The organism is Streptomyces sp. Tu6071 (assembly GCF_000213055.1).
GTDB lineage: Bacteria > Actinomycetota > Actinomycetes > Streptomycetales > Streptomycetaceae > Streptomyces > Streptomyces evansiae.
Genome location: NZ_CM001165.1, coordinates 2,813,613 through 2,871,283, shown reverse-complemented (window position 1 = coordinate 2,871,283; position 57,671 = coordinate 2,813,613). Strand labels below are relative to the sequence as shown.

Annotated in this window: 34 protein-coding genes, 1 other RNA gene and 2 pseudogenes (1 of these 37 only partly in view); 20 read left to right on the top strand and 17 right to left on the bottom strand. The window is 74.2% G+C overall.

Annotation, left to right across the window (positions count from 1 at the left end):
* Positions 1-380 precede the first annotated feature (380 nt).
* Positions 381-812 (bottom strand): Rv3235 family protein, encoded by a 432-nt coding sequence (locus STTU_RS11660; protein WP_007822937.1) that lies wholly within the window; start codon positions 810-812, stop codon positions 381-383.
* Between the two features lie 179 nt (positions 813-991).
* On the opposite strand from STTU_RS11660, the gene STTU_RS11655 reads away from it, so the two are divergent.
* The 4 genes from STTU_RS11655 (at position 992) to STTU_RS11640 (ending at position 10,603) form a co-directional block, all read left to right on the top strand.
* Complete coding sequence (locus tag STTU_RS11655; RefSeq protein WP_043254911.1) at positions 992-1,516, top strand: DUF6912 family protein; 525 nt, start codon at positions 992-994, stop codon at positions 1,514-1,516.
* On the top strand, positions 1,517-2,194 hold the full coding sequence (locus STTU_RS11650; protein ID WP_007822935.1) for an HAD family hydrolase: 678 nt from the start codon (positions 1,517-1,519) through the stop codon (positions 2,192-2,194).
* A 322-nt stretch (positions 2,195-2,516) separates the two neighbouring features.
* Positions 2,517-4,868 carry an ATP-binding protein gene (locus tag STTU_RS11645; RefSeq protein WP_007822934.1) on the top strand — a complete coding sequence of 784 codons (2,352 nt, stop codon included), beginning with the start codon at positions 2,517-2,519 and terminating at the stop codon, positions 4,866-4,868.
* A gap of 761 nt (positions 4,869-5,629) precedes the next feature.
* The gene (locus STTU_RS11640) at positions 5,630-10,603 is read left to right on the top strand and encodes an NAD-glutamate dehydrogenase (protein WP_043254909.1); all 4,974 of its coding nucleotides are present in this window, start codon (positions 5,630-5,632) and stop codon (positions 10,601-10,603) included.
* A gap of 67 nt (positions 10,604-10,670) precedes the next feature.
* Here STTU_RS11640 and STTU_RS11635 read toward each other — a convergent pair whose 3' ends face one another.
* The 4 genes from STTU_RS11635 to STTU_RS11620 form a co-directional block, all read right to left on the bottom strand.
* On the bottom strand, positions 10,671-12,398 hold the full coding sequence (locus tag STTU_RS11635) for a glycosyltransferase family 2 protein (RefSeq protein WP_043254907.1): 1,728 nt from the start codon (positions 12,396-12,398) through the stop codon (positions 10,671-10,673).
* Positions 12,395-14,773 (bottom strand): CDP-glycerol glycerophosphotransferase family protein, encoded by a 2,379-nt coding sequence (locus STTU_RS11630; RefSeq protein ID WP_007822931.1) that lies wholly within the window; start codon positions 14,771-14,773, stop codon positions 12,395-12,397. Before STTU_RS11630 ends, STTU_RS11635 begins: the two co-directional genes overlap by 4 nt.
* A 147-nt stretch (positions 14,774-14,920) precedes the next feature.
* Positions 14,921-15,766, bottom strand: coding sequence for an ABC transporter ATP-binding protein (locus STTU_RS11625; protein ID WP_043254904.1), 846 nt, complete (start codon positions 15,764-15,766; stop codon positions 14,921-14,923).
* Positions 15,759-16,718 carry an ABC transporter permease gene (locus STTU_RS11620; protein WP_007822929.1) on the bottom strand — a complete coding sequence of 320 codons (960 nt, stop codon included), beginning with the start codon at positions 16,716-16,718 and terminating at the stop codon, positions 15,759-15,761. The genes STTU_RS11625 and STTU_RS11620 overlap by 8 nt, the downstream gene beginning before the upstream one ends.
* Before the next feature lie 130 nt (positions 16,719-16,848).
* Here STTU_RS11620 and STTU_RS11615 point away from each other — a divergent pair, with 130 nt between their 5' ends.
* Complete coding sequence (locus tag STTU_RS11615; RefSeq protein WP_007822928.1) at positions 16,849-17,586, top strand: TetR/AcrR family transcriptional regulator; 738 nt, start codon at positions 16,849-16,851, stop codon at positions 17,584-17,586.
* Positions 17,587-17,700: 114 nt separating this feature from the next.
* On the opposite strand, the gene STTU_RS11610 is transcribed toward STTU_RS11615, so the two are convergent.
* The 4 genes from STTU_RS11610 to STTU_RS11595 all read right to left on the bottom strand — a co-directional run bounded on the left by STTU_RS11610 (position 17,701) and on the right by STTU_RS11595 (position 22,179).
* Complete coding sequence (locus STTU_RS11610; protein WP_007822927.1) at positions 17,701-18,078, bottom strand: peptidase inhibitor family I36 protein; 378 nt, start codon at positions 18,076-18,078, stop codon at positions 17,701-17,703.
* Between the two features lie 143 nt (positions 18,079-18,221).
* Complete coding sequence (locus tag STTU_RS11605) at positions 18,222-19,811, bottom strand: glycosyltransferase family 2 protein (protein ID WP_043254902.1); 1,590 nt, start codon at positions 19,809-19,811, stop codon at positions 18,222-18,224.
* A complete protein-coding gene (locus tag STTU_RS11600) occupies positions 19,808-21,568 on the bottom strand; it encodes a hypothetical protein (RefSeq protein ID WP_007822925.1) in 1,761 nt (586 codons plus the stop codon). Before STTU_RS11600 ends, STTU_RS11605 begins: the two co-directional genes overlap by 4 nt.
* A gap of 146 nt (positions 21,569-21,714) precedes the next feature.
* Complete coding sequence (locus STTU_RS11595) at positions 21,715-22,179, bottom strand: MarR family winged helix-turn-helix transcriptional regulator (RefSeq protein ID WP_007822924.1); 465 nt, start codon at positions 22,177-22,179, stop codon at positions 21,715-21,717.
* 145 nt (positions 22,180-22,324) lie between these two features.
* Between STTU_RS11595 and STTU_RS11590 the strand changes: the two genes are divergently transcribed.
* Positions 22,325-23,221, top strand: a complete 897-nt coding sequence (locus STTU_RS11590; RefSeq protein WP_007822923.1) for an MBL fold metallo-hydrolase — start codon at positions 22,325-22,327, stop codon at positions 23,219-23,221.
* 2 nt (positions 23,222-23,223) lie between these two features.
* Here STTU_RS11590 and STTU_RS11585 read toward each other — a convergent pair whose 3' ends face one another.
* From STTU_RS11585 to STTU_RS11570, 4 genes are all read right to left on the bottom strand, one after another.
* Positions 23,224-23,538: a DUF6281 family protein gene (locus STTU_RS11585; RefSeq protein WP_234019378.1), complete on the bottom strand. Its 315-nt coding sequence runs from the start codon at positions 23,536-23,538 to the stop codon at positions 23,224-23,226.
* A gap of 124 nt (positions 23,539-23,662) precedes the next feature.
* On the bottom strand, positions 23,663-24,589 hold the full coding sequence (locus tag STTU_RS11580) for a carbohydrate ABC transporter permease (protein WP_043254899.1): 927 nt from the start codon (positions 24,587-24,589) through the stop codon (positions 23,663-23,665).
* Complete coding sequence (locus STTU_RS11575; protein WP_007822920.1) at positions 24,586-26,010, bottom strand: carbohydrate ABC transporter permease; 1,425 nt, start codon at positions 26,008-26,010, stop codon at positions 24,586-24,588. Before STTU_RS11575 ends, STTU_RS11580 begins: the two co-directional genes overlap by 4 nt.
* 4 nt (positions 26,011-26,014) lie before the next feature.
* A complete protein-coding gene (locus STTU_RS11570) occupies positions 26,015-27,361 on the bottom strand; it encodes an ABC transporter substrate-binding protein (RefSeq protein WP_007822919.1) in 1,347 nt (448 codons plus the stop codon).
* A 662-nt stretch (positions 27,362-28,023) separates the two neighbouring features.
* Between STTU_RS11570 and STTU_RS11565 the strand changes: the two are divergent.
* From STTU_RS11565 to STTU_RS11555, 3 genes and pseudogenes are all read left to right on the top strand, one after another.
* Positions 28,024-28,413 (top strand): annotated as a pseudogene (locus STTU_RS11565) (glycosyltransferase family 2 protein); the annotation flags it as partial.
* A gap of 175 nt (positions 28,414-28,588) precedes the next feature.
* Positions 28,589-29,074: pseudogene (locus tag STTU_RS11560) on the top strand (glycosyltransferase family 2 protein); the annotation flags it as partial.
* A gap of 192 nt (positions 29,075-29,266) precedes the next feature.
* Positions 29,267-31,978, top strand: a complete 2,712-nt coding sequence (locus tag STTU_RS11555; RefSeq protein WP_043254897.1) for a glycoside hydrolase family 97 catalytic domain-containing protein — start codon at positions 29,267-29,269, stop codon at positions 31,976-31,978.
* Positions 31,979-32,065: 87 nt separating this feature from the next.
* On the opposite strand, the gene STTU_RS11550 is transcribed toward STTU_RS11555, so the two are convergent.
* Together STTU_RS11550 and STTU_RS11545 are read right to left on the bottom strand one after the other, a co-directional pair.
* Complete coding sequence (locus STTU_RS11550; protein WP_043254894.1) at positions 32,066-32,545, bottom strand: GNAT family N-acetyltransferase; 480 nt, start codon at positions 32,543-32,545, stop codon at positions 32,066-32,068.
* Positions 32,542-36,036 (bottom strand): FHA domain-containing protein, encoded by a 3,495-nt coding sequence (locus STTU_RS11545; protein WP_007822914.1) that lies wholly within the window; start codon positions 36,034-36,036, stop codon positions 32,542-32,544. Before STTU_RS11545 ends, STTU_RS11550 begins: the two co-directional genes overlap by 4 nt.
* A gap of 439 nt (positions 36,037-36,475) precedes the next feature.
* On the opposite strand from STTU_RS11545, the gene STTU_RS11540 reads away from it, so the two are divergent.
* Both STTU_RS11540 and STTU_RS11535 read left to right on the top strand, forming a co-directional pair.
* Positions 36,476-38,218: a serine/threonine-protein kinase gene (locus STTU_RS11540; protein WP_007822913.1), complete on the top strand. Its 1,743-nt coding sequence runs from the start codon at positions 36,476-36,478 to the stop codon at positions 38,216-38,218.
* 246 nt (positions 38,219-38,464) lie between these two features.
* The gene (locus tag STTU_RS11535; RefSeq protein ID WP_007822912.1) at positions 38,465-39,709 is read left to right on the top strand and encodes a serine/threonine-protein kinase; all 1,245 of its coding nucleotides are present in this window, start codon (positions 38,465-38,467) and stop codon (positions 39,707-39,709) included.
* 138 nt (positions 39,710-39,847) lie between these two features.
* On the opposite strand, the gene STTU_RS11530 is transcribed toward STTU_RS11535, so the two are convergent.
* Positions 39,848-40,708, bottom strand: a complete 861-nt coding sequence (locus tag STTU_RS11530; protein WP_043254891.1) for an LLM class flavin-dependent oxidoreductase — start codon at positions 40,706-40,708, stop codon at positions 39,848-39,850.
* A gap of 79 nt (positions 40,709-40,787) precedes the next feature.
* Here STTU_RS11530 and prfB point away from each other — a divergent pair, with 79 nt between their 5' ends.
* Positions 40,788-41,903 carry a peptide chain release factor 2 gene (gene prfB / locus STTU_RS11525; protein ID WP_009068275.1) on the top strand — a complete coding sequence of 372 codons (1,116 nt, stop codon included), beginning with the start codon at positions 40,788-40,790 and terminating at the stop codon, positions 41,901-41,903.
* 303 nt (positions 41,904-42,206) lie between these two features.
* A complete protein-coding gene (locus STTU_RS11520; protein ID WP_043254889.1) occupies positions 42,207-42,920 on the top strand; it encodes an LPXTG cell wall anchor domain-containing protein in 714 nt (237 codons plus the stop codon).
* Positions 42,921-42,990: 70 nt separating this feature from the next.
* Here the strand turns inward: STTU_RS11520 and STTU_RS11515 are convergent, their stop codons facing one another.
* Entirely contained in the window at positions 42,991-43,191 is a 201-nt protein-coding gene (locus STTU_RS11515; RefSeq protein ID WP_043254887.1) for a hypothetical protein, read from the bottom strand.
* Between the two features lie 242 nt (positions 43,192-43,433).
* Here STTU_RS11515 and ftsE point away from each other — a divergent pair, with 242 nt between their 5' ends.
* The 7 genes from ftsE to STTU_RS11485 form a co-directional block, all read left to right on the top strand.
* Positions 43,434-44,123 (top strand): cell division ATP-binding protein FtsE, encoded by a 690-nt coding sequence (gene ftsE, locus STTU_RS11510; protein WP_007822907.1) that lies wholly within the window; start codon positions 43,434-43,436, stop codon positions 44,121-44,123.
* A gap of 57 nt (positions 44,124-44,180) precedes the next feature.
* Positions 44,181-45,098: a permease-like cell division protein FtsX gene (gene ftsX, locus STTU_RS11505; protein WP_007822906.1), complete on the top strand. Its 918-nt coding sequence runs from the start codon at positions 44,181-44,183 to the stop codon at positions 45,096-45,098.
* Positions 45,099-45,305: 207 nt separating this feature from the next.
* Positions 45,306-46,466, top strand: a complete 1,161-nt coding sequence (locus tag STTU_RS11500) for a S41 family peptidase (protein ID WP_043254884.1) — start codon at positions 45,306-45,308, stop codon at positions 46,464-46,466.
* Positions 46,467-46,484: 18 nt separating this feature from the next.
* Entirely contained in the window at positions 46,485-46,967 is a 483-nt protein-coding gene (smpB, locus tag STTU_RS11495; protein ID WP_007822904.1) for an SsrA-binding protein SmpB, read from the top strand.
* Positions 46,968-47,136: 169 nt separating this feature from the next.
* Positions 47,137-47,523, top strand: a transfer-messenger RNA (tmRNA) gene (gene ssrA / locus STTU_RS32435).
* 418 nt (positions 47,524-47,941) lie between these two features.
* A complete protein-coding gene (locus tag STTU_RS11490) occupies positions 47,942-48,865 on the top strand; it encodes a sterol desaturase family protein (RefSeq protein WP_007822903.1) in 924 nt (307 codons plus the stop codon).
* Positions 48,866-49,002: 137 nt separating this feature from the next.
* On the top strand, positions 49,003-57,671 hold the 5' portion of the coding sequence (locus tag STTU_RS11485) for a non-ribosomal peptide synthetase/type I polyketide synthase (RefSeq protein ID WP_007822902.1). 745 nt of this gene lie beyond the right edge of the window; only the first 8,669 of its 9,414 coding nucleotides appear in the window; the start codon lies at positions 49,003-49,005; its stop codon lies off the right edge, out of view.

The following is a 57,671-nucleotide window of genomic DNA, read 5'->3' as shown; positions in this document are numbered from 1 at the left end:
AGCCGGGCCGTGCGGGGGAGGCGGGCCGTGCGGGGGTGAACACGGGGCTGGATGTTCACTCGATGGGGGACATCGGGATCGGCTCCTTCCGGGGCGAGAGTTGACGGGCGGGACCGGCGGGCAGGGGGGTGGGGCTCGGTGTTGTGGGGGCGTGGGCGGGGGGCTGCGAGAGGGGGCCCCCGCCTGGGCGGGGGTGGTCCCGGGTGGCCCGAGGAGGCCCTCCTTCGGGCGCTGCGCTCCCCGCCCCCCCGGTGGGGACGGCCCCACGGATGGCCCAGCTCCTCAAAGACGGCCGTCCCCACCCCGTACCCCCCACGCCGACAGGCCCCGGACCGTCCAGCGGTCCGGGGCCTGTCGGCGCGTCAGGCGGCGCGTAGGCGCTACGGCGCCAGTTCCAGCGCCGTGCATCTCCAGACGCCGTCGCCCCGGTCCTCCAGCCGGAAGGCGATCGCGTGGACGCGGCCGTCCGCCTCCAGGGTCGCGCTCGCCTCCAGGATTCCCGGGCCGACCTGGGTGGCCCGGGTGGTGCGCAGGACCGGGGTCGCGGTGCGGTAGGGCGGGGCCGCGGTGGTCAGGTGGTGGAGGGCCGTGCCGGTGGCGAGGCCCCAGAGGTCCTGCGGGGTGCGGTGGCCGGTGAGGGCGGCCAGGAGGCGGCGGGCCCACTCGTCCTGCGGCGGTCCGGGACGGACCGGCCCGCGGCGGCGGCCGGCCGGGGCGCGGCCCGCCGGGCCCGAGGGGCCGCGGGTGGCTCCGCGCCGACGGCGGCGCTGGGCGGGGACGCGCGGGGATTCGTCACTCTCGGTCGTGGGCATCGGGCACCTCTCTCCGGGAAAACGCGGTTGTTACTGGTTGGTAGGTGGAGAGTTCGGGAATCCGGCGATGCGACTCGTCACCGTCCGTGTGTGATGACCTCGGCCGCAGGTTCACCGATCCGGGTGAGCCCCACGCGCCCCACGTATCCTTGCCGCACCGGCGAAAGGATGCGGTTGCCATGCGTGTGTACGTCCCGCTCACTCTCAGTGCGCTCGCGCGGGCCCATGAGGGGGGCGAGCTGGGGGTGGCTTCTTTCACGGCGTACGCCGTGACGCCCGCTCTGCGCGAGTGGTACGTGTCCGACGACATCGAGGAGCTGGAGTACGCGGCGCTCAGCCGCGCCGCCGCCGCCTCGCTGCGGCTCCTCGCCGTCGACCCCGCCGAGGCCCGCCGCCGGGTCGTGCTCGCGATCGACGTGGCGGACAGCGCGGCCCGTACCGACCCCGACCACGGGATGGACCCGGACTCCGTCGGCGAGGTGCGGCTCGCGGGCCCCCTCCGGCTCGCGAAGGCCGCCGCCGTGCACGCGGACGGCGAGGAGGCCGTCAAGGACGTGACCGCGGCGGCGGAGGCGCTCGGCGCGGCCGACCAGGGCGACGCGGACGCACGGTTCGTCGTGGACGGGGCGGAGGACCACGAGCTGCTGTGGTTCGCGACGCAGGAGATCCCGTACCTCATCGCCCCGACCGCCGAGGAGCGCTGAGTGGGCGGCGCGATACCCGCCCAGCACCTCGTGTGGGACTGGAACGGCACGCTGTTCCACGACATGGACGCCGTGCTCGGCGCCACCAACGCGGCCTTCGCCGAACTCGCCCTGCCGGGCCTGCGCTCGCTCACGCTGGAGCGGTACCGCGAGCTGTACCAGGTGCCCGTCACGGAGTTCTACGAGGCGCTGATGGGGCGGGCGCCCACGCCCGCGGAGTGGGAGCTGATGGACGGTACGTTCCAGCGCCACTACGCGCGCGAGAGCGTGCGGTGCGGGCTCACGGCGGGGGCCGTGGACGTGCTCGACGGGTGGCGCGACTCCGGCCGCAGCCAGTCGCTCCTGAGCATGTACGGGCACGAGGACCTCGTCCCGCTCGTCGAGGGCTTCGGCATCGCGGACCGCTTCGTACGGGTCCAGGGGCGGACCGGGCCCTCCGGCGGGAGCAAGGCCGAGCACCTCGTACGGCACCTGGCGGCGCTCGCCGACGACGTCGCCCCGGCCCGTACGGTCGTCATCGGCGACGCGGCGGACGACGGCCACGCGGCCCGCGCCGCCGGAGCCCGCGCCGTCCTCTACACCGGCGGCTCCCACAGCCGCGCGAGCCTCGCCCGCACGGGCTTCCCGGTCGCCGACTCGCTCGCGGAGGCGGTCGGGATGGCGGCGGCGGGAGTCTGAGCCCGGCCCGGGGCGCGCGCATCGCCGAGCCCCGGCCACCCCCACGCACGGGCTTCCGCATCCCCGAGTCCCGGCCACCTCCGGCCCTCGGCCAGGGCTCCCGCATCCGCGTACCCCCGGCCCCGGGCTCCCGCATCCGCGTACCCCCGGCCACCCCGTCTCCGCCCCCGTCTCCGCCCCGCCTCCGCTCATCCCCCTCACCCTCCGCACCCCCATGCGTACGCTGGGACGCGATCAGGCGGTGTCTGCCGGTGGCAGTTCGGGCTTCAGGGGACGGGGGCGGGGCGTGCGCGGTGGGTTCGGGCAGGGGCGGCGGGGTGGGTTGCCGGTCGAGGTGACCCGGTTCGTGGGGCGGGAGCGCGAGGTCGCCGAGCTGGGCGATGTGCTCGGCGGGGTACGGCTGTTGACCGTCATCGGGCCCGGTGGCGTGGGGAAGAGCCGGACCGCCCTGCGCGTCGCCGCCGCGGCGCGGGAGCGGTATCCCGACGGGGTGTGGCTCGCCGAGCTGTCGGCCCTGCGCGATCCCGAACTGCTGCCCGCGACGCTCGCCGCCGTGCTCGGGCTGCCGGAGTCCAGTGCGCAGGAGGGGCCCGCCTCGGCCCCGTACGGGCCCTCGGGGCGGCCCGCGCTCGACGCCGTCGTCGCACACCTGCGCGAGCGTCAGGCGCTCGTCGTCCTCGACACCTGCGAACACCTGCTCGACGCCTGCGCGGCGCTCGCCGACCTCGTGCTCCGCGAGGCGCCCGGCGTGAGCGTGCTCGCGACGAGCCGCCAGCCCCTCGACGTCCCCGGCGAGCACTGCCGCGCGCTCGCGCCGCTCGACGAGGACGACGCCGTGGCGCTCTTCGCCCAGCGCGCCGCCGACGCCGCGCCCGGGTTCGCCGCGCGCGGGGCAGACGCCGCGCGGGTGCGGGCGCTCGTGCGGCGCCTCGACGGCATCCCGCTCGCGCTCGAACTCGCCGCCGTGCGCCTGCGCGCCGCCCCGCTCGACCAGCTCCTCGACCGCGTGGACGACCGCTTCCACGTCCTCACCGGCGGGCGCCGCACCGCGCTGACCCGGCACCAGACGCTCCGTACCGCCGTCGACTGGTCGTACGAGCTGTGCACCCCGGCGGAGCGGCTGCTGTGGGCGCGGCTCTCGGTCTTCGACGGGCCCTTCACGCCGGAGGCGGCCGAGGCGGTGTGCGGGGACACGGGCGGCGAGCTGCCCGCGCGGGACGTGTTCCGGCACCTCATCGGGCTCGTCGACAAGTCCGTCGTACAGCGCCCCGGGGCGGGCGGCGGCCGGTACCGGATGCTCGACACGCTGCGCGAGTACGGGGCCGGGCGGCTCGCCGAGACGCCCGGGGCCGAGGCGGTGCGGGACCGTTTCCTCACGTACTACGCGGCCCTCGCCGCCCGGCTGCACACGCGGCTCCTCAGCTCCGAGCAGCCGGCGCTGCACCGCGCGGTGCACGAGGAGATCCCGCACCTGCGCGCCGCCCTCGGCCTCTCCCTCACGAGCGACAGCCCGGAGCGCGCGAGCGCCGGGCTGCTGCTCGCCGCGCACCTGTGGCCGTACTGGCGGGCACGCGCCGCGATCTCCGAGGGGCACTACTGGCTCGACAAGGGCCTCGCGCTCGTCCCCGAGGACCCGCCGGGGCCGGTGGGCAGGGAGGCGCGCGCCTGGGCGCTGCTCGGCTCGGGCTCCTTCGGCCTGTGGACCGGCGACCTCCCGCTCGCGGCCGAGCGGCTGACGCGGTGTCTCGCCGAGGCGCGCCGGTACGGGTACGAGGACGTCGCCCGGTACGCGGAGGGGCACCTCGCGGGGACGCGGCTGCTGAGCGGGGACGCGGAGGGGACGCTGGAGACGATGGCGCGGCTGCGCGGCGAGTTCGACGCGCGCGGGGACGGCCTCGGGATCGCGATGATCTACCACGAGGAGGCGATCGTGTGGGCCGTGCTCGGCGAGACGGAGCGGGCCCGCGCGATGTGCGACCACATCCTCGGGCACCTCGCCGCGCACGCACCCGGCGAGTGCCAGTTGCGGGCCGCCGCGCTGGTCGTACGGGGAGCCGCGCACTGGCTCGCCGAGCAGGGCGACGCCGAGGGGGAGCGGGTGGCACCGGGGGCCGGGGTCGGGGCGGCGGAGGCGGACTGGCTCGCGGCGCTCGACGCGTGCGCGGAGATCGGGGAGGCGCAGCTCTCGGGGATAGCGGGGATGGGGCTGACCTGGGTCGCCGTGCGGCGGGGGCGGTGGGTGCGGGCGGCGTGGCTGCTCGGGTGGAGCGAGGGGGCGCGGAAGGTGGGCGGCGACCCCGTCTCCGTACTGCCGCCGCTCCAGGCGTGGCACGAGGCGAGCCGGGCCGCGCTCCGCGCGGAGCTGGACGAGGAGGCGTACCGGAGCGGGTACGAGGCGGGCGGGCGGCTCACCGCGGGCGAGGTGCTCGACGCGCTCCGCGCGGACGCGGACCTCCCGGGCGCCGGGCGCCGCCGCTCGCCACGCGGCGCGGACGCGCTGACGCGACGGGAACGGGAGGTGGCTGGCCTGGTGGCCGAGGGCCTGTCGAACCGCGAGATCGCGGAGCGCCTGGTGATCTCGAAGCGCACGGCGGACGCCCACGTGGAACACATCCTGGCGAAGCTGGGAGTGGGCTCACGGGGCGAGGTGGGGGCGGCGCTGGCGGGGGCGTGAGGGGGACGGACCCGGCGAGTGGGAGGGCCGTGTCCCCTCCGGGCGAACCGGGCGGGGCGGACGCCGCGCGTACGTATACCTAAAACCCCCTCCGCCCTACCTATTTCCTCCCGTACCGGTCCGGTCTGTCTTTCCGCGCGGGAAGAATCGTGGGGCGTCGCCGGACGGACCGGGAGGGTCCGGGGGTGGGGGCGGGGCGATCCGGTTCCCCCGTTCCGTGCTCCGCTTCCGGGGTCTCCTCCGGTGGGCGCGCGTGGCCGGCTGTCCTCGTCGGTGGGGCAGCCGGCCCCTCGGCGCGCGAGGAGCGCGTGTCTTTCGCGTCACACTCGGCGGGCTTGTGTGTCGGGGCGGTAAGAAGCGCGCAAATTCGTGGGACGCCCTGGTCGGGGCCCTGCTGAGGCATACGGGAGGGCAGTGGCCTTACGTGACAAGGGAGATGCGGCGCGCTGTGCGTTCCGTCAAAGTCCACCGCTGTGATTTGTACACATACGGCTCATGACGCGGCCCCGGCGGGGAGCGTTAGCCTGGGTCCGTGATCAGCGCGATAGGCCGTGCGGGCATCGAGGCCCCCGCCCTTCGCCCGGCGCACGCACTCCGTGCCCCGGGCGCCGCTGAACGACCGCGCGGGTACGGCGCGCAGCCGGAGGTGGCCGCCCCGGCCGCCGAGGGCACGGATACCGGCAGAGGCGGCACCGCAGGAACGTGCCGCCGCCACCTTCCTTCTACGTCACGCAACGGCGCGCGACAGGAGCCAGAGGATCATGCGGACCAAGCTGGACGATGCCAAGGACGAGCTGCTCGAACGGGCGGCCCGACTCGCTGAGAACCCGACGACGGGCGGCCACCCGCCGATCTCCGTTCCGGCCGGCATCTCGCCGGGAACCCCCGGTTTCGAGAGCGCCCGTGTTCTCCCCTACCTCCAGCGCTACTACCGGCACACCGCCCCCGAGGACGTCGAGGGCCGTGAGCCCGACGACCTCTACGGCGCGGCGATGGCCCACCTCAAGCTCGCGGCCGAACGCCCGCAGGGCACGGCGAAGGTGCGGGTGCACACCCCGACCGTCGACGAGAACGGCTGGTCGTCCCCGCACTCGGTGGTCGAGGTCGTCACCGACGACATGCCCTTCCTCGTGGACTCCGTGACCAACGAGCTGTCCCGGCAGGGCCGCGGCATCCACGCCGTCGTGCACCCCCAGCTCGCGGTCCGCCGCGACCTGACGGGCAAGCTCATCGAGGTCTTCCCCGAGCCGCCCGCCGACGCCGCGCACGACCGGCTCACCGAGTCGTGGATCCACGTCGAGATCGACCGCGAGAGCGACCGCGACGACCTCGAACAGATCACCACCGACCTGCTCCGTGTCCTCTCCGACGTCCGCGAGGCCGTCGAGGACTGGGACAAGATGCGCGACTCCGCGCTCCGCGTCGCCGATCACCTCCCCGACGAGTTCCCCAAGGGCCCCGCGTCCGCCGGGCTCAGGGACCAGGAGGTCCAGGAGGCCCGCGAACTGCTCCGCTGGCTCTCCGCCGACCACTTCACCTTCCTCGGCTACCGCGAGTACGACCTCGTCGCCGACGACGCCCTCGCCCCCGTGCCCGGCACCGGCCTCGGCATCCTGCGCGCCGACCCGCACCACGACACGACCGAGGAACACCCGGTCAGCCCGAGCTTCGGCCGCCTGCCCGCCGACGCGCGCGCCAAGGCCCGCGAGCACACGCTCCTCGTCCTCACCAAGGCGAACAGCCGCGCGACGGTCCACCGCCGCAGCTACCTCGACTACGTGGGCGTCAAGAAGTTCGACGAGAACGGCGAGGTCGTCGGCGAGCGCCGCTTCCTCGGTCTCTTCTCCTCGGCCGCCTACACCGAGTCCGTCAAGCGCGTCCCCGTCGTCCGCCGCAAGGTCGACGAGGTCCTGCGTGCCGCCGGGGTCACCCCGAACAGCCACGACGGCCGCGACCTGCTGCAGATCCTGGAGACGTACCCGCGCGACGAGCTGTTCCAGACGACCCCGGAGGAACTCCTCCCCGTCGTCACCTCCGTGCTCTACCTCCAGGAGCGCCGCCGCCTGCGGCTCTACCTGCGCAAGGACGTCTACGGGCGCTACTACTCCGCGCTCGTCTACCTGCCCCGCGACCTCTACACGACCGAGGTCCGGCTGCGGATCATCGACATCCTCAAGGAGGAACTGGGCGGCGAGACCGTCGACTTCACCGCCTGGAACACCGAATCCGTCCTCTCCAGGCTGCACTTCGTCGTCCGCGTCGCGCCCGGCACCGAGGTCCCCGACCTCAGCGACGGCGAGGCCGCGCGCATCGAGCAGCGGCTCATCGACGCGACGCGCTCGTGGCACGACGGCTTCGGCGAGGCGCTGCGCGAGGAGTTCGGCGAGGAACGCGCCGCCGCACTGCTCCGTACGTACGGGGACGCCTTCCCCGAGGGCTACAAGGCCGACCACTCGCCGCGCGCGGCCGTCGCCGACCTCGCCCACCTGGAGGGGCTGCGCGGCGGCGAGGGCACGGAGGACTCCGCCCTCTCGCTCTACGAGCCGCTCGGCGCCGCCCCGCGCCAGAAGCGCTTCAAGATCTACCGGCTCGGCGGCGAGATCTCGCTCTCCTCGGTGCTCCCCGTGCTGACCCGCCTCGGCGTCGAGGTGGTCGACGAGCGCCCGTACGAGCTGCGCTGCGCGGACCGTACGACTGCCTGGATCTACGACTTCGGCCTGCGGATGCCCGACGGCAGCAGCGACCCGATCGGCGAGGACGCGCGCGAGCGCTTCCAGCAGGCGTTCGGCGCGGTGTGGAGCGGCAAGGCGGAGAACGACGGCTTCAACGCCCTCGTCCTCGGCGCCGGGCTCACCTGGCGGCAGGCGATGGTGCTGCGCGCGTACGCGAAGTACCTGCGGCAGGCGGGCGCGACGTTCAGCCAGGACTACATGGAGGACACCCTCCGCACCAACATCCACACGACCCGCCTGCTCGTCTCGCTCTTCGAGGCGCGCCTGTCGCCCGAGCGCCTGAGCGCGGGGACCGAGCTGACGGACGGGCTCCTCGAAGAGCTGGACGGCGCGCTCGACTCGGTCGCCTCGCTCGACGAGGACCGCATCCTGCGCAGCTTCCTCACCGTCATCAAGGCGACGCTCAGGACGAACTACTTCCAGCGCAAGGGGACGGACGGGGAGCCGCACGCCTACGTGTCGATGAAGTTCGACCCGCAGGCCATCCCCGACCTGCCCGCCCCGCGTCCCGCGTACGAGATCTGGGTGTACTCGCCGCGCGTCGAGGGCGTCCACCTGCGCTTCGGGAAGGTCGCGCGCGGCGGCCTTCGCTGGTCGGACCGGCGCGAGGACTTCCGTACGGAGATCCTCGGGCTCGTCAAGGCGCAGATGGTCAAGAACACCGTCATCGTGCCCGTGGGCGCCAAGGGCGGCTTCGTCGCCAAGCAGCTGCCCGACCCGGCCCAGGACCGCGACGCGTGGATGGCCGAGGGCGTCGCCGCGTACAAGACCTTCATCTCGGCGCTGCTCGACATCACCGACAACCTCGTCGGCGGCAAGGTCGTCCCACCGGAGCGCGTCGTGCGGCACGACGGTGACGACACGTACCTCGTCGTCGCGGCCGACAAGGGCACCGCGACCTTCTCGGACATCGCCAACGGCGTCGCCGAGTCCTACGGCTTCTGGCTGGGCGACGCCTTCGCGTCCGGCGGCTCGGCCGGGTACGACCACAAGGGCATGGGCATCACGGCGCGCGGCGCCTGGGAGTCCGTCAAGCGGCACTTCCGCGAGCTGGGCCACGACACCCAGACCGAGGACTTCCGCGTCGTCGGCGTCGGCGACATGTCCGGCGACGTCTTCGGCAACGGGATGCTGCTCTCCGAGCACATCCGCCTCGTCGCCGCCTTCGACCACCGGCACATCTTCATCGACCCCGAGCCCGACGCCGCGACCTCCTACGCCGAGCGCCGCCGCCTCTTCGAGCTGCCCCGCTCCTCCTGGGCCGACTACGACACGCAGCTGCTCTCCACGGGCGGCGGCGTCTTCCCCCGTACCGCCAAGTCGATCCCCGTCAACGCGCACATCCGGCGCGCCCTCGGCATTGACGACGGCGTCTCGAAGCTCACCCCCGCCGAGCTGATGCGGGCCATCCTCCGGGCCCCCGTGGACCTGCTGTGGAACGGCGGCATCGGCACGTACGTCAAGGCGAGCACCGAGACGGACGCGGAGGTCGGCGACAAGGCGAACGACGCGATCCGCGTCAACGGCGCCGACGTGCGCGCGCAGGTCGTCGGCGAGGGCGGCAACCTCGGGCTCACGCAGCTCGGCCGCATCGAGTTCGCGCGCCTCGGCAACGGCGGCGGTGGCGGCAGGATCAACACCGACGCGATCGACAACAGCGCCGGTGTGGACACCTCCGACCACGAGGTGAACATCAAGATCCTGCTCAACGCCGTCGTCCAGAGCGGCGACATGACCGTCAAGCAGCGCAACGAACTCCTCGCGAGCATGACCGACGAGGTCGGCCGGCTCGTGCTGCGCAACAACTACGCGCAGAACGTCGCGCTCGCCAACGCCGAGGCCGAGGCGCCGAGCCTGCTCCACGCCCACCAGCGCCTCATGCGTCGTCTCGTCAAGGACGGCCACCTGGACCGGGCGCTGGAGTTCCTGCCCGGCGACCGGCAGGTGCGCGAGCTGCTCAACTCCGGCCGCGGGCTCGCCCAGCCGGAGCTGGCCGTGCTCCTCGCGTACACGAAGATCACCGCCGCGCAGGAACTCATCGGCACCTCGCTGCCCGACGACCCCCACCTGCGCCAGCTCCTCTTCGCGTACTTCCCCGAGGAGGTCCGCGAGGAGTACGCGGAGCAGATCGGCGCGCACGCGCTGCACCGCGAGATCATCACGACCGTCCTCGTCAACGACACCGTGAACTCCGGCGGCATCTCCCTCCTGCACCGCCTGCGCGAGGAGACCGGCGCCTCGCTGGAGGAGATCGTGCGGGCGCAGCTCGTCGCGCGCGAGATCTTCGGCCTCGGCGCCGTGTGGGACGCGGTCGAGCGGCTCGACAACGAGGTGCCCGCCGCCGTCCTCACCCGCATCCGGCTGCACTGCCGCCGCCTCGTCGAGCGCGGCACGCGCTGGCTGCTCAACAACCGGCCGCAGCCGCTCCAGCTCGCCGGGACCGTCGAGGCGTTCCGCGACGACGTGCGCGCGGTCTGGGCCCGCCTGCCCGAACTGCTGCGCGGCGCGGACGCCGAGTGGTACGGGTCGATCCTGAAGGAGCTGACCGACGAGGGCGTGCCCGAGGAACTGGCCGCGCGCGTCGCGGGCTTCTCCTCGGTCTTCCCCGCGCTCGACATCGTCGCCGTCGCCGAGCGCACGGGCAGCGAGCCGTTCGCCGTCGCCGAGGTCTTCTACGACGTCGCCGACCGGCTCGGGGTCACGCAGCTCATGGACCGCATCATCGAGCTGCCGCGCGCGGACCGCTGGCAGTCCATGGCGCGCGCCTCGATCCGCGAGGACCTGTACGCGGCCCACGCGGGCCTCACGCAGGACATCCTCGCGGCGGGCGAGCCCGGCGACAGCCCGGAGCGGCGCTTCGAGGTGTGGGCCGGGAAGAACGCGCCGATCCTGACGCGTGCGCGGGCGACCCTCGAGGAGATCCAGAGCAGCGACAGCTTCGACCTGGCGAACCTGTCGGTGGCCATGCGGACGATGCGCACGCTGCTGCGCGCGCACGGCTGAGGTGACCCGGTAGGACCTGGCCGGGGGCGGGCTCTCGTGGAGAGCCCGCCCCCGGCCGTCCCGCGTGTCAGCGCAGTGCCCCCCGGATCACCTTCGCCGCCCGGGACACCACCGACCGGCTCAGCCGCCCCGCCAGGGGGCCGAGCTTCGCCGTGGGGCCCGCGGGGCGCCAGCGGACCTCGATCCGCGCCGTCCCCGCCGCCTCGGGCGAGACCGTCACGACGTGCTCGACGGTGCCGCCGTACGCGCGGGGGCGCGAGGAGACCGGGGGGAAGACGAGCGGGCCCAGGAGCGGCGCGGTGTGGCGGCCCCGCCCCTGCCGCAGTTCGACCACGGGGTGGCGCACGCCGTCGAAGCCCTGGACGGGCAGTGGCGCCTGCCCCGGGTCGAAGCGCACCCGGCCCTCGAAGACCCCGGGGAGCACGGGGTCGCTGCGGAACGCGACCTCGTACCGCCTGCCCCCGGGCGCGAGCACGAGCCGCGCGACCTGCGGGCCGACCGGGAGCCGCAGGAGCGGGTCGTACGTGCGCACCGTGCACCGCAGGACCGTGCCGGGCCCCGTCTCCAGGTCGCGCACCTCGTGCCGGAAGAGCGCCGCCGAGAGCGGGCCCGCCTCGACGCCCTCCTCGCTCAGGTCCAGCTCCGTGCGCGCCTCCCGCGACTGCGGCAGCGGCTCGCCCCAGTACACGTGCCCCCGCTCGTCGTGGCTCACGTGCCGGGGGCCGACGGGCAGGCCGAGCCCGCGCGCGGCGCGCCGGGCCTCTTCGAGGCGTCCGTCCCGGACGAGCCGCAGGACGACGCGCTCGGTGCGCGCCAGCCGCGCGTACGCCTCGGGGGCGAGCGTGTCGAGGTAGGGGGTGACCAACTCGGCGAAGCCCGCGAGCCATTCCGGATCGCGGCGCGGCAGGTCCCCCGCGTACATCCGGAAGTCGTGCTTGAGGAACTTGTAGTCCTTCTCCGGGCGGATCGCGCCGTGCCCGCTCTCCTCCAGGAACGCGTCGATGAGCCGCTGGACGTGGATGCGGTCGGCGACGTTCTCCAGGCGGTCGCGCTGGTTGGAGATCGACGCGCTCCCGGTGGCCGCGTACGGCTCGATGTACCACACGTACACCGGCTCGGGGATGACCGTGAAGGCGCGCGCGAGGCAGTACGCCTGCGCGGAGAAGAGCTGGTCCTCGTAGTGGATGCCCTCGGGGAAGCGGAGCCCGGCCCGGTCGAGGAAGGCGCGCGCGTACATCTTCGACGTGGACAGGTGCTCGAAGAGGAGTTCCGGCTCCTGGTCGATGCCCTCGACCGTGCGCCGCTCGGTCACCAAATGGGGCATCCACAAAGATGACTTGCCCGTGTCGACCCGGACCCTGCGCACCGCGCCCATCACGAAGTCGACCTCCCGCGCCCGGTGCGCGGCCAGGAGCTTCGCGACGGCGTCGGGCGGGAGCTCGTCGTCGCTGTCGAGGAACATCACGTACGGGGCCGTCGCGACATCGAGCGCGCGGTTGCGCGGGACGCTGCACCCCCCGCTGTTCTCGGGCAGGCGCAGGTGGCGCACGCGCGGGTCGGCGGCGGCGAGGGAGCGCGCGACCTCGGGGGTCGCGTCGGTGGAGTGGTCGTCGCTGATGACGACTTCGAGGGCGCGATGGGTCTGCGCGAGGACGCTGCGCACGGCGCGCGGGAGGCGGTCGGCGTCGTTGTAGGCGATGACGACGACGGTGACGTCCGGGGGCGGGGGCGTCGCCGCCGACGTCGCGGCCGTGGAAGGGGTGTTCTTCTGGTCGGTCGTCGGAGTCGCGGTCATGCGGACACGGCCTCCTCGGGCGTGGGGGCGGGGGTGCGCTCCGCGAGCGGGAGCACGGGCGGGAGTTCGGCGTCCGGGGTGCCCAGGAACACGCGCCGGACGACGCGTTCGGCGGCGCGCCCGTCGTCGAAGGCGCAGAACCGCTCCCGGAAGGCGGCGCGCGCCGTCCGCGCGGCGGTGTCGCGCCACGCGTCGCCCGCGAGGATCTCCGTCAGCTCGTCCTCGGTGCGGGCGACCGCGCCCGGGGGCCGCTCCATGAGGTCGAAGTAGACGCCGCGCGTGGCCTGGTAGATCTCCCAGTCGTCGGCGTAGACCACGATCGGGCGGTCCAGGTGCGCGTAGTCGAACATGATCGACGAGTAGTCCGTGACGAGGGCGTCGGCCGCGAGGGCCAGTTCCTCCACGGGCTCGTACGCGGAGACGTCGAGCACCCGGCGGGTCGCGCGCAGCCCGGCCAGCTCGCTCGGGCTCGACGAGTAGAAGTAGTGTCCGCGCACGAGCAACACCGTGTCGGGGCCCAGGCGTTCGGTGAGGCGTGCGAGGTCGAGCCGGGGGTGCCACTCGCTCTCGTAGTCGCGGTGCGTCGGCGCGTAGAGCACGGCCCGTACCCCGGGCGCGATGCCGAGCCGCGTCCGCACCGCCCGCACCAGGTCCGGACCGGCCGTGTAGTACACGTCGTTGCGCGGGTAGCCGTGCTCCAGCTCGGTGTACCCGGAGGGGTAGGCGTGGCGCCACATGAGCGTCGAGTGCCGGTTCGAGGTGAGGCTGTAGTCCCACTTGTCGATGCGGCGCAGCAACTGCCGGAAGTCCAGCCCGTGCGCGGCGGCCGGGTAGGGCATCTGGTCCAGGCCCATGCGCTTGAGCGGGGTGCCGTGGTGGGTCTGGAGGTGGAGCTGGCCGGGCCGCTTCACCCAACCGGTCGGGAAGTTGACGTTGTTGACGAGGTACGTGGCGCGGGCCATCGCCTCCTGGTAGCGGGGCGTGCCCGGCACGACGTGCTCGGTCCCCGGCGGGAGCAGCGGCACGCGTGCCCGGCCGCTGACCCACACGGGCTTGATGTGCGGGGCGATCTCGGCGAGCTTCGTGGCGATCGCGCCCGGGTTGCAGGTCACGCCCCTGTTCCAGTACGCGGTGAAGACGGCGAGGTCCGGGTCGAGCGGCGCCTTGCGGGCCGCGCGGCCCCGGCGCGCGCGGACCTTCGCGCCGAGCGCCCGCTTCTGCTTCCGCGCGAGTGAACGCCAGTGCCTGCGCCGGTCGTTGAACTCGGCGAGCCGCAGGTACCGCTCGTACGAGCCCGCTTCGAGGAGCTTCTGCCGCACCCCGTCGACGCCCTCGGGCGCCCGGTGCCCCTCCGGCTTGCAGGCCCGCGCGGCCTCGGCCGCCGCGAGGAAGAAACCCCGGTCGTGGCCACGCTGTTCGCGCGCGATGATGTGCAGCCAGTCCTCGGTCATGAGGTCGTAGAGCGTGCGGCGCAGCGGCGCGGTCGCGGGGCCCGGCTCCAGGAGGCGGTACGCGGCCACGTACGGCTCGACGCGCCCTTCGGGGCCGTCCGCGACCGGCGGCGGGAGCGTCGCGGCGCGCTGCGTGCGCGCGTCGAGCGCGAGCTGGTCACTGCACGCGACGCGGTCGGCGAGGAGCGGCAGCGCGTACGCCGTGTACAGCGCGTTTCCCGCCGTCAGCACCTCCTCGTGCGCCCGCCAGAACGAGGCCCGCACGAGGCGCGTGCCGAGCAGCGGCGCGAGGCGGAGCAGCCCGGGGAGCGTCACGAGCGGGAGGGGGCTGTGCCCGGCCTTGTCCAGGAGGGGGCCGTCGGGGGAGGGGGCGCCGTCGGTCGACCACGTCGAGCGCGTGTGGTTGAGGAGGATCACGTCGGCGTGGTGGCGGCCCGCCGGGACCGAGCAGAGCTGGATCGCGCCCGTCAGCGCGTGCAGACTCCCCGCCGGGAGCCGGTCCCGGCCCGCGACGAACTGCAGCCACTCGCCGCCGGCCCGCCGCGCCCCCGCGACACGCGCCTCCGCCTCCGGAGTGCCGTCGGGCACCTCGACGACGACGAGCCGCCCGTCCTTCGCCACCGCCCGCGCGCTCGCCTCGCGCGCCTCCGCGTCGGTCGGCACCACGACGACCTCGGCCTCGGGCTCCCGGCCGCCCTCGCGCCCGTGCCCGCCGTGGCTCTTGTTCCCGCCGCGGCCCTTGCTCCCGCTGTGTCCGCCGCGCTTGCCGTGTCCGGCGTGCCCGGCGTGCCCGGCGTGTCCTGCGTGCCCGCCGTGTCCGTCGTTCCCGGGCGGCGGGAGCTGGCGCAGCACCCCGGCCAGGCACTCGGCGAAGGAGCCCCGGACGTCGGGTCCGTGGACGATGACGGTGACACGTGGCGGCACGGTGGGGCCCCTTTCCCTCGGCACTGGTCAGTGTGCGTCCGGAAAGGGGCGGTTTCCTGCGGTGTGGGCTGTTCGGGTGGCGCGACGACGGGGGACACCGGACGCGAGCGTGGGGCGTGACGGGGGCCCGGTCCGGCCCCGCCGGGGTCAGCGGGCCGAGAACTTCTCGTACTCCCGCAGGACCTCCGCCGTGGGCCCGTCCATCCGCAGCTCCCCGTGCTCCAGCCACAGCGCCCGCTCGCACGTGTCGCGGATCGACTTGTTGCTGTGGCTCACGAGGAACACCGTCCCCGCCTGCTCGCGAAGCTGCCTGATCCGCGCCTCGGAGCGCTTGCGGAAGCTCGCGTCGCCCGTCGCGAGCGCCTCGTCGACGAGGAGTACGTCGTGGTCCTTGACGGCCGCGATCGAGAACCGCAGCCGCGCCGCCATCCCCGAGGAGTACGTGCGCATCGGCAGGCTCGCGAAGTCGCCCTTCTCGTTGATCCCCGAGAACTCCACGATCTGCGGGGCGCGCTCGCGCACCTCCGCGCGGCTCATGCCCATCGCGAGGCCACCGAGCTCGATGTTCCGCTCGCCGGTGAGGTCGTTCATGAGCGCGGCGTTGACGCCGAGGAGCGAGGGCTGCCCGTCCGTGTAGATCCGCCCCGACTCGACGGGCAGCAGCCCGGCGATGGCCTTGAGCAGCGTCGACTTCCCCGAGCCGTTGCTCCCGATGAGCCCGATCGCCTCGCCGCGCCACGCCGTGAACGACACGTTCCGCACGGCGTGCACCTGCCGCCCGCCGGGCCCCTGGCGCCGTACGAGCCGGCTCAGCGCGGCGGTCGCGGAGCCGCGCCCGCCCTTGGCGCCGTTGACGCGGTAGACGATGTCGACGTTCTCGGCGATGACGGTGGGGCGCCGCTCACCGGCGGCGGGGGCGGTGGCCGCGGTGGCCGGGCTCCCGGCGGGTGCGGGGCTCCCGGGGGTCTTCTCCGTCGTGCGGGTCTCAGCCACGTCCGTACCTCTCCTCGGCCTTCCAGAAGTAGACGAAGCCGCCGACGCCGCTCAGCAGCGCCCAGCCGAGGGCGATGGCCCACACGTGGGGCGGGAGCTGGTCGGAGTGGAAGCTGTCGATGAGCGCGAAGCGCATGAGATCGATGAAGACGGCCGGGGGATTGCACTGGAGGACCGTGTGCACCCAGCTCGGCAGGTCGTGCTTGGCGAGCATGTGGGGAAGGCTGAACATCACGCCGGAGGTGTACATCCAGGTGCGCGTGATGAACGGCATGAGCTGCGCGACGTCCGGGGTCTTCGCGCCGACGCGCGCCAGGATCAGCGCGAGCCCCGTGTTGAAGACGAACTGGAGCAGCAGCGCGGGCACCACGAGCACCCACGACGGCTGCGGCCACACGCCGAAGGCGAAGAGGATCACGACGAGCGCGATCATCGAGTACAGGAGCTGCTGGAGCTGCTGGAGCGTGAACGAGATCGGCAGCGAGGCGCGCGGGAAGTGCAGCGCGCGCACGAGGCCGAGGTTCCCGGCGATCGCGCGGGTCCCGGCCATGGCGCAGGACTGCGTGAACGTGAAGATGAAGACGCCGGTGACGAGGAACGGCACGAAGTCCGGCACACCCCGGCTGGTGCCGAGCAGCAGCCCGAAGATCAGCAGGTAGACGCCCGCGTTGAGGAGCGGGGTCATGACCTGCCAGAGCTGGCCGAGCTTCGCCTGGCTGTACTGCGCGGTCAGCTTCGCCGTCGAGAAGGCGAGGATGAAGTGCCGCCTGCCCCACAGCTGCCGCACGTACTCCGCGAGCGGGGGCCGCGCGCCGCTGACCGAGAGGCCGTACCGGGCGGCGAGCTGGGCGCCGCTGAGATGCGTGTCGGGACCGCCGGTGGCCGCGGGGGCTGTCCCGGCGCCCGGCGTGGGGTCCTGCCATGGGGGGAGGGGATCGAGAACCTGGCTCACACGCGCCGCCTTCACTGGGGGACGTCGGTACGTCGTGGGTACGCCGTCACGTCGGAACGCAACCGTATCGTCGTTGCGCAGCCTAGGCCGGGAGGACGTCGCAACGCAACCGTTTCGTCGTGGCCCGCCTATGCTGAACGGCATGGCGAGTGGCGCGAAGGAAGACGACGGGGAAACGGGCGGGGCGGAGGCGGGGCCCGGCCGCGGTACGGGCACGGGTGGCGCCGGGGGGCCGGGCGGCGCTGGGGGGCCGGGTGGCGCGGCGGCCTCCCCGGGCAAGGCGCGGCGGGCCCCGGCCGGTGCCGCCGTGCTGCGCGAGGACGTCACCGAGGCGATCCGTGCCGCCGTCTTCGCCGAGCTGGCCGCCGTCGGCTACGGGCGCATGTCGATCGAGGGCGTGGCGCGCCGCGCGGGCGTCGGCAAGACGGCCGTCTACCGCCGCTGGCGCTCGAAGCTGCACCTCGTGCTCGACCTGGTCTCCGCGATAGCCCTCCAGGGGCTGCCCGCGCCCGACACGGGCTCGCTCGAAACGGACCTGCACCTGCTCTACGAGGTCGCTTCGCGCGCCCTGCGCCACCCGGCGGCCTCCCAGATCGTCCCCGACCTCTTCGCCGAGGCGGCCCGCAACCCGGACCTCCAGGAAGCCCTGGAGAAGGCCCTGCGCGAGGCGCAGCGGAGCGTGGCCCAGGGCGTCCTGGACGCGGCGGCGGCGCGCGGCGAGGTCCGCGCGGCCCTGGACCGCGACCTCGCCCTCGACCTGATCACGGGCCCGCTGTACTGGCGCGTCCTCGTCGTCCGCACCAAGACGCACCGCGGCTACCCGGCGGCCCTGGCGAAGACGGTCGCGGCGGGGCTGCGGGGGGCGTGAGCGCCACGACGCCGGACCTGTGGCGCCGCCACCTGGGCACCGTCCCGCCCGAGGTCGTCGTGCTGCCGCCCGACGGGCCCCGCCGACCGCGTCCGGTGCGGGAACGCCTCCCGGCTACTGCGGCTTGAAGGACCGGATCTGGTAGTTGCCCTGGAGGTTGCCCTTGCCGTTCTTCGGGGTGGAGCCGACGCGATTCTTGTAGTTGGTCTGGGTGTAGTACTGGACGCGGTGGCCGGTGCGGTTGAAGACGGAGCGGACGTTCGCGCCGCGCTGGATGAACGAGCAGTTGTCGGCGGTGTTGGCCAGCTTCGACTGGGACCACTGGCACCGGGTCCCGGTCCCGTTCCAGCCGTCGTAGACGCAGAAGTACCCGGGGCCGCAGCTGTAGGCGGCCGGGCTCTGCCGGGGCGCGGCGGCAGCCGCGGGGACCGCGCCGAGCGCCGCCACGCTCAGGGCGACGACGGAGACGGCGAACGAAGGGGTACGGCGCATAAGGCGCTCCTCTTGCTGGTCGGAAGGCTCTCTCCCTGCCGCGGACAGCCTCGCCGCGCCGCCTCCCGCGAAAACGCCCCACCGCCCCAGCACACACCACCGACCCGTCCCCCGACCGCCCGCGAGTCCCCCGCCGCGCCCCCTCACCCCGCTCCCACCCACCTCCCCACCTTCCGCCGCACCACGTCCCCCATCCCCCGCGCCCCCGGCGCGACCCGCAGCGCCAGCGCGGCGGAGTGCGTGGCGTAGGGGTGGACCAGGACGAGGCCGTGGCGGCGGCTCGGAATGGCGGAGCGGCGGAGCCGGCCCGAGGAGGGGAGGGCGCGGGGCCGGGTCGTGCGCGTCGTGCCGTCCGCGAAGGCGAGCATGAGCCACACGTCCCACGTGCCCGCCTCCAGCTCCGTCAGGTGCAGGCGGAGCGAGGCCGTCCAGGTGCCGGGGGTCGGCCCCGGGGCCAGGCTCGCGCTGCGGCGCTGCACGATACGGCCCGTGTCGCGGTGGACCAGCGCCGCCTGGACCGCGACCGGACTCGCTTCCGCGACGCGCCCGTACAGCTCGTGCAGGCGCAGCCGCAGGCGGCTGCCGCGCGCGGACGGCTTGAGGATCGCGTCCACCGCGAGCGGAAGGCGGTCCATCGGGGTGTGCTCCAGGCGGGCGAGCGAGACGCCGGGCAGGTCCGCTGCCCACACCGGGGCACCCGCCGCGTCACGCGCGTACGGGGGCAGGAGCCGCGACGGCTTCGAGACGAGGTCGCGCAGGCGGCCCAGGTCGCGCGGCGCAGGGGCGCCGCGCACCACCGCCGCCGCCGTGCGCGCCGGGGCGACCGCCGCGGCGACGTCCGCGGGCGAGAAGGCCGTCAGGTAGGCGCGCGTCAGGTCCCACCACGCGCGCTGGTACGAGGGGTCGTGGCGCGGCAACTCCCGTACGTACATGCGCAGTCCACGGTCCAGGAACCCGGCGCGCGCCGCCCGTACGAGGCGCGGCTGCCCGGACAGCTCGGCCACCGCCTGCCGGTGTGCCCGCACCCGCGCGCGCCAGTTCTCCACGCCGTCCCGGTCGAGCGAGAGCGAGCGGCGCTGCCCCTCGCGCCGTACGTGCCAGACGTAGACCCGGTCCGGTACGAGTGCCATGCGCGGGCGGGCCGCGAGGACCCGCGCCGTGAAGACGAAGTCCTCGTAGAGGTAGCGCCCCGGCGGGAAGCGGATCGCGTGGGCGCGCAGGAAGTCCGTGCGGTACAGCTTGTTCACGCAGAGCGTGTCGGCGGCGATCCGGGGGAGCGCCGAGGGCTCGTCGAGCGTGCGCTCCCTCTCGTACAGCCGCCGCTGCCAGGGGAGTTCGCGTCCGCCGGGCAGCTCGCGCCGTACGCACAGGCCGCCCGCCACGTCCGCGTCGTGCGCCCGCGCCGCCCGCAGGAGGGCGCGCACCGCGCCGGGCGGGAGCACGTCGTCGCTGTCCAGGAAGAGGACATACGGTGACGTCGCGCGCTCCAGGCCCTCGTTGCGCGGGGTCCCGCAGCCGCCGCTGTTGGCGGTGCGCCGCACGACGCGCAGGCGCGGCTCGCGCGCGGCGAGACGGTCGAGCAGGCGTGGGCTGTCGTCCGTCGAGCAGTCGTCGACAGCGATCACCTCACGGACGCACTCGCCCTGTTCGCAGGCCGAGTTGACGGCATCGGTGAGGTGCGCGGCGTCGTTGTAGCCGATCACGACGACGGTGACGCCATCAGTGCCCGTCATCGCGAACTCCCCTTCCGATCCGGGAGTTTCGCGAGCACTTCGCCCGTCTCGCGGCTGAAGTCCAGCACTTTCGCCTCCTTCGGGACCCGCTGCCACCGCGAGAGCAGCAGCCACCGGATGTCGTACCGTCGTGCGATCTCCGCGCGCCGCGCCGTCCCCGCCCGCCCCGACAGGTACGAGTGCGTCGCCCGCCAGCGCGCCCGCCGTTCCTTCTCGGGCAGCGCGGGGTCCGACCACACGGGCGCGACCGTGTCGATCCCGAAGCCGGGCAGGCTCCGCACCGCCTCGCGCTGGTCGGTCAGGACCGGCTCCCCCGGGCGGACCGACGAGGCGGCCCACGCGTAGGAGTGCCACGCGGGCAGCCGCCGCGTCTGCGGCGGCGTCCATTGTTCGGGCAGTACGGCGCCGGACTGCGCGAAGACGAAGCCCGTGCCCGCCGCCGCCACGACCGCGAGCCCCTTGAGCGCCCGCGCCCGCCCGGCCCGCGTCACCTCCACGGCCACCGCGACCTGCGCGGGCAGCACGGCGAGGCCGAGGACCCGCCCGTACGTGTAGTGACCCGACACCCAGCCGTACGCGGCGACGGCGACGCACGCCGCGCACATCCAGGTGAGCGCGTCGCGCGGGTCGCGGCGCAGGCGCAGCCCGAAGGCGGGGAGCGCGACGAGGCCGAGGAGCCAGAAGCGCGCGAGGACATCGGTGTAGAGCGCGGCGTGCGTGGGGTCGAGCACGGCGGAGTCGGCGCCGAGCGCGAAGACGTCGAACCACGGGAACCAGGCGAGCGCGGTCAGGAGGGCGCCGAGGGGGACGGGCCACCAGGCGGCCCAGGCGCGGAGCGTGGCGCGGGCGGGAACGGGACCATGTACGGGCCTGTCGGCAGCGCTGCGTACGGGGCCGGTGTCCCGGGCGGGCGCCGCGCCCTCTCTCGCGCGCACTCCGTCTCCTGCGGGCACTCCGTCCCCTGCGGGCGTCGCGTCCTCCCCGGCAAGCGCCCCGCCCCCGCCCCGTACCCGCGCCAGCACCAGCACCGCCGCCCCGAGCACCCCGGCGACCCCGCTCACCGGGTGCACGAGCAGCAGCACCCCGCACAGCGCCCCGAGCCCGCCGCGCGCCCACCGCGAGGGCGGGTCCGCGCGCTCCGGATCGGTCAGTTGTGCCGCGTACGCCCAGGTCAGGAGGGCGAGGCCGAGCGCGAACGTACTCGGGTAGCCGGCCACGACCGGGAGCGAGACGAGTCCGGCGAAGCCGCTCCACGCGAGCGGTTCCGTGCCCCACAGCGTCACCAGGAGCAGGAGGGCGACGGTCGAGGCCCAGCGGTTCGCGGTGAAACGCTTCACGAAGGCGTTGAGCCCGAGCAGCACCACGAGCAGGTTCACGGGCGCGGCGAGCCGCACCGTCTCCCAGCCGCTGAGCCCGAAGAGCCGCGCGAGCACCCCCTCGGCGAGCGCGTACGGCGAGTAGTACGGGCTGCCCGCGCCCGGCAGGTCCGCCGCCGGGTGGTGCGGGTGGAGCAGGCTCGCGCGCAGCCGCTCGACGACCGCCGCGTGCTGCCCGAGGTCGCAGCACGCCTGCACCGAGAGCGCGAGGAGGCTGACACCGATCCAGAAGAGACCGCCGAAGACGAAGAAGGGTGTCGGCCGCCAGCGGCCGAGCGCGCGGGTCGCGGTGGCGCCCGGCGGATTGCGGCGACGGTGGAGACGGGGCGGCGACGGGGGCGGGACGGGGGTCTGGGGGGCCCGCGCGTCGGTGGAGTCCACGGCGAACGGGGTTCCTCTCGTGGGACGGCGCCCGTACGGGCAGGTCAGGAGATCCGTCCCACGAGGAGGGGGTGCAAAGCACCTAAAAGCGTATTAATTGGTCAATATGAAGTACGGCGTCATAGGGGAGGAGCAGGGCCCTCGCCTCACGCGGGGGCGACCGTCTGTTCCAGCAAGGCCTGGAGGGCGCGCTGTTGCTCGGGTGTCAGGGCGGCCAGGGGTGATTCCCGGGTGAGGAGGCCGAGGAGCCGGTCCCGCAGCGCGGTGCCCTCGGCGGTGAGGACGAGGTGCTTGGCGCGGCGATCGGTGGGGTGGGGGCGGCGTTCGACCAACCCCCGCTTTTCGAGCTTGTCGACGACGAACGTCGCGTTGGAGGGCTCGCAGGTCATGCGTTCGGCCAGTTCGCGCATGGTCATCGGCCCGGTCATCTCCCGCAGTGCGGTCGCCTGGGCGGCGGTGAGTCCCAGCGGGACCGCCTGTCGGCGCACGTGATCGGCGATCCGGTGGGCCAGTCCGTTCACCAGGCCGCACAGCTCGCGCTCGGCGACGGCCCGCGCCTCCGGGGGTGTCGTCGCCTCCGGGGAGGTCGTCGCTTCCTGGCGTGTCGTCATGGCTCCAGCCTAGCGACTCCATCAAGTCGACATAATTCAAGCAAGAATATTTCTAACTTGATGCTTATGCTGGGGCGGTCATCGCCGGGGAAGCCTCCGGCGAGGACTCCACGCGAAGAGGACGAGGCACGAGGGGGCGGAACGCATGGTGAACTCATCGGCGCACCGGGACGAGCGGCTGCGACGACCCGCGACGGGCGGTTCGGTGCTGCTGGGCGGGACGAAGGTCTCGTACGTGCCGGACGGGGTGCTGCTCGGGCGGCCGAGGGCCTGGCTGCCGGACACCACGGAGCGGACCTGGGCGGAGCACCCCGAGTACCTGGACGCCTCCGGCTACCTGGTGGCCAGTGTCGGCGGCCTCCTCGTCGAGCAGGGCGACCGCGCGCTCCTGATCGACGCGGGCCTCGGCCCGTACGCGATGCCCGGCGATCCGGCGACACCGAACGGCCCCGTGCGCGGGGGCGCGCTCCTCGACAGCCTCGCCGCGCTGGGCCGCGCCCCGGAGCACATCGAGGCGGTGGCCCTCACCCACCTGCACCCCGACCACACCGGCTGGGCCGCCCACGTCGCCCCCGGTGCCGCGCGCCCCGCCTTCACCCGCGCCACGTACCTGGTGCCCGCGCCGGAGTGGGCGCGGTACGGATCGCCGACGCCGGACGGCGCGGCGGAGGAGCCCGCCGCCGCGCTCGCCCCGCAGGTCCGCACGGTGGCCGACGGCGAGGAGGTCTTCCCCGGCGTACGGGCCAGGTTCGCCCCGGGGCACACGACCGGGCACACCGAGTACGTGATCACCGGGGGCGGGCGCCGCCTGATCGCCTTCGGCGACTCCCTGCACGCGCCGATCCAGGTGGACCACCCGGAGTGGACGTGCGTGTGGGACGACGACCCCGCCGCTGCCGCCGGGCACCGCCGCCGCCTCGTGGCCGAGCTGGCGGAGCCCGGCACGCTCGGCTTCGGCGTCCACTTCGCCGACGTCGTGTTCGGCCGGGTCCGGCGCGGGGGCCCGGGTCCGGCCTGGCGCCCCCTGGACGCCGGGGAGTGAGGTCACCCCGTCGTGGTGGGGGCGGGGGAGGGCGGTGCGGAGGCTCCGGACGGCGTGCGCGCCGGCCGCTCCACCTCGGCCGGGAGCTTCCCGTCGGCGCGGCGGGCCGCGACGAGGTACGCGGCGCCGTCGCCCTCGGGGCGGACCGCGAGGCCCACCGCCGGGTCGGGGCCGCGTACGCGGTACGCCGTGTGGGGGACCTCCTCGCTCTCGGCGGGGCCTCCGCACGGGGGTTGCACGGCGGGCCCGAGGCGCTCCGCGAGCGCGAGGGGAACGCCGGGCGGGGCGCTCCCGTACGCGTGCCCGTCGAAGCGGATGACGAGCGGGCGGGGGGCCGCGCACGCGACGGGCCGCGCACGCGAAGAAGCCGCGCACGCGGAAGGGGCCGCTGTTCCTCGTACGCGCCGGCCGACGCGTACGAGGAACAGCGGCCCCGTCCGTCTACTTGACCGCTCCCGCCATCACCCCCGACACGAACTGCCGCTGGAAGGCGAAGAAGACGACGAGCGGGATGAGCATCGACAGGAAGGCGCCCGGGGCGAGGATGTCCACGTTGTTGCCGAACTGCCGTACCTGCTGCTGGAGCGCGACGGTGATCGGCGGGCTGCCGGAGTCCGCGAAGATCAGCGCGATGAGCATGTCGTTCCAGACCCACAGGAACTGGAAGATGCCGAGCGAGGCGATCGCCGGGCCCGCGAGCGGCATCACGACCCTGGTGAACAGGCGGAGTTCGCCCGCGCCGTCGAGCCGTGCCGCTTCGAGGAGCTCGCGCGGGATCTCCGCGAAGAAGTTCCGCAGCAGGAAGACCGCGAAGGGCAGCCCGAAGGCGACGTGGAAGAGGATCACGCCGATCGTGGACTCGAAGATCCCTATCCAGCCGAAGAGTTCGGACACCGGCAGCAGCGCGACCTGCACGGGCACGACCAACAGCCCCACCACGAGCAGGAACCAGCCGTCCCGGCCCGGGAAGTCCATCCAGGCGAAGGCGTATCCGGCGAGCGAGCCGATGACGACCACGAGAAGTGTGGACGGCACGGTGATGAGGACCGTCGACCACAGGCTGTGCGTGATCGCGCTGTTGTCGAGCAGATTGCCGTAGTTCTCGATCGTGAGCTGGGCGGGGCTCGTGAAGACCTTCCACCAGCCGTCGTCCGCGATGTCGGAGGGCGAGCGGAGCGAGGAGATCAGGAGCCCGATCGTCGGCACGAGCCAGAACACGGCGACGGCGAGGAGGAAGATCCGCAGCACGCCGCCCGCCGCGACGCGCGCGGCGCGGGCGGCGAAGGACTCGCCCTTGCCGGGGCGTTCGCGGGGGGCGGTGCTCGTGGCCCCGGGCTCCGGGACCGTCCCGGGTACGGCGGCGGTCATCGGCGTTCCTCCTTGCGTTCCCTGCGCAGCCTGCGGATGTTGAGCAGCATCACCGGCACCACCAGGATGAACAGGAAGATCGAGATGGCGCTCGCGACGCCCGCGTCCCCGTCCACGAAGGCCGTGTTGTACAGCTCGACGGCCAGGACGTTCGCGTCGTCCCGCGCGGAGCCCGGCGGGATCACGTAGACGAGGTCGAAGATCTTCAGGACGTTGATCATGAGCGTGACGAGCACGACGCCGAGCACGGGCGCGAGCAGCGGCACCGTGACGCGGCGGAAGACCTGCCACTCCCCGGCCCCGTCGACCCGTGCCGCTTCGAGGAGTTCGCGCGGCAGGCCCGCGAGTCCCGCGCCGATGAGGACCATCGCGAACCCGGCCCACATCCACACGTACGCGCCGATGACCGACCACGTGACGAGCGAGGGCCCGAGCCAGTCGATGCCGCCGTACGGCTCGCGGAAGTTGTCGGCGGGGAGGCGGAGCCGGGCGCCGTCCGCCTTCGCGGGGAGTGTGAAGCGGCCGTCGGCGCCTGCCTTCGCCGAGGCGACGACCTCGCCGTCCTTCACGGCCTCGATCCGCATCCCCGGGTAGCCGAGTTCCTTCGGGTCGACCTTGTCGAGCGTGCCGCCGCCGCCCTTCGTGAAGTCCTGCCACACCGTGCCCGCGATCCCGCCGTCCTTGCCGGGCGCGGCGGGTGCGGCGGCGGGCCGCGCGCTGTCGGGCATGACGTCGGGGGCGACACCGACGAGGGGGAGGAGAACGGTCGTTCCGCTCCGTACCGGCTCCCTGGTCAGGAACGCGCCGCCCTTGGCGGCCTCCAGCGCCGAGCGCGGGCGCGGGTGCGCCTTGGGGAAGGCGGAGGACTCCGCGAACGTGTCGTGCACGGTCACGGCGACCGCGTTCGCGACGCCCCGGTCGGGGTCCTGCTCGTACACGAGCCGGAAGATGATCCCCGAGGCGAGCATCGAGATCGCCATCGGCATGAACACGAGCAGCTTGAACGCCGTGCCCCACTTGATGCGTTCGGTGAGGACGGCGAGCACGAGCCCGAGCGCCGTCGCGACGGTCGGCGCCACGACGAGCCAGATCGCGTTGTTCTTGATCGCCGTCCGGATGTTCGGGTCCGAGAACATCTCGCGGTAGTTCCCGAGGCCGACGAAGCCGTCCCCGGAGGAGTCGAAGAGACTCCGTACGACGTTCCACACGATCGGGTAGAGGACGAGCGCGCCGAGCAGCACGAGCGCGGGGAGCAGGAAGAGGACCGCGAGGGAACGGCGGGTACGGGTGACGGAGGCGGGGCCCATGTCCCGCGAGGACTTCGGGGACTCGGGCGACGTACGGGGCGCGGGCACGCCCCCGCTGGGGGACGCGGGGGGCACCGGTACGCGACCGGCACCCCCCGCCGCTTCGGCGGCCATCCCGTCAGTCCTTGTACGCCTTGGCCGCGTCCCGCTCCAGCCGCTGCTGGATCGCGGCGACGTCCTTCGGCTTCGCGAGGAAGTCCTGAAGCGCCTTCCACTCGCCCTTGTTGGGCGAACCGCCGAAGGACTGCGGCATCTGGTCCGACATGTCGTAGCGGATGTCGTCCCCGGCCTTGATCAGCGCCTCGGCGATGCCGCGCTGCACGTCGTTGGGGTACGCGGACGTGTCGAGCGCCTTGTTCGGCGAGATGAAGCCGCCCGTCTTCGCCCAGATCGCCGCGGCCTCGGGTGAGGCGAGGTACGTGAGCAGCGCCTGCGCGCCCTCGGAGTCCTTGAGCGCGACGGCCGCGTCGCCGCCGACCACGGCGGGAGCCTTCCCGGAGCCCACGGCCGGGAAGGGGAAGACCTTGGCGTCGGAGCCGATCTTCGCGTCCGTCTCGGCGATGTTGATGCCGACGAAGTCCGCCTCGAAGACCATCCCGGCCTTCGGCTGGTCGCCGCCCGTGAAGGTCTGGGTGACCGAGGCGGGGAACTCGGTGGCGAGCGCGCCCTTCGCGCCGCCCGCGAGCAGATCGGGCTTGCCGAAGAGCTGCCCGAGCGTCGTGAGCGCCTGCTTCACGGAGGGGTCGGTCCACTTGATCTCGTGCCGCGCGAGCTTGTCGTACTTCTCCGGGCCCGCCTGCGAGAGGTAGATGTTCTCGAACCAGTCCGTGAGCGTCCAGCCGTCCGCGCCCGCGACCGAGACGGGGGTGACGCCGGAGTCGGCGACGGTCTGCGCGGTCTTCAGGAAGTCGGCCCAGGAGGTGGGTACTTCGGCGCCCGCGTTGTCGAAGACGGCCGTGTTGTACCAGACGAGGGACTTGTTCGCGGCCTTGAAGTAGACGCCGTACTGCTTGCCGTCCACGGCGCCGAGCTCCTGCCAGCCCTGCCCGTAGTTCTTCTTCAGCTCCGCCTGCGCCTCGGCGCCCACGGGCTTCGCCCACTTGCGCTCCACGGCCTGCTGGATCGCGCCGACCTGCGGCAGCATGGCCACGTCCGGCTGACCGCCACCGGCGATCTTCGACTCCAGGAAGCCGATGACGGGGTCCTGCGCGGCGACGTACTCCGTCTTCGCCCCGGTGCGCTTGCCGAAGTCGGCGAGCACCTTCTCGAAGGCGTCCCGCTCGGCCCCGCTCCAGACGGCGGCGATCTTCACGGTCTGCCCGTCGAGTTTGGGCAACCGGACTCCGGAGGAGGACTGCGCGGCGGACGCGGAGGGCTTCTTCGCGTCGCCGTCCTTGTCCTTGCCGCTGTCGCCGTCGCTCCCGCAGGCGGTGAGCGCGACGGCCGTCCCCGCCGCGACGGCCATGAGCGCGAGCCGGCGCGACCGCCGCCTCCCAGAGCCTCTCGGCTCGCGCGTCCGTGCATCCCGAAGAGGTGCGTGCATCATCGCCCCGTTCTCTTCCGTCTCGCTCCAACTACGGCTCTCCTCCCGGTGGTTGCCGGGAGGGGGGAACCCCTTCCCCCTCCCCGCACATCTACGCCCGCACGGTCGGGGGGACAAGAGGGCGGGAGGTGACGACCTGCACGGACACGGCCGTTCGTGATCGTGCTGTGACCCGGAAGAGGGCGCTCGGGCGCTTCGGCGGACAGCGCGACGCGCCCCGGCGAGCAGGGGCGCACGCGGAGCGACCACGAGCCCGCGAGAGAGCCACTGCGCCCGGCGCCGGTCCCGACCCCGCCACCGCCGCGGCGCCGCGAGGACGCCCCCGCGTGCCGCATCGTCCTCCACGCCCCGACCACCGCCCGCCGCGCGGGCGCCCCGGACTCGCCGATGGCGGCGATCCGCGGCTCGCGCCCCGCTACCGGGTGGCGTCGGTACAGGCGCCGCCCCACGCGGGGCCGGGTGAACTCCCGGCCCGTGAGAGGGCACTCGATCGCGCGGAGCAAGTCCGTGGCCTCGCCGCCGAAGCCGACGAAAACGGGGATATGCTCCGTTTTCAGTCGCGTCCGTCCCCGGGAGAACGTCCCATGCCCCTGCCTCGTATCGGTGTGGTCGTCGTGACGATGGGGACGCGGCCGGGGGAGCTGGACGCGCTGCTCGCCTCGGTGGCGCGGCAGGATGTGCCCGCCGCGCGGGTCGTGCTCGTCGGGAACGCGACGCCGCTCGGCGACGTCGTCACCGAGGCCACGAAGGTGCCGCTCGCGGAGAACCTCGGGTGTCCCGGCGGGCGGAACGTGGCGCTGGAGCTGTTGCGCGACTCCGGTGACGTCGATGTCGTCGTGGAACTGGACGACGACGGACTGCTTGTCGCCGACGACGTGTTCCGGCAGGTCCGGCGGCTCTTCGCCGAGGACCCCGGGCTCGGGATCGTCGGTTTCCGGGTCGCGGACGAGCACGGGCACACGGAGAGGCGCTGGGCCCTGTCGTCACATTCCCGTCGTCGCCCGGAGGGCGGCCGTGCGGCGTCAGGTGCGTGCTCTCGGCGCGCCGCCCCCAGGCCCTCGTACTGGACGTACTTGGGTCTGGGGGCGGTGCGGCGAGAGTGCGTGCATGGCGTCGCGCGGCAGACGGGAATGTGACGACAGGGCCCAAGTGCCGCGGTTGCGGGCGGGGGACCCGATGCGGGGTGGTGAGGTGACCGCGTTCCTCGGGGGCGGGCGCGCGTTGTCGATGCCGATGTTGCGGCGGATCGGGCTGTGGCCCGCCGAATTCTTTTTCGGCCACGAGGAATCCGACCTCGCCTGGCGCGCCCTCGACGACGGCTGGACGATCCGCTACGAGCCCGGCCTCGTCCTCCAGCACCCCCGCACGTCCCCGGCCCGCCACCCCGGCCACTACCGACACACCGCCCGCAACCGCGTCTGGCTCGCCCACCGCCGCCTCCCCGCCCCGCTCGTCCCCGTCTACCTCGGCGCCTGGGCTCTCCTCACCCTCCTCCGCACTCCCTCGCCCTCCGCCCTGCGCGCCTGGTGGGGCGGCTTCGCGGAGGGCGTGCGCACGCCGTGCGGCCCGCGGCGGCCGATGCGGTGGCGCACGGTGTGGCGCATGACGCGGCTGGGGCGCCCGCCGCTCCTCTGATCTCCGCGCCCGTGTCCGGTGAAGACGTCCGTCGTGGAAGCCGTCCGTGCCAACTCCTTGACGTGCGTGTTCAGTTCCGATGGCATGTGTGCGAAATCCTTTGGAAAAAGTGCGTTGTTGTTCACCTGGTCGACGACACAGGAAAATGGGACACACATGCGACGAAAAAGGTACGAGAGGTTTCGGCGCGCCGTGATCGGTGTGACGCTGTCCGCCCTCGCGAGCGGCGGACTGCTCGCGGCCACCACCGCCCCCTCCACCGCGGCCCCCACGCCCCCCACCACCGCGGCGACCCCCGCCACCACCTGGACCGTGCGCGACCCCGCCCACTCCGCCCTCACCGCCCGCCTCGCCCTCGACCCCGCCGGTGAACTGCGCCTCGCCGTCACCCGCGACGGCGCGCCCGTGCTCGCGCCGGGCCGGCTCGGCCTCCGTACCGACCGGCACGACCTGACGACCGGGCTGCGGCTGGTCGACCGCGAGGACCGCACCGTCCACGACACGTACCGCATGACCACGGGCAAGGAACTGCGCCGCTCGGCGACGGCGCGGGAGACGACGTTCGCCTTCCGCGGCGCGGACGGCGCCCGCCTCGGCGTCGTGATGCGGGTCTCGGACGACGGCGTCGCGTACCGGTACGTGCTCGACGAGCACGGGCCCGTCACCGTGACGGGGGAGGCGTCCGCCTTCGAGGTCCCGAAGGACGCGAAGGCATGGGTCCAGCCGTACGCGACGAGCTACGAGAACGAGCGCACGGAGACCACGGCGGGTGCCGCCAACGAGGCCGAGCCCAAGGAGTGCGCGGGCGACACCTGCTCCTTCGGCTACCCCGCGCTCTTCGAGACGGGCGGCACGTACGTCCTCCTGACGGAGGCCGACGTCGACGGCCGGTACTCCGGCAGCCACCTCGACCACGAGGACGGCGGCTCCGCCTACTCCGTCGCCCTCGCGGACGACGCGCCCGTCACCTCGCCCGGCCCCCTCGCGACGCCCTGGCGCACCGCGATCGTCGGCGGCCTCGACACCCTCGTCGGCTCGACCCTCGTCGACGACCTCGCCCCGCCCTCGCGCGTCGCGGACACCTCGTGGATACGTCCGGGCACGGACGACTGGTCCTGGCTGAGCGACACCTCCAGCCCCGGCGACCTCGACCGGCAGCGCGACTTCGTCGACTACGCCGCCGCACACGGCCTGGAGTACACGCTCGTGGACGCCGGGTGGAAGGCGAGCTGGGTCCCGGAACTGGTCCGCTACGCGCGGGCCCGCGGCGTCGACGTCATCCTCTGGTTCGACTGGGCCGACCTCAGGACGCAGGCGCAGCGCGACGCCTGGTTCGCGAAGATCAAGGCGTGGGGCGTCGTCGGCGTCAAGGTCGACTACATGTACTCCGACTCCCAGTCGACCTTCCAGTGGTACGACGCGATCCTGCGCGACACCGCCGAGCGGCACCTCATGATCGACTTCCACGGCGCGACGATCCCGCGCGGACTGCAACGCACCTGGCCGCAGGTCATGAGCGTGGAAGGGGTGCGCGGGGAGGAGAACGGCCAGAACCCGGCCCGGGACGTCTTCCTCGCCTTCACCCGCAACATCGTCGGCTCGATGGACTACACCCCGACGTGGTTCTCCCGCCCGAACCGGCAGAACTCCCTGGCGCACGAGCTGGCCCTGCCCGTCGTGTACGAGTCCGGCTGGACGAGCCTCGGCGACAACCCCGAGGGCTTCGCGGCCCAGCCGGTGGCCGAGCGCTACCTCGAACAACTCCCCACCGCCTGGGACGAGACGCGCCTCGTCTCCGGCGGGCCGGGCCGGACGAGCGGCGGCGAGCGGCAGGCCGTCCTCGCCCGCCGCAGCGGCGACCGCTGGTTCGTCGGCGGCATCCTCGCGGGCGCGGGCGCCACGATGAAGGCCCCGCTCGGCTTCCTCGGCAAGGGCACGTGGCGCCTGGAGACGATCGCCGACCACGACGGCCAACTGCGGCGCACGGTCAGGACGGTGACCGCGAAGGACACGCTCGCCGTCCCCGCCGTCACCGACGGCGGCTTCACCGCTCTCGCCTGCCCCGCCACCAGGGGCCGCACCGACTGCGCGCGGCCGGTGACCACCGCGCCCGCCACGACCCTCGCCACCGACCCCACGAGCGTGACGGCCGAGGCAGGCGGGAAGGCGTCGTTCGGCGCCACCTTCACGCTCCCCGAGGGCGCCGCGCTGCGCGACGTGCGGCTGACCGTGGACCGGGGGCGGCTCCCGGCCGGCTGGACCGTCACCGGCCCCGACGTGCGGGCCGCCTCGCTCCCGGCGGGCAAGGAGCTGACGGGCCACTGGACCGTGACCGTCGCCCGGGACCAGCCGGGCGGCACGGTGGAGGTGCCCGTCGTGGCCACCTACGCCCACCCGGCCGGGGGGAACGCCCCGCCGGTGCACGTGGAGGAGGTCGTACGGGTCTCCGTCCCCCTGCACGGCACGCTCTACGCGAGCGACCAGCCCTTCCTCGCCGAGAGCAACGGCTACGGGCCGGTCGAGCGCGACCAGTCCAACGGCGAGGCGGGCGGGCAGGACGGCAAGCCCCTGACGATCGGCGGAACGGTGTACGCCAAGGGACTCGGCATGAACGCGCCCGGCCAGGTGCGGATCGACCTCCAAGGCCGCTGCACCCGCTTCGAGGCGCATGTCGGGATCGACGACGAGACCAGCGGCCGGGGCAGCGTCACCTTCACGGTGCTGGGCGACGACGAGCGCCCACTCGCCACGACAGGGGTGCTCCGCGGCGGAGAGGCCGCCGTGTCCCTGACCGCCGACGTCACCGGGGTCCACACCCTGACCCTCACGGCCGACGACGGCGGCGACGGCAAGAACTACGACCACGCGGACTGGGGGCTCGCCCAACTGACCTGCGCCGACTGACGTACCGGTACCAGGCGGGCCCCGGCCGGGCGGAGCGGCCGGGGCCCGCCCTCGTCGGCGCGCGGCCGTCCTCCCCCGGGAAGCGCGTCAGCCCAACGCCCGCTCCAGACACACCAGTTCCGGACGCGACTCCCATGACGGCACCTTGTGGAAACCCACGCGTGCGTACAGGCGCAAGGCGTCCTCGCGCCAGGACCAGACCGACAGGCGCAGGGCGGGGGCGCCCGCCTCGCCGGCGAGGGCCGTCGCTGTCGCCATGAGGGCCGCGCCGATGCCCCTGCCCCGGTGGGCGGGCGAGGTCCACAGGCGTTTCAGTTCGGCCGGGGCGGACGCCGGGGCCCGTACGACCACGCAGCCCGCCGGGGCGCCGTCGTCCGTCGCGAGGAGGACCGTCGCCCCCGCGAAGGACCGCGCGGGGTCCTCGATTTCGGCCAGATACGCGGCGGGAAGGTCCGCCGGGCCCGGGACCGGAACGCCCTTCTCCTCCTCCGTGCGCAGGTGGTACGCCGTGAGGAGCGGGCGCAGACGCGGGTCCCCGGCGGGGACGGGGGTGACGCGGACGGTCACAGCAGCGGCTCCTGCGGTTTCGCCTCCGCCGCCCTCGCCGCGCGGTCCAGCGCGCTGGCCAGGAGGGCGAGGTCGGTCGGGCCGTTGCCCAGCTCGCGGACGGGACGGGCGCGTTCGGGGGCGTCGCCCATCTTCGGCCACTCCAGCGCGGTGACCGTGGGGCGCAGAGTGGCCGTACGCGGGATGCGGCCCGTCACGCGGCCCGCCTGGAAGGGGAGCGCCGCCCCGTCCTGGGTCAGGAGGCGACCGCGGCCCGGGGCCGGGTCCTCCGGGGCCGGGGACGGCGCGTCGAGCACGACCCGTACGCCCGCCGCGCGCGCCACGTACGAGGCCGCCGCCTTCTCCGTGCGCGCGCCCGCCGCGATCAGGTGCACGCCGAGACGCGCCCCGTCCCTGACCACCGCCTCCAGCGCCCGGACCACCGAACCGGCCGCCGGACGGCCCGTCGCGCCGAGCGGCGGGTCGAGCAGCGCGTCCACGTCGTCCACGAGGACCACGAGGCGCGGGAGCGGGTTCCGCGCGCCGGAGGACGTACGGGGGCGCAGGCGGAGCGTGCGGCTCGGCGGCGCCTCGATGTCGCCGCTCTCCGCGCCGCGCGACTGCGGGGGCACCGAGTTGCCCGGGTGGTCGGCGGAGTTCGCGGCCGTCGCGTCCGCCGGGTGCGGCGCCGGACGCTGGTCCGCCTCCTGGTCGTACGGGACGCGCGGGCGGCCGTACGGGCCGTGCGCGGCCCGCTCCTGCCCGTACCGCGAGCGCTCCCGCTCGTACGCGGGCCCGGACGGCGGCTGCTCCTGGTCGAACATGACCCGGGCGCGCGCCTCCTGCTCCCGTACGCGACTCGTCCGCGCCGCCACCGACACCGCCGCCGCACGCGGACCGCCCGGCCCCGCGCCCGTACCGCCGACGCCCCCCGCCGGCCCGTCACCGCCCGCCGGTCCCGACGCCGGGCCGGACCCGGGACCCGTGCCCGAACCTGTCCCGGCCCCCGGTCCCTGACCCGCGGCGCCGCGCGCCCGGACCCGCCCCGAAGGCGTGTCCCCCACGCCGCCCTGCGCCGGGACGAGGGGTTCCCCCGGCGCCGTCCCGCCGCCGTCGAGCAGCCGGGCCCGCCGCTTCAGCTCGCCCGCCAGGGCCTGCGCGAACTCGCGCATCCGCACCGGGTCCTGGGCCCGCAGCACCGTCGTCACGTGCGGCAATTCCGCGCACACGCCGAGCCCCGCGCCCTCCGGTTGGGCGCCCGCGCCGTCCACGAGGACGAGCCCGAGCCGGTCGGGCCGCTCGCCCGCCGCCAGCGAGGCCGCGAGCGCCCGCAGCAACTCCGTACGGCCGCTGCCCGCCGGACCCTCGATGATCAGGTGCGGCCCCTGGGCCCCGCCGAGGTCCACGTGCGCCGGGCCCTCGGGCCCCGCGCCGAGCACGCCGAGCACCCGCCCCTCGCGCGCCTCCTCCGCCGCGCTCGCCCAGCGCGCCAGCAGCGACGCGGGCGTGGCCCGCGCGAGCCCCAACTCGTCGAGCAGCCGCACCGCCTGGGGCAGCGGGGACGCCGTCGCGGCCGTACGGGGCGCGCCCTGCGCCGCGTCCGTCCGCAGCGGCGCGAGCGCCCGCGCGAAACGCTCCGCCCACGCCGCCGAGACCGCGTCCACGGTGCCCGTCGTGCCGTGCCCGGCGAGCCGCCCGTGCGCCGCGCGCAGCACGTGCACGGCCGTCGCGACATCGCCGCTCAGGAGCGCCACGGCCCCGCAGTCGCGGAACGCCGCGACCTGCGCGCACGCCGCCTCGAAGGTCTCGGCGACCGGCGAGGCCGGAGAGGCCGCCGCCGTCTCCGCGAGGCACACGAGGTGCACCCCCGCCGCGCGCCCCTCCGCGCTCGCGCACCACGCCGCCGCCTCGCGCAGCGCGGGCGTGCCGGGGTCGCCGTCGAGCACGACGAGCGTGCGCAGGCCCTCGTACTGGCCGGGCGTGCGCCCGCGGACCTCGGCGAAGCGCGCGGCGGCCTGCTCGTTGTCGTACGCGAGCAGCGCGCGGCACTCCTGGCCGCGCGTCGGGCGCACGTGCGGCAGCCAGCCGAGCCAGCCCCAGCGCGCGACGCGCTCGGCGAGCGGCTGGTGGCGGTCGGTGCTGACCAGGACGATTTCGAGCGTGTCGGGGGAGTGCAGCGCCGCGTACTGCGCGAGGACCGCGCGCGCGAGCCCGGAGAGGCGCTCGCGGGGGCCCGCGAGACCGAGCGAACCGCTCTCGGCGAGGCTCACGGTGAGCGGGACGGGCAGCGCGCCGCCCTCGGGACGCGGGTGCTCGCTCGTGCCGACGCGGCAGGCCAGCGCCTCGGGGTGACCGGGACCGCGCTCCCACAGGCGCGGGCCGGGGCCGAGCGCGGTGAGCAGGAGGAGGGCGGGATCGGGCCAGGCGTCGGGGGAGCGGGCGGGGAGGGGGACGGGCGCGGGCGGGAGGGGGGCCTCCGGCGCCGGGGGCCCGGCCGTCGTGGCCTGCCCCGCCGTCGGGGCCGCCGCCTCGTCCGTACGGGCGCCGCGCCGCCGTCCCCAGCGGCCGAGCCCGCCCTTGCGCCGCGCGGTCCGGGTCTCGCCCGGGTCCTGCGGCGCGGGGGCGTCCCTCTCGGGGGCGCCGTCGAAGGGGTGCGGGCGCGCCTCGCCGGCGTCCTGGGCGTCCCGCGCCTCGTGCAGCCCGCGCAGGCCCTGGGCGGCGTGCGTCGCGTCCGCGCCGTGGGGGGACGCGGTACGGGGTCCCCCGGCGGGACGAGGTACTTCGGGCGTACGGGTACGGGGCGCCCCGGCCTCCGGACGCTCCCCGGCCTCCGGACCCCCCTCGGCCTCCCGCCACTCCCCGGCCACCGCCCGCGCGCCTTCGTCCGCCCCGGCCCGTACCCGTACGTGCCCCTCGCCGTCCGGCACCGTCGCCACCGGCGGCTGGGTGCCGCCCGCCACGACGCGCAGGACGGACTCGCCGACGCGCAGCAGGGCGCCGCGCGGGAGGGGCTGGGGGGTGCGGCCGACCGGGCGGCCCTCGATGCTCGTGCCGTTGGTCGAGCCGAGGTCGGCGACCTCCGCGCGGCCCCCGGGCCCGAGGACGACGGCGCAGTGCGCGCGCGAGACGTCGGGGTCGTCGAGCGTCACATCGGCCTCGGCGGAGCGGCCGATGCGCACCTCGCCGCCGTGCAGCACGTGCACACCGCCCGCGTCGGGGCCCGAGACGACCTGGAGCTGGGGCGCCGTCGGGTCGGGCTCGCCGCCCGGCCCCGCAGGGCCGCCGAGCGCGAGCACCGCGCCGTCCACGAGCGGCGGCTCGCCGAGCACCGCGCGGTGCGGGTCGAGGCGCGTGCCGTCCACCCACCACGAGGACGTCGTCTCGCCCGCGCGGGCGGCCTGCTTGAGCCCGGCGGCGACCGCCGAGAGCTGGGTGCCCGCCGGGGCGGTGACGAGGACGTCGCAGTCGCGTCCCGCACCCCTCCGTGCCAGGAGGCTGAGCCGAATCTGCATCCCGGTCACGCGTCCCCTCTGCGCGCGCGCACGCCGGGGAAAGGGCTTCCACCCCCGCCGCGCACGGGCACTCGGCCTGTACGTACAGACACGCATCCTCGCACTTGCCAGAGACAACCCGCCCGCCGATCGCCGTCGATTGATCTTGATTGATCTGCTCCGGTCGGAAAAGTTCCATGTCGGACGGGGGTGATCGGCCGGAACCATTCGCTCCGCGGGCCGGAGGACGGGGGCAGGGCGGAGCGGCCGAGGGGGCAATCGTCGAACACCCGGACGGTCCGCCAGGCTCGCGCACCCCCGGTACGCCCCTCCCGCGCACTACAGTGGGCGGAACTGTCCGAAGCGGCGGCCCCCGCGGCCGTCGCCCCGAACGCGGCCGGCCCGGAGCCCCCAGAGGCGCCCGGATGCGGGCGAGCCGGATGATCAGGGAGCGCATGACGTGCGGCCGGTAGGCAGCAAGTACCTCCTGGAGGAGCCGCTGGGACGCGGCGCCACGGGCACCGTCTGGCGTGCGCGCCAGACCGTCCCCGCGGGCGCCGAGGCGGCCGTGCAGGGGCAGCCGGGGGAGACCGTCGCCATCAAGGTCCTCAAGGAGGAGCTGGCGAGCGATCCGGACATCGTGATGCGCTTCCTGCGCGAGCGCTCGGTGCTGCTCCGGCTCACCCACCCCAACATCGTGCGCGTGCGCGACCTCGTCGTCGAGGGCGACCTGCTCGCGCTGGTCATGGACCTCGTCGAGGGCCCCGACCTGCACCGCTACCTCCGTGAGAACGGGCCGTTCAGCCCCGTCGCCGCGAGCCTGCTCACCGCGCAGATCGCGGACGCGCTCGTCGCGAGCCACGCGGACGGCGTCGTGCACCGCGACCTCAAGCCCGCGAACGTCCTCCTCAAGGAGGACCCCGAGGGCGGTCTGCACCCGCTCCTCACGGACTTCGGCATCGCGCGCCTCGCCGACTCCCCGGGCCTCACCCGCACGCAGGAGTTCGTCGGGACGCCCGCGTACGTCGCCCCCGAGGCCGCCGAGGGCCGCCCGCAGACCTCCGCCGTCGACATCTACGGCGCGGGCATCCTCCTCTACGAGCTGCTCACCGGCCGCCCGCCCTTCCAGGGCGACTCCGCGCTCGAAGTCCTCCACCGGCACCTGAGCGAGGAGCCGCGCCGCCCGTCGAGCGTCCCCGAGCCGCTGTGGACGGTCGTCGAGCGCTGCCTCAGCAAGAACCCCGACCGCCGCCCGAGCGCCGAGAACCTCGCGCGCGCCCTGCGCGTCGTCGCGGAGGGCGTCGGCGTGCACGCCAACTCCGCGCAGATCGCGGCGGCCGAGGGCGTCGGCGCCCTCCTCGCGCCCGACCCGGACCCGGCCCCCGTACCGGAGGTGTCCCCGGGCGCCGCCGCCCCGACCGAGGTCCTCTCGCGCGACGGCTTCCCGCAGGGCGCGTACGACCCGGCGGCGCCCACCTCCGTGCTCCCCACCACCGGACAGGGCGCCGGTACGGGCCAGGGCGGCCGTCCCGGCGAGGCCGACCCCACCGCCGTCATGCCCCCCGTACCGCCCGGTCAGCAGGGCGGCGACCCGGACGCCCCGCACCCCTGGGAGAGCCAGCTCCGCGCCGCGCGCGACCGCAACGAGCAGACGCAGATCCAGTACCTCGACCCGGACGAGGACCCCCTGCGCCGCCGCCCGCACCGGCAGCAGCCCCCGCAGCAGCAAGGCCCCGGCCCGTACGGTTACGCGCCGCAACCGGGCCCCTACGACCCGCCGCGGCCGCAACGCCCCACGTACCAGCAGGGCGGCGGCTATCAGCAGGGGCAGCAGGGCGGGCACGGCGGCTACCAGCAGCCCTACCAGCAGCAGCCCCCGCAGCCCCAGCCCCAGCAGTACGCGCCGCCGCCCGCCCCGCGCCGGCAGGCCCCGCCGCCCGCCGAGGCCCCGCCGCGCCGCGAGCCGAGGCCCCCGCGCGAGCCCCGGGAGCCGCGTCGCCGCAGCGCCAACCCGATGCGCATCCCGGGTCTCGGCTGCCTCAAGGGCTGCCTCTTCACCGTGGTGATCCTCTTCGTGGTCGGCTGGATCGTGTGGGAGGTCAGCCCGCTCCAGGACTGGATCGGGACCGGCAAGGGCTACTGGGACCAGCTCGGAAGCTGGATCAAGGAAGTCTCGGGCTGGTTCTCGAAGCTGAACGGCTGACGCCGGGCGGCACGGCGGGAGCGGGGGGCGAGTTCGGCGACAAGTCGACAATCGGCGCACGTCTTCGGCCACCGAACCCCCGCAAAACCGGACCGATCGCCGCCCCGATGTGGCGCGTAGGCCGATCCTGGGCACGGAGAACCCCAGGACGCGCGTAACTTTGCGAATCGTCGCATCGCCACGACTTTGCAAACGTCGCAACGCCACGCCCCGGGCCGTGCCGGGGCCCGACCTGTCGGAGCAGTTTTGGCACGCAAGATCGGCAGCCGGTACACCGCACACCAGCTCCTCGGGCGGGGCAGCGCGGGGAGTGTGTGGCTCGGCGACGGACCCGAGGGGCCCGTCGCGATCAAACTGCTCCGCGAGGACCTCGCGGCGGATCAGGAACTCGTCGGCCGCTTCGTCCAGGAGCGCACCGCGCTGCTGGGCCTCGAACACCCCCACATCGTCACCGTGCGCGACCTCGTGGTGGACGGCAACGACCTCGCCCTCGTCATGGACGCCGTCCGCGGCACCGACCTGCGCACGCGCCTCGACTCCGCCCACCGCCTCGCCCCGGCGGCAGCGGCGGCGATCGTCGCCGACATCGCCGACGCGCTCGCCTTCGCGCACAAGGCCGGGGTCGTGCACCGCGACGTCAAGCCCGAGAACATCCTCCTCGACATGTCGGGCACCCCGGGCCGCGCGGGCGAACACCCCGCGCTCCTCACCGACTTCGGCGTCGCCAAGCTCATCGACAGCCCCCGCTCCACCCCCACGGGCCGCAGTACGAAGATCATCGGGACGCCCGACTACTGCGCCCCCGAGATCGTCGAGGGCCTGCCGCCGCGCGCGGCCGTCGACATCTACGCGCTCGCGACGGTCCTGTACGAACTGCTCGCCGGGTTCACCCCGTTCGGCGGCGGCCACCCCGGGGCCATCCTGCGGCGGCACGTGACGGAGACGGTCGTCCCGCTGCCCGGCATCCCCGAGGAGCTGTGGCAGCTCCTCCTCCAGTGCCTCGCCAAGGCCCCCGCCTCGCGGCTGCGCGCCTCGGAACTCGCCGAGCGGCTGCGGGAGATGGCCCCGCTGCTCGACGGGCTGCCCGCCCTGGAGGTGGACGAGCCGCAACCGGAGCCCGCCGAGGAGGGCGAGGCGGCCGGCGAGGAGCCCGTGACGGGCGCGGCGCCGCGCGGCGCGGTGTCGCTGGTGCCGACGGCGCCGGGCAAGGACTCCGGGCGGGACACGCACACGAGCATGCGGGTGCCGGGGGTGGACGAGCTGTCCGGCGGCGCCCACGGGACGGCGCGCGTGCCGCGCGCGCCGGGGGCGCCGCGGCCCGGCTCCGCCCGCGCCAGGGAGGCGGCGCTGCGGCGCAGGCGGCTGCGGACGGGCGTCGGGGCCGGGGTGGCGGTGGTGATCCTCGCCGTGGCCGGGTGGCTCGTCGCGGGCGGGGACGACAGCGATTCCGGGGCCGAGCAGACGGGAACGGCGGCCGTCACCTCCGGGTGAGCCGGTTCGGGGGCGCGGCTCTCCCCGGCCCCCGCTCCTCACCCGCCCGAAGGACCGCCGAGGGGGAGCCGCCCCGGCCCCTCGCTCCTCACCTGCCGGAGGGGGCCGACGAGGGGGAGCCGCCCGGACCCCCGCTCCTCACCCGCCGGAAGGGCTGACGGCGGCCCGCACGGCGGGCGCCACCTCTTCCCCCAGCCTCCTGAGCGCCGCCTCGTCGTCCCCTCCCACGATGAAACCGCTGATGCCGTGCTCCGTGGCCAGCTCCGTGAGGAAGTCCGCGGTCGCCTGCTCCGGCTTCATGATGTTGAGGAAGCGGCGGATCTCGCGCGGGTCACGGCCCGCCTCCTCGGCCGCCTCGTCGATGCGGGCGTTCATCGCCGGGAGGGCGGCCGTGCCGCCCTTCAGGTAGTCGTACGAGGGCAGCCAGCCCGTGGCCGTACGGCCCGTGAGGGCGAGCATCCGGGGGCCGTACGCGCCGATCCAGACGCCGATGTCGTGGGCGGGGCGCGGGCCGCGCTTGGCGCCGTCGGCCGCGTAGTACGTACCCCTGTGGTGCACGCCGCCGCGCTCCTCGGTGTTCCACAGCGCGCGGATCAGGCCGATCGCCTCGGCGAGCGCGTCCACCGACTCCCCGGGCGGCAGCCCGCGACCGCCCATCGCCACGACGGCGTCGCGGAAGCCGCCCGCGCCGATGCCCAGCTCGAAACGGCCGCCGCTGAGCAGGTCGAGCGTCGCCGCGGTACGGGCGAGGACGGCGGGCGGGCGCAGCGGGAGATTTGTGACGTTCGCCGCGAGGCGCACCCGGGTGGTCCGGGCCGCGACGAAGGCGAGGAGGGCCTGCGTGTCGAGGAGCGCGGGCTGGTACGGGTGGTCCTGGAAGGTCACGAGGTCGAGGCCCGCGCGTTCGCTGGTCACCGCGAGTTCCACGACCTCGGCGGGCCGGGCCGAGGAGGGGGTGACGAAGGAGCCGAAGAGGAGGTCGTGCCCGTAATCGGTCATGCGCGCCACCCTGCCACGCGCACCCCCGCGAGGGGGCGGGCTTCGCCCCGGCCCCCGCCGCCCGGTTACCCTGATGGACGTGGCAGTCGTCGATGTATCCGAAGAGCTCAAGTCCCTCTCCTCCACCATGGAGTCGATCGAGGCCGTCCTCGACCTCGACAAAATGCGGGAGGACATCGCTTCCCTGGAGGAGCAGGCAGCGGCTCCGTCGCTGTGGGACGACCCCGATGCGGCGCAGAAGATCACCAGCAAGCTGAGCCACCTCCAGGCCGAGGTCCGCAAGGCCGAGGGCCTGCGCGGGCGCATCGACGACCTGGGTGTGCTCTTCGAGCTGGCCGCCGACGAGGGCGACGCGGACACGCAGGAGGAGGCGGAGCAGGAGCTGGCCGCCGTGCGCAAGGCGCTCGACGAGATGGAGGTACGCACCCTCCTCTCCGGCGAGTACGACTCCCGCGAGGCCGTCGTCACGATCCGCGCCGAGGCCGGTGGCGTCGACGCCTCCGACTTCGCCGAGCGCCTCCAGCGCATGTACCTGCGCTGGGCCGAGCGCCTCGGCTACAAGACGGAGCTGTACGAGACGTCCTACGCCGAAGAGGCGGGCATCAAGTCCACGACCTTCGCCGTGCACGTCCCCTACGCCTACGGCACCCTCTCCGTCGAGCAGGGCACCCACCGCCTGGTCCGCATCTCCCCCTTCGACAACCAGGGCCGCCGCCAGACCTCCTTCGCGGGGGTCGAGGTGCTGCCCGTGGTCGAGCAGACCGACCACATCGAGATCGACGAGTCCGAGCTGCGCGTCGACGTGTACCGGTCCTCGGGCCCCGGCGGCCAGGGCGTCAACACGACCGACTCGGCCGTGCGCCTGACCCACCTGCCCACCGGCATCGTCGTCTCCTGCCAGAACGAGCGCTCGCAGATCCAGAACAAGGCGAGCGCGATGAACGTCCTCCAGGCGAAGCTGCTCGAACGCCGCCGCCAGGAGGAGCAGGAGAAGATGAACGCCCTCAAGGGCGACGGCGGCAACTCCTGGGGCAACCAGATGCGCTCCTACGTCCTGCACCCCTACCAGATGGTCAAGGACCTCCGCACCGAGCACGAGGTCGGCAACCCCGAGGCCGTCTTCAACGGCGAGATCGACGGCTTCCTGGAAGCCGGCATCCGCTGGCGCAAGCAGCAGGAGCAGCAGAGCGCCTGAGCCGGGACGGGCGGCTGGCCCACCGGTGGCCTCTGTACGGGGCTGTGCGGCAACTTCCCTCTTTGTGAGGGGAGTTGCCGCATCTTTTTCTTACGGGAGTCTTCACAGGACCAAAGCGGTACGAAGGCGGGCGAGGCGCTCTTAAGGCGCTTGACGTGTCTGCGGCGGGCCGGGAGGGTGGCGGGTGGCATGCGCGTTTCTGGGGCGTGTGCGCACGGGGGCACGGTCCAGGAGGCCCCCCGTCCGCGCGACCCGTCGCGTCGTCCCATGTACGTACGTATCGCTACTGGGGGTAGTTAGCTCATGACGAACAGAATGCGGGTCCGCGTGGCGCGGGTCGCCGCGGGAGCCGCGATCGCGGCCGGGGCGTCCCTGTCCGCGGCGGGCGCCGCCCACGCCGTCGCCTTCAACGGCGACACCGGCCCGGCGGTCGAGGAGACCGACCCGAGCGACCCGGGCACGGACCCGAGCGACCCGGGTAAGGACCCGTCCGACCCGGGCACCGAGATCCCGTCCGGCGACCCGAGCGACCCGGGCACCGACCCGTCCGACCCCGGTACGGACCCGTCCGACCCGGGGACCGACCCGAGCGACCCCGGCACGGACCCGTCCGACCCGGGCACGGACCCGAGCGACCCGGGGACCGACCCGTCCGACCCCGGCACGGACCCGAGCGACCCCGGTACGGACCCCTCCGACCCGGGCACGGACCCCAGCGACCCGTCCGGCCCGAGCACCGGGCCCTCCGACCCCGGCACACAGCCGAGCGACCCGGGCACCCAGCCCTCCGGTGCGGCGTCCTCGCCCGCCGCCGGCGGCGGCAACGGGTCGACCGGCGCCGGGCCCGACAGCCTCGGGCAGCAGCCCGTGGAGCAGGGGGCGCCGAAGGACGAGCTGGCCGAGACCGGTGCGGCCGACACGACCTTCCTGGTCCTCGGCGCGGCGACCATGATCGCGGGCGGTATCGGCTTCCGCTTCCTGCCCCGCCTCACGGGCCGCGGCGGCGACGCGGCCTGACGACGGACAGCGGGGGCCGGGTGCGCACGCACCCGGCCCCCGCTTTTTCCTCACGGAATCTCCACGCGGTTCAGGCGAAGCGCCCGGCGAGCACCACCACCGCCGCGACGCACGCCACCAGCAGGGCGAGCAGCACCGGGGGGCTGAGCTGGGAGAAGGGGGACTGCCCCTGCGTCTCCTTGAGGCGCTCGCGGCTCGCGCGGCAGACCGGGCAGCGTCCCTCGCTCACCGGAGCGGCGCAGTTCGCGCACACCAGTCGGTCGTAGGTCATGCGCTTCATCCTTCCGGCCGGGCCGTACCTCTCCACTGTGCCAGGTCCCGGCCGCCGCGGCGCGGGCGCGTGCCCGCGCGCGGGCAGCCGCGCCCCTCGGGCCCGTACCTCCGCCCGCTTTGCCCGGGGTCGTGCCCGGAACGGAGGATCGTCCGCGCACGACCCCGGGACGGTGTCTGCGCGGTGCCCCCGGGGTCGCGTATGGTCACGCTCACCTACCCCCGGCGATCCGTGGTGTTTTCGTGATCCGATTCGACAACGTCTCCAAGACCTACCCCAAACAGAGCCGCCCCGCACTCAGGGATGTCTCCCTCGAAGTCGAGCGCGGCGAGTTCGTCTTCCTCGTGGGGTCCTCGGGCTCGGGGAAGTCGACCTTCCTGCGGCTGATCCTGCGCGAGGAGCGCGCGAGCCACGGACAGGTCCACGTCCTCGGCAAGGATCTCTCCCGCCTGTCGAACTGGAAGGTGCCGCAGATGCGCCGCCAGCTCGGCAACGTCTTCCAGGACTTCCGCCTGCTGCCGAACAAGACGGTCGCGCAGAACGTCGCCTTCGCGCAGGAGGTCATCGGCAAGTCGAAGGGCGACATCCGCAAGTCGGTACCGCAGGTGCTCGACCTCGTCGGGCTCGGCGGCAAGGAGGACCGGATGCCGGGCGAGCTGTCCGGTGGTGAGCAGCAGCGCGTCGCGATCGCCCGCGCCTTCGTGAACCGGCCCAAGCTCCTCATCGCCGACGAGCCCACAGGGAACCTGGACCCCCAGACCTCGGTCGGCATCATGAAGCTGCTCGACCGGATCAACCGGACCGGCACCACCGTCGTCATGGCCACGCACGACCAGCAGATCGTCGACCAGATGCGCAAGCGCGTCATCGAACTGGAGAAGGGCCGCCTCGTCCGCGACCAGTCCCGCGGCGTCTACGGCTACCAGCACTGACACCCGGCGTCCGCGGGCCGGCCGTCCCGCGGGCGCCTTGAGTTCTGAAAGGACGCCATGCGCGCCCAGTTCGTCCTGTCGGAGATCGGGGTCGGTCTCCGGCGCAATCTCACGATGACCTTCGCGGTGGTCGTCTCGGTCGCCCTCTCCCTCGCCCTCTTCGGCGCCTCGCTCCTCATGAGCGACCAGGTCGACTCGATGAAGGGCTACTGGTACGACAAGGTCAACGTGACCGTCTACCTGTGCGGCAAGAACGACGTCGGCGAGAGCCCGTCGTGCGCCAAGGGGGCCGTGACCCCCGAGCAGCGCCAGCAGATCGAGACCGACCTCAAGAAGATGCCCGCCGTCCAGACGGTCACGCACGAGACGGCCGACCAGGCGTACAAGCTGTACCAGAAGGAATTCAGCCGCTCGCCGATCGCCTCGCAGCTCACCCCGGACCTCATGCCGGAGTCCTTCCGCGTCAAGCTCAAGGACCCGAAGGACTACGACGTCATCGCGACGGCCTTCAAGGGCCGCGCGGGCGTGCAGTCGGTCCAGGACCAGAAGAGCATCCTCGACAACCTCTTCGGCCTGCTCGACGGCATGAACTGGGCGGCACGCGCGCTCATGGCACTCATGCTCGTCGTCGCGCTCATGCTGATCGTGAACACCGTCCGCGTCTCGGCGTTCAGCCGCCGCCGCGAGACCGGGATCATGCGGCTCGTCGGCGCCTCGGGCTTCTACATCCAGGCGCCGTTCATCATGGAGGCGGCGGTCGCCGGGCTCATCGGCGGCATCGTGGCCTGCGGGATGCTCGTGGGCGGCCGGTTCTTCATCATCGACGGCGGCCTCGACCTCTCCTCGAAGCTCAACCTCATCGAGTTCATCGGCTGGGGCCCGGTCATCGAGAAGCTGCCGCTCGTGCTCGCGACGAGCATCGTGATGCCCGCGCTCGCCGCGTTCTTCGCGCTGCGCAAGTACTTGAAGGTCTGAGCGGTCCTGAAGGGCTGAGCGGGCCACCGGCCCGCGGGAGTCCGGGCGCCGTACGGTCAAGGGCCGTGCGGCGCCCGTCGCGTACCCGGCGGCGCCCGCCCGTAAGCGGCACGAAGGCGCGGCGACGTGGCGGCGTGGCGGCGTGGCGGCCTGGCGGCGTTCAAGTGCTCCGTCCGGAGCGGCCCGTGCGCCACTAGACTCCCCGCCATGCCCGAGAGCCCCCGCGTGCCGAGACCCCGTGCCGGGCAGGGTTTCCCGCTCGCCGCGCCGCTGCTCCTCGCCGCCGTGCTCGCGGCCGGGCTGCGCGGGGGGTGGCTCCCGTCGTACGAGGCGCAGCAGACCCGTGCCCCCGAGGGCGCCTCCGCCGTCTCCGGTGCCCGCCTCGACGGCGCGGTGCGCTCCGCGCTCGCGCGGGGGCGGTCGGGGACCGAGGCCGCGCGAGCGCTCGTCAGCCGCTCCGGGCACCGCTGGGACGCGGTCTACGGGCCCTCGGCGTACGCGGCGTGGAGCGAGGGACTCACGGGCGCGTACGCGGGCGTGGGCCTCGCGCTCGCCCACGACGCGGACGGCGTGCTGCGGGTCTCGCGCGTGCGCCCCGGAGCGCCCGCGGCCCGTGCCGGGGTGCGCACGGGGGAGCGGCTGCTCTCGGTGGGCGGCAGGGAGGTCGCGGGACTGCCCGTGACGCGCACGGTGGGGCTGCTCCGGGGCGGGCCGGGCACGCGGGTCGCCGTGCGGCTCGTACGGGACGACGGGACGGAGCGGCGGCTCGTCCTCACGCGGGTGCGGCTCGGGGACGGGCCCGTCGTGTCCGTCGAGCGGTACGGGGACGGGGGCGCGCGGGTACTCGTGCGGGCGTTCACGCGGGGCGCGGGGGAGCGCGTGCGCGCGGCGGTGGCCGCGCTGCCGCCCCGTACCGCCGTCGTGCTCGACCTGCGCGGGAACCCCGGCGGGCTGCTGGACGAGGCCGCGCGGGCGGCGGGTGCCTTCCTCGACGGCGGAGTGGTCGCGACGTACGAGGACGGCGGCTCACGCCGTGTGCTCGGCGCGCCACGCGGCGCGGCGGGGACGGGGCCGCTCGTGGTGCTCGTGGACGGCGGCACGGCGAGCGCGGCCGAGGTGGTGACGGGGGCGCTCCAGGACCGGGGGCGCGCGGTGGTGGTCGGGGAGCCGACCTTCGGCAAGGGGACGGTGCAGGTCCCGCGCGCGCTGCCCGACGGGAGCGTGGCCGAGCTGACCGTGGGACGGTGGCGGACGCCCGCGGGGCGCGGCGTGGAGGGCGAGGGACTCGCACCGGACGTGAGCGCGGCCCCCGGGACGGCGGAGGCGCGGGCCCGCGAGGTATTGACTGGCCTGGGCACCCCCTCGTAGTGCGAAAATGGAGGGACCATGGCAAAGGAAAAAGGACGCAAGCTGATCGCGCAGAACAAGAAGGCGCGACACGACTACACGATCATCGACACCTACGAGGCCGGGATGGTGCTCACCGGTACCGAGGTGAAGTCGCTGCGGCAGGGGCGGGCCTCGCTCGTGGACGGCTTCGTGCAGATCGACGGCGGCGAGGCGTGGCTGCACAACGTGCACGTGCCCGAGTACTCGCAGGGCACGTGGACGAACCACTCCGCGCGGCGGCGGCGCAAGCTGCTGCTGCACGCCGAGGAGATCGCGAAGCTCGACGCGAAGTCGCAGGAGACGGGGCACACGATCATCCCGCTCGCCCTGTACTTCAAGGACGGGCGCGCGAAGTGCGAGATCGCGCTCGCGAAGGGCAAGCGCGAGTACGACAAGCGCCAGACGCTGCGCGAGAAGCAGGACACGCGCGAGGCGCACCGCGCGATGTCGGCAGCCCGGCGCAAGCAGCGGGCCGCCTGAGCGGGACGCGGCGGCGCCCGGCGCGGCGGCGTTCCCGCCGGTCGGGACGGGGTGCGCGCGGGCGGGAATGCGCTGGCACCCGGCGGCGTTGTTCCCGTAGGATGGCGCAAGCACCGTACGCGGTGCGTGCGGCCGGAGCCTCGCGGCGACGGCTTTGACAACACCACAAGGGGATGATCGGTTTCGACAGCGGCTGTCGAAACAGGGGAAGCGAGCCGAGGAAGCGGCAATGATCTCGTAAACCATATGTCGCAAAAAATAATCGCCAATACCAAGCGCGATTCCTCCGCCTTCGCCCTTGCTGCCTGATTAGCAGCTAGCGAAGACTCCGCGGAGTGTCAGCCCGGGGCTGTTCCCGACCCGGATCCTGGCATCAGCTAGGGGACTAAACCTCTCACCCCGGTCACGGGGGTAAGAGGGAAATCAAACAGTGACTGAGCCCGTCGGAGACTTGTCCGCGTGATCTCCGGGGCTGAGAAAATCGCAGCGGACTGCGCTCGGAGAAGCCCTCTTTCCGCACCGTTGGACGCGGGTTCGATTCCCGCCATCTCCACTCCCTTTGTGGCCTCCGGCCCGTGACGTACGCGTCACGGGCCGGAGGCTTTTTCGCGTCCGGGGCGGAGTGCCTGGTGAGGGGCGCGCGGCGGGGGGTCACGGGGCGGCGGCGTGCCCCCTCTCGTGCGACCCCTGCCTCTTTCTGTGCGCCCTATAAGTGTGATGAGCTTATTAATTAACTCCTTGGAGTGGCACGGGTATCCCGCGATGCCGTCCCTCCTGTTCAATGGCTCACGGCCGGATTCCCGTGCGCCCTTGCGTCGCGGAGATTCGCCCGAAAGTGGGGGTTGGGCGGCGCGGAAACGGAAAACATTTCCTCAATCCGCCGCGGAATCCATTTCCGTCATCATTTGATTTTCGTCACGGTTGCGCGCTGCCCTCGACGGGCCGGGCGCCGCTGATCGCTGGGGGGGTGCGCGATGCGCAGAGGGGAATCAGTCGTGGCCGGGCACGGCAGGGCGCTGCTGCGTTTCCTCGCCTATCCGGTGCTGCTCGTCGCCACCGTGCTCGTCGCGGGCCTCGCCCTCGCGCGGGACTGGGACCCGGAGCGGGTGAGCCCGTTCTTCCTCATGGGCGTCGTGCTGTACCTGACGGCGCTGGAGCGGCTCGTCCCCTACGAGCGCGACTGGCAGCCGACCGCCGCGGAGTGGCGCTGGTACGGCATCTGGTTCGTGCTCACGATGCTCGCGAGCGCCTTCGCGCAGTTCCTCGTCACGGGCCTCATGACGCTCGTCGCGACGGGCCACCCGGTGCTGCCGCTCTGGGCCGAACTGCCCCTCACGCTCCTCGCCGGCTCCCTCGCCGGCTACGTCACCCACCGGCTCGGCCACACCAACAAGCACCTGTGGAAGCTCCACGGCGTGCACCACGTCCCGGCGAAGGTCAACGTGGCGAACAACGGCGTCAACCACGTGCTCGACATCGTCTTCTCCCAGGGCTGCGTGCAACTCCTGCTCGCCGCCGTCGGGTTCTCCGCCCACTCCGTGCTCGCCTCCGGGCTCTTCGTCGCGGCGCAGGGCTACTTCATCCACGCCAACATCGACGTCCGGATCGGCCCGTTCAACCACGTCCTGGCCAGCCCCGAGCAGCACCGCCTGCACCACAGCACGCGGCTCGCCGAGGCCGGGCACTACGGCTCCGACCTCTCCGTGTGGGACCACCTCTTCGGCAGCTTCACCTGGCACCCGGGCCGCACGCCCGCCGCCGTGGGGCTCCACGACCCCGCCTCCTTCCCGCGGACCGGCGACGTCCTCGGCAGCCTCCTCCACCCCGTACGGCGCTCCCCACGCCCGCGGGAGGAGGAGGCCCCCGTCGCCCCCACGGACGGCCGCCAGGGCGCCTGAGCGAGACCCGCGTCCCGCCCGGTCCGTCCCCGTACCGACGTCCCGACTCCTTAACGCCCTCCACCCGTACCACCAGCAGACTTTGCCGCGCCCCGGACCGCTCCCGGAGGACGCGCGAACCCGAGGAGTGTGCCCACATGGCCGCCGCCCACAGCGAGTCCCCGGCCACGGGAGCCCCGCGCGCTGACGCCCCGCAGCCCGCGCACCACCACGCCACCGCTCAGGACCCGCCCGCCCCGCCCCCGTCCCCGCGCGCACCGGTCGCGGAGGGCGAGAAGGTCGCGATCATCGGGATCGGCTGCCGGCTCCCCGGCGGCGCGGGCGACCACCGTGCCTACTGGCGCAACCTGGTCACCGGCAAGGACTGCGTGACACCCACGCCCGCCGACCGCTACGACACCACGACGCTCGGCAGCCGCCACCGCGACAAGCCGGGCCGCCTCACCGGCGGACGCGGCGGCTACATCGACGGCTTCGACCGCTTCGAGCCCGCCTTCTTCGGGATCAGCGGGCGCGAGGCCGACCACATGGACCCGCAGCAGCGCAAGCTCCTGGAGGTCGCCTGGGAGGCCCTGGAGGACGGCGGGCAGCGCCCGCGGACCCTCGTCGGCTCCAACACGGCTGTCTACGTCGGGGCGTTCACGCTCGACTACAAGATCCTCCAGTTCGCCGACCTCGGCTTCGAGACGCTCGCCGCGCACACCGCGACGGGCACGATGATGACGATGGTCTCGAACCGCATCTCGCACGTCTTCGACTTCCGCGGCCCGAGCCTCACCGTCGACACGGCGTGCAGCTCCTCGCTCGTCACCGTGCACCTCGCCCGCCAGGCGCTCCTGCGCGGCGAGACCGATCTCGCCCTCGCGGGCGGTGTGCTGCTGCACATGACGCCGCAGTACACGATCGCCGAGACGAAGGGCGGTTTCCTCTCGCGCAGCGGGAGTTCGCGCGCCTTCGACGCGAGCGCCGAGGGGTACGTACGGGCCGAGGGCGTCGGGCTCGTCGCGCTCAAGCGGCTCTCGGACGCGCTGCGCGACGGCGACCCGATCCACGCCGTGCTCACGGGCAGCGGCGTCAACCAGGACGGCCGCACCCCCGGCATCACCGTGCCGAGCGGCGAGGCGCAGACCCGCCTCGTGCGGGAGGTGTGCGCGGACGCCGGGATCTCGCCCGGACAGCTCCAGTACGTCGAGGCGCACGGCACGTCGACGCCCGTCGGCGACCCGATCGAGGCGAACGCGCTGGCGCGCGTGCTCGCCGAGGGCCGCGAGCCCGGCGCCGCCTGCTACGTCGGCTCCGTCAAGACCAACATCGGGCACACCGAGTCGGCCGCCGGGATCGCCGGGCTCATCAAGACCGCGCTCGCCGTCGAGCACAAGGTCATCCCGCCCCACCTGCACCTCGACACGCTCAACTCCGCGATCGACGCCGACAGCCTCCCCTACGAGATCCCCGCCGTCGCCACACCGTGGCCCGCGCACGAGGGACCGGCGCGGGCGGGCGTGAACTCCTTCGGCTTCGGCGGGACGAACGCGCACCTGATCATCGAGGAGGCCCCGGCACGGTCCGGCGCCGGGCCCGCCGCCCTCGCCCGCCCCTGGACCGTACTGCCGCTCAGCACCCGGCACCCCGAGGCGCTCGCGCGCAAGGCGGCGCAGGTACGGGACGAGCTGGACGGGGACGTGGCGCTCGCCGACCTCGGGCACACCCTCGCGCACCGCAGGCAGCACCTGGAGACGCGGCTCGCGGTCGTCCACTCGTCCCGCGAGTCGCTGCGCGAGGCCCTCGACGCCCACGCCGCGGGGAACCCGCACCCGCGCGTCGTCGAGAACCGGCGCCTGGAGCCCGAGGACCGGCGGCTCGTGTGGGTGTACACCGGGATGGGCCCGCAGTGGTGGGGCATGGGACAGGGGCTCCTCGCGAGCGAACCCGTCTTCCGGGCGGCCGTCGAGGAGTGCGACCGGGAGATCCGCGACCTCGCGGGCTGGTCGCTCCTGGAGGAGATGGGCAGAGACGCCGCGTCCTCGCGGATGGCGGAGACGTGGCTCGCGCAGCCCGCCAACTTCGCTGTTCAGTACGGTCTTTCGCGGCTCTGGCGCTCGTACGGGGTGCGGCCCGAGGCGATCGTCGGGCACAGCACGGGCGAGATCGCCGCCTTCCACGAGGCCGGGGTCTACACGCTGCGCGAGGCGTGTGCGATCGCCGTGCACCGCAGCCGCCTCCAGCACAAGCTCGCCGGAACCGGCGGGATGCTCGCGGTCGGGCTCCCCGAGGAGGAGGCGGAGCGCGAACTGCGCGCGTACCGGGGGCGCGTGGCCGTCGCGGCCGTGAACAGCCCCGGCGCGGTGACCCTCGCGGGCGACACCGACGCGCTGGAGGAACTGGCCGCGCGGCTCACCGGGGAGCAGATCTTCGCCAAGGCGCTGACCGTCGAAGTCCCCTACCACTCGCACAAGATGGACGCGATCAAGGACGAACTCCTCGACTCGCTCGCCTTCCTCGACCCGCAGCCGCCCCAGGTCCCCCTGGAACTCACCGGGATGGAGTCGAACGCGGACGGGGTGCGCCTCGACGCCGCCTACTGGTGGCGCAATGTGCGCGAGCGCGTCCACTTCCGCTCCGCCGTCGACCGGCTCGCCCGCGACGGGCACCGGCTCTTCCTGGAGATCGGCCCGCACCCCGCGCTCGCCCACTCCCTGCGCGAGTGCGCCGAGGCCACCGGGCACGAGGCCGTCACCGTGCCCTCGATCCGCCGCGCCGAGGACGAGCCGGAACGCTTCGCCGTCTCGCTCGCGACCCTGCACACGCTCGGCCGCGCCATCGACTGGGACACCCTCCAGCCCACCGGGACGACGGTCCCGCTGCCCGCCTACCCGTGGCGCGAGGAGCGGCACTGGGTCGAGCCCGCGAACGTCGCCCGCGTACGCCTCGGCCACCTCGACCACCCGCTCCTCGGCCGCCGCAGTGCTCATGCCGCGCCCACGTGGGAGTCCGCGCTCGACACCGAGCGGCTCCCGTACCTCGCCGACCACCAGATCCAGGGCACGGCCGTCTTCCCGGCCGCCGGGTACGTCGAGATGGCCGCGCAGGCCGTACGCGCCCTGACGGGCGCGCCGCGCGTGCGCCTCGCCGGGATCGACCTGCGCAAGGCGCTCTTCCTCGCCGAGGACGCCACGAGCACCGTCCAGCTCAGCGTCGACCCCGAGACGGCCGCGTTCACGATCGCGACCCCCGGGGACGCGGACACCGAGCCCGTCGTGCACGCGGCCGGGGTCCTGCGCTCCGGGCAGCCCGCTTCGCTGGGCCCCGTGCTCGACGTGGCCGGGGTCCGGGCCCGCGCGGACCGCCGGCTCGACGCGGAGACGTGCTACGCGGGGCTCGCGGCGCTCGGCTACCACTACGGGCCCGCCTTCCAGGCCATCGAGGAGGTGTGGACGGGCGAGGGCGAAGTGCTCGCGAAGGTACGCCCGCCCGCCGGGCTCCTCGGCCCGGACGCGGCCGACCACCACCTGCACCCCGTGCTGCTCGACGCCTGCTTCCAAGCGCTCCTCACGCGGCAGATCTCCGACGGCCCGGAGCCGGCCGCCGCCTCCGGGGTACGGCTCCCGCTCTCGCTCGGCGAACTCGATCTCGCCGCGAGCGGCGACCGCGCGCTGTGGGCGCACGGCACGGTGACGCGGGACGACGGCCGGGAACTCCTCGCCGACCTCGCGCTGTACGACGCCGAGGACGGCACCGCGCTCGGACGCGTGACCGGCTTCCGCGCCGCCGACATCGACCAGGTCTCCACGAGCGTGTCCCGGGCGACCGTGGACTCGTGGCTCGCGGTGCCGGAATGGGTGCCGGTCCCGGCACTCGACGCGACGCCGGAACCCGGTGCCGAGGCCCCGCGTGACTGGCTCGTGCTCGCCGACACCACCGGCGTCGCCGACGCCTTCGCCGCGCTCGTACGGGAACGGGGCGACCGCTGCCGCCTCGTACGGGCCGGGACGCGGTACGCGCGGGACGAGGCCGGGGACGTGACGCTCGCCCCCGAGGACCCCGTGCACCTCGACCGGCTCTTCGCCGAACTCGACGGCGAGGGCGCGCCGTTCCGCGGCGAGGTCGTCCACCTGTGGAACCTCGGGCATCCCGCGCTGGCCGGTGTTCCGGCCGCACAGGTGGGGGCGGCCACCGCACGCGGCGCGTGGACGCTCGTCGCCCTCGCCCGCGTGCTGCGCGCCCGCCGCGACACGTGCCGCCTGCACGTCGTGACGCGCGGGGCCCAGCCCGTCGCCGCCGGGGACGCCGTGGAACCGCTCGGGGCGCCCGCCTGGGGCGTCACGCGCGTCCTGCGCCACCAGGAACTCGCGGGACACCGGGGCAAGCTCGTCGACCTCGACCCCGCGCGGGCCACCGCGTCCGACGAGGCGGCGACGCTGCTCGCCGAATTCCTCGCCGACGACGAGGAGGAGATCGGCCTGCGCGGCGCCACGCGCGCCACGCTGCGGCTCAGGCCCGCCGAGGACCGCCTCACCGGGCCGCTCCCGCCCCGCCTGCGCCCGGACGGCACGTACCTCGTGACCGGGGCCTTCGGCGCGCTCGGCCGGCTCCTGTGCCGCACCCTCGTACGGCGCGGCGCGCGGCGCCTCGTCCTCCTCGGCCGGACCCCGCTGCCGCCACGCGCCGCGTGGCGCGCGACCGACCCCGACAGCCGCGCCGGGCAGGCGATCGCGCTGGTCAGGGACATCGAGGCGCTCGGCGCGAACGTCGTGCTCGCCCCCGTCGATCTCACCGACGAGGCCGCCTTCACGGGCTGGCTCGCCACGTACCGCGCGGGCGACCCGCCCCCGCTGCGCGGCGTCTTCCACCTCGCCGGGCAGGTCCGGGACACGCTCCTCGCCGACATCGACCGCGAAGCCTTCGACACCGTCCACGCCCCGAAGACCGCCGGGGCCCACCTGCTCGACAAGCACCTGCGGGACGAACCGCTGGAGCACTTCGTCCTCTTCGCCTCCGTCGCCTCGCTCCTCACGACCGCGGGACAGACCAACTACGCGGCGGGCAACGCCTTCCTCGACGCCCTCGCGCACCGCCGCCGCGCGGCCGGACTGCCCGCGCTCGCGCTCGACTGGGGCCCCTGGGCGACCGGGATGATCGAGGAACTGGGTCTCGAAGCGCACTACCTGCACAGCCGCGGCATGAGTTCGCTGAGCCCCGACGCGGGCATGAGCGTCCTCGAACGCGTCCTCGGCCAGGACCTCGCCCAGCTCGTCGTCGCGACCGTCGTCGACTGGCGCACCTTCCTCGCGTGGTACGACACCCCGCCCGCCCTCGTCCAGGACCTCGCCGCGTCCGCGGGCGACCAGGCCGCCGACGACGAGGGCGACCTCCTCGCGGCCTTCCGCGCCGCCGGGCCCGAGGAGCGCCGCGCCCTCGTCACGGAGCGCTTCACGCGCCTGGTCGCCGCCGTGCTCCGTGCCGCGCCCGAGGAGATCGACCCGGCGGGCGGCCTCGGCGCACTCGGCCTCGACTCGCTCCTCGCGATGGAGCTGCGGGCCCGCTCGCAGGCCGAACTGGGCGTCGCGCCGCCCGTCGTCGCGCTGCTCAGCAACACCCCCGTCGCCGAGCTGGCCGCGCGCCTGCACGAGGAGCTGACCGAACGCCTCGCGCGGGACGAGATTTCCGGCGCCCAGGTCTCCGTCGAACTCTGGGACGACGACGGGGACTTCCCGCTCACGCAGAACCAGAAGGCGCTCTGGTTCCTCAAGCAGCTCAACCCCGACGGCCACGCCTACAACATCGGCGGCGCCGTCGAGGTGCGGGCCGTGCTCGACCCCGAGCTGATGTTCGCGGCCGTTCGTCGGCTCGTCGCCCGCCACCCCGCGCTGCGCACCGGCTTCCATCTGCGCGAGGGCCGCCCCGTGCAGCGCATCGGCGACGGCCGCGAGCCCGACCTCGGCTGGTTCGACGTCGAGGGCCAGGAGTGGGAGGAGATCAAGGAGCGGATCATCCACGAGTACCGCGCGCGGTACGACCTGGAGCACGACGCGCTCTTCCGCTTCCGGCTCTTCCGGCGCGGCCCCGACCGCTGGGTCATCATGAAGGCCGTCCACCACATCGTCTCGGACGCGGTGTCGACGTTCACCTTCATCGAGGAACTGCTGGAGGTCTACGAGGCCCTGAAGGAGGGCCGCGAACCGGCGCTCGCGCCCGTCCCGGCCCGGTACGTCGACTTCCTCAACCAGCAGAACAAGTTCCTCGCCTCGCCCGAGGCCGCGCGCATGCGCGACTACTGGCGCGACCACCTCCCCGCGGAGGTCCCGCTCCTGGACCTGCCCACCGACCGCCCCCGCCCGGCCGTGCAGACGCACAACGGCGCCTCGGAGTTCTTCGTGCTCGACGAGGCGCTCAGCGCCCGCGTGCACACGCTCGCGCAGCGGCACGGCGTCACCCCGTTCATGGTGCTCCTCGCCACGTACTACGTGCTCCTGCACCGCTGGTCCGGGCAGGACGACCTCGTCGTGGGCAGCCCCGTGACGGGCCGCACGCGGCAGGAGTTCTCCTCCGTGTACGGGTACTTCGTCAACCCGCTGCCGCTGCACGCGGACCTCTCCGGGGACCCGGGCGTCGAGGCGCTGCTCACGCAGGTGCGCGACACGGTGCTCGGCGGGCTCGACCACCAGGAGTACCCCTTCGTGCTCCTCGTCGACGAACTCGGCCTCCAGCACGACTCCAGCCGCTCCGCCGTCTTCCAGGCGATGTTCATCCTGCTCACGCACAAGGTCGCCACGGAGCAGTACGGCTACCGCCTGGAGTACATCGAACTGCCCGAAGAGGAGGGCCAGTTCGACCTGACACTGAGCGTGTACGAGGAGGAGTCGGAGGGACGCTTCCACTGCGTCCTGAAGTACAACACCGACCTCTTCGACCCCGCGACCGTCCGCCGCATGGCCGCGCACTACACGCGACTGCTCGACAGCCTCACGCACGCGGCGCCCGACGAGCCCGTCTCGGCGCTCGACATGCTCGCCGCGCACGAACGCGAGGAGCTGGTACGGGAGACGAGCGGGGCCGGGCGCCGGGCGCTCGCCGCGGACGCCGTCCCGGTGCACCGGCTCTTCGAGCGGGCGGCGCGCGAGAACACCTCGGCGGTCGCGGTACGGGTGCCGGGCGGAGCCTCCGTGACGTACGGGGAACTCTCCACCGTGTCGGCGGACCTGGCCTCGCGGCTCCGCGCCCTCGGTATCGGCGGCGGCTCCGTGGTCGGGGTCGCGCTGCCCAAGTCGCCCGAGCTGGTGGCCCACCTCCTCGCGGTACTGCGGGCCGGGGGCGCCTACCTGCCGCTCGACCCGGCGCTCCCCGCCGAACGCCTCGCGAAGGTGCTCGCGGGCGCGGGGGCCTCGCTGGTGATCACCGGGGACGGGGTGCCGACCCCGGAAGGCTCTCCCTGCCGACGGCTGTCGGTCACCGAACTGGCCGCCTCCGCACCGCACGGGGGCGGCGAGCCTGCCGACGACCTCGACGCGCCCGCCTACGTCATCCACACCTCCGGCTCCACCGGCGAACCGAAGGCCGTCCGCGTCGCCCACCGCAACCTGGCCGCCGCCTACGCCTCCTGGCACCGCGAGTACCGCCTCGGCGACGAGGTGCGCGTCCATCTCCAGAGCGCGCAGCCGTCGTTCGACGTCTTCACGGGCGACCTCGTGCGCGCCCTGTGCTCCGGCGGGACGCTCGTCCTCGCCGGGCGCGACCTGCTGCTCGACACCGCGCGCCTGTACGAGGTCCTGCGCGAGGAGCGCGTGGACTGCGCCGAGTTCGTGCCCGCCCTCGTGCGCGGCCTCATGGACCACTGCGCCCGCGAAGGCGCCGGGCTCGGCTTCCTGCGGCTCCTCGTCGTCGGCTCCGACACGTGGAAGGTCGCCGAGTACGAGCGGCTGAGGGAGCTGGCGGGACCCGGCACGCGCGTCCTGAACTCGTACGGCGTCACCGAGGCCACGATCGACAGTGCCTTCTTCGAGGGCCCGGCCGACGGGCTCGACCCCGGGCTCGCCGTCCCCGTCGGCCGCCCGCTCCCGCACGCTACGCTCCACGTCCTCGACCCGCACGGCAACCCGCTGCCCGCCGGGATCACCGGGGAACTGTGGATCGGCGGCGAGGGCGTCGCGCTCGGGTACGCGGGCCGGCCCGAGCTGACCGCCGATCGGTTCACGGAGCGCGCGCTGCTCCCGGACACCCCCGCCGAACGGCTCTACCGCACCGGCGACCTGGCCCGGTGGGACACCGCCGGGCGGCTCCACCTCCTCGGCCGCGCCGACAGCCAGGTCAAGCTGCGCGGGCACCGCGTCGAGACGGGCGAGATCGAGGCCCACCTCGCCGCGCGGCACGGCATCGCGCGCGCCGTCGTCGCGGTCCGCCCGGGGGCGGGCGGCGAGGACGCGCTGTGCGCCTGGTACGTGCCCGAGCCGGGTGCCGAGGTGAGCCGCGCCGCGCTGCGCCGCGCGCTCGCGGACGCGCTGCCCTCGTACCTCGTCCCCGCACACCTCACCGAGGTCGGCGCGCTGCCCCTCACCGCGCACGGCAAGGTCGACGTCCGTGCGCTGCCCGCCCCGCGCGCGGAGGACGCGCAGGCCGCGTACGAGCCGCCCGTGACCCTCTACGAGGTGAGCATGGCGAAGCACTGGGAGGCGCTGCTCGGGCTCGAACGAGCCGGTCTCGCCGACGACTTCTTCGCCTCGGGCGGCAGCTCCATCAAGCTCATCGAGCTGCTGCACCACCTGCGCACCGAGTTCGGCGTGGGCGTCCCGGTCAGCCGTCTCTACCAGGT

Coding starts and splice junctions, on each gene's coding strand:
- STTU_RS11545 (WP_007822914.1), bottom strand. CDS start 36,036: ATGCAGATTCGGCTCAGCCTCCTGGCACGGAGGGGTGCGGGACGCGAC.
- STTU_RS11595 (WP_007822924.1), bottom strand. CDS start 22,179: ATGACGACACGCCAGGAAGCGACGACCTCCCCGGAGGCGACGACACCC.
- STTU_RS11590 (WP_007822923.1), top strand. CDS start 22,325: ATGGTGAACTCATCGGCGCACCGGGACGAGCGGCTGCGACGACCCGCG.
- STTU_RS11610 (WP_007822927.1), bottom strand. CDS start 18,078: ATGCGCCGTACCCCTTCGTTCGCCGTCTCCGTCGTCGCCCTGAGCGTG.
- STTU_RS11580 (WP_043254899.1), bottom strand. CDS start 24,589: ATGACCGCCGCCGTACCCGGGACGGTCCCGGAGCCCGGGGCCACGAGC.
- STTU_RS11530 (WP_043254891.1), bottom strand. CDS start 40,708: ATGACCGATTACGGGCACGACCTCCTCTTCGGCTCCTTCGTCACCCCC.
- STTU_RS11500 (WP_043254884.1), top strand. CDS start 45,306: ATGCCCGAGAGCCCCCGCGTGCCGAGACCCCGTGCCGGGCAGGGTTTC.
- STTU_RS11640 (WP_043254909.1), top strand. CDS start 5,630: ATGCGGACCAAGCTGGACGATGCCAAGGACGAGCTGCTCGAACGGGCG.
- STTU_RS11615 (WP_007822928.1), top strand. CDS start 16,849: ATGCTGAACGGCATGGCGAGTGGCGCGAAGGAAGACGACGGGGAAACG.
- STTU_RS11655 (WP_043254911.1), top strand. CDS start 992: ATGCGTGTGTACGTCCCGCTCACTCTCAGTGCGCTCGCGCGGGCCCAT.
- STTU_RS11570 (WP_007822919.1), bottom strand. CDS start 27,361: ATGGCCGTCGCGGCGGGGACGGCCGTCGCGCTCACCGCCTGCGGGAGC.
- smpB (WP_007822904.1), top strand. CDS start 46,485: ATGGCAAAGGAAAAAGGACGCAAGCTGATCGCGCAGAACAAGAAGGCG.
- STTU_RS11635 (WP_043254907.1), bottom strand. CDS start 12,398: ATGACCGCGACTCCGACGACCGACCAGAAGAACACCCCTTCCACGGCC.
- STTU_RS11490 (WP_007822903.1), top strand. CDS start 47,942: ATGCGCAGAGGGGAATCAGTCGTGGCCGGGCACGGCAGGGCGCTGCTG.
- STTU_RS11575 (WP_007822920.1), bottom strand. CDS start 26,010: ATGGCCGCCGAAGCGGCGGGGGGTGCCGGTCGCGTACCGGTGCCCCCC.
- STTU_RS11605 (WP_043254902.1), bottom strand. CDS start 19,811: ATGACGGGCACTGATGGCGTCACCGTCGTCGTGATCGGCTACAACGAC.
- STTU_RS11660 (WP_007822937.1), bottom strand. CDS start 812: ATGCCCACGACCGAGAGTGACGAATCCCCGCGCGTCCCCGCCCAGCGC.
- STTU_RS11515 (WP_043254887.1), bottom strand. CDS start 43,191: ATGACCTACGACCGACTGGTGTGCGCGAACTGCGCCGCTCCGGTGAGC.
- STTU_RS11520 (WP_043254889.1), top strand. CDS start 42,207: ATGACGAACAGAATGCGGGTCCGCGTGGCGCGGGTCGCCGCGGGAGCC.
- ftsX (WP_007822906.1), top strand. CDS start 44,181: ATGCGCGCCCAGTTCGTCCTGTCGGAGATCGGGGTCGGTCTCCGGCGC.